The organism is Leptospira meyeri (assembly GCF_004368965.1).
Classification (GTDB): domain Bacteria; phylum Spirochaetota; class Leptospiria; order Leptospirales; family Leptospiraceae; genus Leptospira_A; species Leptospira_A meyeri.
This window is the reverse complement of sequence record NZ_SORO01000003.1, coordinates 288,077-345,747: the sequence shown is the minus strand read 5'-3', so window position 1 is coordinate 345,747 and position 57,671 is coordinate 288,077. Positions and strand designations below refer to the sequence as shown.

Annotated in this window: 49 protein-coding genes (2 of these 49 running past the window's edge); 28 read left to right on the top strand and 21 right to left on the bottom strand. The window is 35.9% G+C overall.

Annotated elements, in window-relative coordinates; all coding sequences use genetic code 11:
* From CLV96_RS17590 to CLV96_RS17555, 8 genes are all read left to right on the top strand, one after another.
* A protein-coding gene (locus CLV96_RS17590; RefSeq protein ID WP_004785158.1) for an ankyrin repeat domain-containing protein crosses the window boundary here: on the top strand, positions 1 to 19 show its end. Its footprint begins 1,274 nt before the window's first position; 19 of the gene's 1,293 nt are visible here — the last part of the coding sequence; its start codon lies off the left edge, out of view; it ends in the stop codon at positions 17 to 19.
* A 62-nt stretch (positions 20 to 81) separates the two neighbouring features.
* Positions 82 to 972: a tyrosine-type recombinase/integrase gene (locus CLV96_RS17585; protein ID WP_004784175.1), complete on the top strand. Its 891-nt coding sequence runs from the start codon at positions 82 to 84 to the stop codon at positions 970 to 972.
* 36 nt (positions 973 to 1,008) lie between these two features.
* Positions 1,009 to 1,821: a molybdate ABC transporter substrate-binding protein gene (modA, locus tag CLV96_RS17580; protein WP_004785412.1), complete on the top strand. Its 813-nt coding sequence runs from the start codon at positions 1,009 to 1,011 to the stop codon at positions 1,819 to 1,821.
* Between the two features lie 47 nt (positions 1,822 to 1,868).
* A complete protein-coding gene (gene modB / locus CLV96_RS17575) occupies positions 1,869 to 2,552 on the top strand; it encodes a molybdate ABC transporter permease subunit (RefSeq protein ID WP_004784498.1) in 684 nt (227 codons plus the stop codon).
* A 14-nt stretch (positions 2,553 to 2,566) separates the two neighbouring features.
* Positions 2,567 to 3,418 carry an ATP-binding cassette domain-containing protein gene (locus CLV96_RS17570; protein ID WP_004785587.1) on the top strand — a complete coding sequence of 284 codons (852 nt, stop codon included), beginning with the start codon at positions 2,567 to 2,569 and terminating at the stop codon, positions 3,416 to 3,418.
* Between the two features lie 188 nt (positions 3,419 to 3,606).
* On the top strand, positions 3,607 to 7,218 hold the full coding sequence (locus CLV96_RS17565; RefSeq protein WP_004786722.1) for an adenylate/guanylate cyclase domain-containing protein: 3,612 nt from the start codon (positions 3,607 to 3,609) through the stop codon (positions 7,216 to 7,218).
* Positions 7,208 to 7,867, top strand: a complete 660-nt coding sequence (locus CLV96_RS17560; RefSeq protein WP_004787553.1) for a response regulator — start codon at positions 7,208 to 7,210, stop codon at positions 7,865 to 7,867. Before CLV96_RS17565 ends, CLV96_RS17560 begins: the two co-directional genes overlap by 11 nt.
* Positions 7,867 to 9,771 carry a 7TM-DISM domain-containing protein gene (locus CLV96_RS17555; RefSeq protein WP_004784962.1) on the top strand — a complete coding sequence of 635 codons (1,905 nt, stop codon included), beginning with the start codon at positions 7,867 to 7,869 and terminating at the stop codon, positions 9,769 to 9,771. The genes CLV96_RS17560 and CLV96_RS17555 overlap by 1 nt, the downstream gene beginning before the upstream one ends.
* Before the next feature lie 23 nt (positions 9,772 to 9,794).
* On the opposite strand, the gene CLV96_RS17550 is transcribed toward CLV96_RS17555, so the two are convergent.
* Positions 9,795 to 10,409 carry an ArsR/SmtB family transcription factor gene (locus tag CLV96_RS17550; protein WP_243836540.1) on the bottom strand — a complete coding sequence of 205 codons (615 nt, stop codon included), beginning with the start codon at positions 10,407 to 10,409 and terminating at the stop codon, positions 9,795 to 9,797.
* Between the two features lie 135 nt (positions 10,410 to 10,544).
* On the opposite strand from CLV96_RS17550, the gene CLV96_RS17545 reads away from it, so the two are divergent.
* Positions 10,545 to 11,045: a DUF2938 domain-containing protein gene (locus CLV96_RS17545; RefSeq protein WP_040917079.1), complete on the top strand. Its 501-nt coding sequence runs from the start codon at positions 10,545 to 10,547 to the stop codon at positions 11,043 to 11,045.
* A 21-nt stretch (positions 11,046 to 11,066) separates the two neighbouring features.
* On the top strand, positions 11,067 to 12,215 hold the full coding sequence (locus tag CLV96_RS17540) for an MFS transporter (protein ID WP_004786544.1): 1,149 nt from the start codon (positions 11,067 to 11,069) through the stop codon (positions 12,213 to 12,215).
* A gap of 53 nt (positions 12,216 to 12,268) precedes the next feature.
* Here the strand turns inward: CLV96_RS17540 and CLV96_RS17535 are convergent, their stop codons facing one another.
* On the bottom strand, positions 12,269 to 13,363 hold the full coding sequence (locus CLV96_RS17535) for a helix-turn-helix domain-containing protein (protein WP_004786632.1): 1,095 nt from the start codon (positions 13,361 to 13,363) through the stop codon (positions 12,269 to 12,271).
* Positions 13,364 to 13,492: 129 nt separating this feature from the next.
* Here CLV96_RS17535 and CLV96_RS17530 point away from each other — a divergent pair, with 129 nt between their 5' ends.
* A complete protein-coding gene (locus tag CLV96_RS17530) occupies positions 13,493 to 13,969 on the top strand; it encodes a hypothetical protein (RefSeq protein WP_004784219.1) in 477 nt (158 codons plus the stop codon).
* Between the two features lie 10 nt (positions 13,970 to 13,979).
* Positions 13,980 to 14,723, top strand: a complete 744-nt coding sequence (locus CLV96_RS17525) for a DUF4386 domain-containing protein (RefSeq protein WP_004785345.1) — start codon at positions 13,980 to 13,982, stop codon at positions 14,721 to 14,723.
* Between the two features lie 38 nt (positions 14,724 to 14,761).
* Here the strand turns inward: CLV96_RS17525 and CLV96_RS17520 are convergent, their stop codons facing one another.
* The gene (locus tag CLV96_RS17520; protein ID WP_004786331.1) at positions 14,762 to 18,466 is read right to left on the bottom strand and encodes a LamG-like jellyroll fold domain-containing protein; all 3,705 of its coding nucleotides are present in this window, start codon (positions 18,464 to 18,466) and stop codon (positions 14,762 to 14,764) included.
* Between the two features lie 383 nt (positions 18,467 to 18,849).
* On the opposite strand from CLV96_RS17520, the gene CLV96_RS17515 reads away from it, so the two are divergent.
* Positions 18,850 to 19,113 carry an RNA recognition motif domain-containing protein gene (locus tag CLV96_RS17515; RefSeq protein WP_004786552.1) on the top strand — a complete coding sequence of 88 codons (264 nt, stop codon included), beginning with the start codon at positions 18,850 to 18,852 and terminating at the stop codon, positions 19,111 to 19,113.
* 220 nt (positions 19,114 to 19,333) lie between these two features.
* Complete coding sequence (locus CLV96_RS17510; protein WP_004785787.1) at positions 19,334 to 20,413, top strand: LamG-like jellyroll fold domain-containing protein; 1,080 nt, start codon at positions 19,334 to 19,336, stop codon at positions 20,411 to 20,413.
* Between the two features lie 8 nt (positions 20,414 to 20,421).
* Here the strand turns inward: CLV96_RS17510 and CLV96_RS17505 are convergent, their stop codons facing one another.
* From CLV96_RS17505 to CLV96_RS17495, 3 genes are all read right to left on the bottom strand, one after another.
* Positions 20,422 to 21,990: a 7TM diverse intracellular signaling domain-containing protein gene (locus CLV96_RS17505; RefSeq protein ID WP_004784992.1), complete on the bottom strand. Its 1,569-nt coding sequence runs from the start codon at positions 21,988 to 21,990 to the stop codon at positions 20,422 to 20,424.
* Between the two features lie 222 nt (positions 21,991 to 22,212).
* Complete coding sequence (locus CLV96_RS17500) at positions 22,213 to 24,237, bottom strand: sensor histidine kinase (protein ID WP_004787037.1); 2,025 nt, start codon at positions 24,235 to 24,237, stop codon at positions 22,213 to 22,215.
* Between the two features lie 158 nt (positions 24,238 to 24,395).
* Entirely contained in the window at positions 24,396 to 24,971 is a 576-nt protein-coding gene (locus tag CLV96_RS17495) for a WG repeat-containing protein (RefSeq protein ID WP_004785709.1), read from the bottom strand.
* A 378-nt stretch (positions 24,972 to 25,349) separates the two neighbouring features.
* Between CLV96_RS17495 and CLV96_RS17490 the strand changes: the two genes are divergently transcribed.
* The 4 genes from CLV96_RS17490 to CLV96_RS17480 all read left to right on the top strand — a co-directional run bounded on the left by CLV96_RS17490 (position 25,350) and on the right by CLV96_RS17480 (position 29,396).
* A complete protein-coding gene (locus CLV96_RS17490; protein WP_243836539.1) occupies positions 25,350 to 27,020 on the top strand; it encodes an AMP-binding protein in 1,671 nt (556 codons plus the stop codon).
* Positions 26,948 to 27,199 (top strand): AMP-binding enzyme, encoded by a 252-nt coding sequence (locus tag CLV96_RS20170; RefSeq protein ID WP_420813726.1) that lies wholly within the window; start codon positions 26,948 to 26,950, stop codon positions 27,197 to 27,199. Before CLV96_RS17490 ends, CLV96_RS20170 begins: the two co-directional genes overlap by 73 nt.
* Positions 27,200 to 27,256: 57 nt before the next feature.
* Entirely contained in the window at positions 27,257 to 28,711 is a 1,455-nt protein-coding gene (locus CLV96_RS17485) for a RecQ family ATP-dependent DNA helicase (protein WP_004786773.1), read from the top strand.
* A gap of 100 nt (positions 28,712 to 28,811) precedes the next feature.
* Positions 28,812 to 29,396 carry a chemotaxis protein CheD gene (locus tag CLV96_RS17480; protein WP_004785303.1) on the top strand — a complete coding sequence of 195 codons (585 nt, stop codon included), beginning with the start codon at positions 28,812 to 28,814 and terminating at the stop codon, positions 29,394 to 29,396.
* Between the two features lie 57 nt (positions 29,397 to 29,453).
* On the opposite strand, the gene CLV96_RS17475 is transcribed toward CLV96_RS17480, so the two are convergent.
* The 6 genes from CLV96_RS17475 to CLV96_RS17450 form a co-directional block, all read right to left on the bottom strand.
* Positions 29,454 to 29,822 (bottom strand): response regulator, encoded by a 369-nt coding sequence (locus CLV96_RS17475; RefSeq protein ID WP_004784508.1) that lies wholly within the window; start codon positions 29,820 to 29,822, stop codon positions 29,454 to 29,456.
* 15 nt (positions 29,823 to 29,837) lie between these two features.
* Positions 29,838 to 30,869 carry a protein-glutamate methylesterase/protein-glutamine glutaminase gene (locus CLV96_RS17470; protein ID WP_040917076.1) on the bottom strand — a complete coding sequence of 344 codons (1,032 nt, stop codon included), beginning with the start codon at positions 30,867 to 30,869 and terminating at the stop codon, positions 29,838 to 29,840.
* On the bottom strand, positions 30,866 to 32,734 hold the full coding sequence (locus CLV96_RS17465) for a chemotaxis protein CheA (RefSeq protein WP_004786423.1): 1,869 nt from the start codon (positions 32,732 to 32,734) through the stop codon (positions 30,866 to 30,868). The genes CLV96_RS17470 and CLV96_RS17465 overlap by 4 nt, the downstream gene beginning before the upstream one ends.
* A gap of 8 nt (positions 32,735 to 32,742) precedes the next feature.
* On the bottom strand, positions 32,743 to 34,263 hold the full coding sequence (locus tag CLV96_RS20115; protein ID WP_004786716.1) for a HAMP domain-containing methyl-accepting chemotaxis protein: 1,521 nt from the start codon (positions 34,261 to 34,263) through the stop codon (positions 32,743 to 32,745).
* A 15-nt stretch (positions 34,264 to 34,278) separates the two neighbouring features.
* A complete protein-coding gene (locus tag CLV96_RS17455) occupies positions 34,279 to 34,803 on the bottom strand; it encodes a chemotaxis protein CheW (protein ID WP_004787519.1) in 525 nt (174 codons plus the stop codon).
* A gap of 73 nt (positions 34,804 to 34,876) precedes the next feature.
* On the bottom strand, positions 34,877 to 36,112 hold the full coding sequence (locus tag CLV96_RS17450; protein WP_004786731.1) for an ATP-binding protein: 1,236 nt from the start codon (positions 36,110 to 36,112) through the stop codon (positions 34,877 to 34,879).
* A gap of 1,372 nt (positions 36,113 to 37,484) precedes the next feature.
* Between CLV96_RS17450 and CLV96_RS17445 the strand changes: the two genes are divergently transcribed.
* The 4 genes from CLV96_RS17445 (at position 37,485) to CLV96_RS17430 (ending at position 40,060) form a co-directional block, all read left to right on the top strand.
* A complete protein-coding gene (locus tag CLV96_RS17445; protein WP_243836538.1) occupies positions 37,485 to 37,937 on the top strand; it encodes a hypothetical protein in 453 nt (150 codons plus the stop codon).
* Between the two features lie 106 nt (positions 37,938 to 38,043).
* Positions 38,044 to 38,472 carry an LIC11213 family lipoprotein gene (locus tag CLV96_RS17440; protein WP_004785007.1) on the top strand — a complete coding sequence of 143 codons (429 nt, stop codon included), beginning with the start codon at positions 38,044 to 38,046 and terminating at the stop codon, positions 38,470 to 38,472.
* Positions 38,442 to 39,029 carry a YceI family protein gene (locus tag CLV96_RS17435; RefSeq protein WP_081581528.1) on the top strand — a complete coding sequence of 196 codons (588 nt, stop codon included), beginning with the start codon at positions 38,442 to 38,444 and terminating at the stop codon, positions 39,027 to 39,029. The genes CLV96_RS17440 and CLV96_RS17435 overlap by 31 nt, the downstream gene beginning before the upstream one ends.
* A gap of 41 nt (positions 39,030 to 39,070) precedes the next feature.
* Positions 39,071 to 40,060, top strand: coding sequence for a DUF5777 family beta-barrel protein (locus tag CLV96_RS17430; RefSeq protein WP_420813725.1), 990 nt, complete (start codon positions 39,071 to 39,073; stop codon positions 40,058 to 40,060).
* Between the two features lie 77 nt (positions 40,061 to 40,137).
* Here CLV96_RS17430 and CLV96_RS17425 read toward each other — a convergent pair whose 3' ends face one another.
* From CLV96_RS17425 to CLV96_RS17415, 3 genes are all read right to left on the bottom strand, one after another.
* On the bottom strand, positions 40,138 to 41,154 hold the full coding sequence (locus tag CLV96_RS17425; protein WP_004786003.1) for a hypothetical protein: 1,017 nt from the start codon (positions 41,152 to 41,154) through the stop codon (positions 40,138 to 40,140).
* Between the two features lie 203 nt (positions 41,155 to 41,357).
* Positions 41,358 to 42,125 (bottom strand): response regulator transcription factor, encoded by a 768-nt coding sequence (locus CLV96_RS17420; RefSeq protein ID WP_004786916.1) that lies wholly within the window; start codon positions 42,123 to 42,125, stop codon positions 41,358 to 41,360.
* A gap of 1 nt (position 42,126) precedes the next feature.
* Positions 42,127 to 44,025: a sensor histidine kinase gene (locus tag CLV96_RS17415; RefSeq protein ID WP_004787635.1), complete on the bottom strand. Its 1,899-nt coding sequence runs from the start codon at positions 44,023 to 44,025 to the stop codon at positions 42,127 to 42,129.
* Between the two features lie 132 nt (positions 44,026 to 44,157).
* Here CLV96_RS17415 and CLV96_RS17410 point away from each other — a divergent pair, with 132 nt between their 5' ends.
* The 3 genes from CLV96_RS17410 to CLV96_RS17400 all read left to right on the top strand — a co-directional run bounded on the left by CLV96_RS17410 (position 44,158) and on the right by CLV96_RS17400 (position 48,686).
* A complete protein-coding gene (locus CLV96_RS17410) occupies positions 44,158 to 45,609 on the top strand; it encodes a lactonase family protein (protein ID WP_004784364.1) in 1,452 nt (483 codons plus the stop codon).
* A 358-nt stretch (positions 45,610 to 45,967) separates the two neighbouring features.
* The gene (locus CLV96_RS17405; RefSeq protein WP_004785513.1) at positions 45,968 to 47,281 is read left to right on the top strand and encodes a lactonase family protein; all 1,314 of its coding nucleotides are present in this window, start codon (positions 45,968 to 45,970) and stop codon (positions 47,279 to 47,281) included.
* A 136-nt stretch (positions 47,282 to 47,417) separates the two neighbouring features.
* Positions 47,418 to 48,686, top strand: a complete 1,269-nt coding sequence (locus CLV96_RS17400) for a hypothetical protein (protein WP_004786356.1) — start codon at positions 47,418 to 47,420, stop codon at positions 48,684 to 48,686.
* A 160-nt stretch (positions 48,687 to 48,846) separates the two neighbouring features.
* Here the strand turns inward: CLV96_RS17400 and CLV96_RS17395 are convergent, their stop codons facing one another.
* The 3 genes from CLV96_RS17395 to CLV96_RS17385 form a co-directional block, all read right to left on the bottom strand.
* On the bottom strand, positions 48,847 to 49,845 hold the full coding sequence (locus tag CLV96_RS17395; RefSeq protein ID WP_243836537.1) for a hypothetical protein: 999 nt from the start codon (positions 49,843 to 49,845) through the stop codon (positions 48,847 to 48,849).
* A gap of 209 nt (positions 49,846 to 50,054) precedes the next feature.
* Positions 50,055 to 50,801 carry a response regulator transcription factor gene (locus CLV96_RS17390; RefSeq protein WP_004785150.1) on the bottom strand — a complete coding sequence of 249 codons (747 nt, stop codon included), beginning with the start codon at positions 50,799 to 50,801 and terminating at the stop codon, positions 50,055 to 50,057.
* Positions 50,802 to 50,822: 21 nt separating this feature from the next.
* Positions 50,823 to 51,344: a DUF4442 domain-containing protein gene (locus CLV96_RS17385; RefSeq protein ID WP_004785760.1), complete on the bottom strand. Its 522-nt coding sequence runs from the start codon at positions 51,342 to 51,344 to the stop codon at positions 50,823 to 50,825.
* Between the two features lie 130 nt (positions 51,345 to 51,474).
* Here CLV96_RS17385 and CLV96_RS17380 point away from each other — a divergent pair, with 130 nt between their 5' ends.
* Complete coding sequence (locus CLV96_RS17380; RefSeq protein WP_004787219.1) at positions 51,475 to 52,050, top strand: TetR/AcrR family transcriptional regulator; 576 nt, start codon at positions 51,475 to 51,477, stop codon at positions 52,048 to 52,050.
* Between the two features lie 254 nt (positions 52,051 to 52,304).
* Here the strand turns inward: CLV96_RS17380 and CLV96_RS17375 are convergent, their stop codons facing one another.
* Entirely contained in the window at positions 52,305 to 52,601 is a 297-nt protein-coding gene (locus CLV96_RS17375) for a hypothetical protein (RefSeq protein ID WP_004784502.1), read from the bottom strand.
* 203 nt (positions 52,602 to 52,804) lie between these two features.
* Here CLV96_RS17375 and CLV96_RS20035 point away from each other — a divergent pair, with 203 nt between their 5' ends.
* Entirely contained in the window at positions 52,805 to 53,299 is a 495-nt protein-coding gene (locus CLV96_RS20035) for a hypothetical protein (protein ID WP_243836536.1), read from the top strand.
* Positions 53,300 to 53,380: 81 nt separating this feature from the next.
* Here the strand turns inward: CLV96_RS20035 and CLV96_RS17365 are convergent, their stop codons facing one another.
* Together CLV96_RS17365 and katG are read right to left on the bottom strand one after the other, a co-directional pair.
* Positions 53,381 to 53,677 carry a high-potential iron-sulfur protein gene (locus tag CLV96_RS17365; RefSeq protein ID WP_243836535.1) on the bottom strand — a complete coding sequence of 99 codons (297 nt, stop codon included), beginning with the start codon at positions 53,675 to 53,677 and terminating at the stop codon, positions 53,381 to 53,383.
* Between the two features lie 80 nt (positions 53,678 to 53,757).
* A complete protein-coding gene (katG, locus tag CLV96_RS17360; RefSeq protein WP_004786196.1) occupies positions 53,758 to 55,989 on the bottom strand; it encodes a catalase/peroxidase HPI in 2,232 nt (743 codons plus the stop codon).
* 660 nt (positions 55,990 to 56,649) lie between these two features.
* Here katG and CLV96_RS17355 point away from each other — a divergent pair.
* Positions 56,650 to 57,671, top strand: partial view of an ethanolamine ammonia-lyase subunit EutB gene (locus tag CLV96_RS17355; protein WP_004787166.1) — the 5' portion only. It continues 364 nt past the right edge of the window; only the first 1,022 of its 1,386 coding nucleotides appear in the window; the start codon lies at positions 56,650 to 56,652; the stop codon falls past the right edge of the window.

The following is a 57,671-nucleotide window of genomic DNA, read 5'->3' as shown; positions in this document are numbered from 1 at the left end:
TCTAAAACAAACCAAATAAGTCTGAAATTTATTTAATTTCTTTTTATTCTTATGTACCTTTTGTCCTCTGTACATATGGGTATGTTAAAAGATAAAATGATTTCAGATATGATAGTTCATGGCTATGCAAAAAAAACAATTCGAAGTTATACGATGTGTATGTCTCGTTTGGTTAGATACTTTCAAAAATCACCTCTGGTTTTACAACCCATTGATATCTATAATTTTTTCCTTAATTTAAGACTGTCGAATAAGTCAGATTCCACTTTAGTCATTTTTTATAGTGCAATATTGTTTTTTTATTCTCTATTGGATCGTAAGGAAATGTTAGATCTAGTTCCGTTCCCAAAACGGAAGCGGAAAGTTGTGGCTGTCTTTAGTCAATCTGAGGTTACAAACTTTCTTGGGAATTGTACTTCTGTCTGTGAAAAATCAATTTTTACATTATTGTATTCTTCTGGGATTCGTATTGGAGAAGTGTTGAACTTGCAAGTGGTTGACATTGATTTTGAAAGAAAAGCTATCTTCATTGCTTCAGGCAAAGGTGGTCACGGAAGATACGCGATATTAGGAGATAAGACGGCGATGCTTCTCAAACAATATATGGAGATTTATAATCCAAAAACATTTTTGTTCTTTTCTCAAAAAGGTAAGAATGTTCCCATTAGCCCTCGGACGATCCAAGCAGCTTTTCAAAAAATTCGTAGTTTATCAGGAATTCAAAAGTATGGAACGGTACACACTTTGAGGCATTCCTTTGCAACTCATCTTTTGGAGGATGGATACAGTTTAGTGTACATTCAAAGGTTATTGGGTCATGCAGATATCAAAAGTACTTTAATCTATTTGCATGTAAGTCCCAATTCTCTTTTACAAATCACAAGTCCCCTCGATAAAATAGGGAATATCAAGTTGGGAGTTTTTGAAAGTCAGAACCAGTATGGATTTCAATTCCAAAAAAGTCTCGCTTAGGTTTGGATTCCTTTTTTATATGATCCTGATCGGGTTATGAAAAGTATCAAAACAATCTTATTTGGTCTACTGTTCCTTACAACAACGATGTTTGCAGAGAAAAATCAAGATCAGGATTTTGAAAATATAAAATACCAAACGGAAATCGTTGTTGCAGTGGCGGCAAATTTTAAAAATCCAATGGAAGAGATTCGTTTAGCCTTTCTAAAGGAGAATCCAAAATCAAAAATAACTCTTCTATTTGGGGCTTCAGGCCAACTCTCAAGCCAAATTCGGGTTGGTGCTCCTGTTGATTTATTTCTTTCGGCTGATATGGATTTTCCGGAGGCTCTTTACAGGGAAGGTTTTACTAAGAACAAACCAAAGGTCTATGCCACTGGAAAATTGGTGATCATGTCACAAATGCAGAAATCCAAATCAATTTCAATGCAGGAACATTTACTTAGTGAAAATACAAAATATATTGCCATTGCTAATCCCAAAACTGCCCCTTATGGAAGAGCCGCTATTGAATCATTGAAGTATTATGGAATTTATGAAAAAGTAAAAGATAAACTTGTGTTTGGTGAAAGTATTACGCAAGTAAACCAATTTATTCTTACGGGTTCTGCCGATTTTGGTTTTACCTCCCTTTCTACTGCACTCACAAAAGAAAATACAAATCAATTTTGGGAAAATATTGATTCTTTGTCTTATACACCAATTCACCAAGGAGCCGTTATCATAGAAACAGGTAAAAATCGATCGAAAGAAGAAATTATACAGATTCAGATTTTTTTTGATTATTTATTTTCGAAAGATACCAAGCTCATTCTTTCTAAATATGGGTATACGTTGTCTACAAAATGAATATTTTATTTTCTGTCATAGTGATTTGATAAAGCAAGGAAGAATTTATGATTTTAGATTTTGATCCTCTTTGGTTAACTTTAAAACTTGCTTTTTGTACAACAATACTTTTGAGTTTGATAACCATACCTATTGCGTATTGGCTTACTTTTTCATCCTTTAGATTTCGTTTTGTATTAGAAACAGTTCTAAACTTACCCTTGGTTCTACCACCTACAGTTCTTGGTTTTTATCTTCTAATATTTTTTAGTCCCAACCACTGGTTAGGAAGGTGGATTGAGGAGATTTTTCATTTCCGAATTGCTTTTAGTTTTTTGGGAATTTTAATTGGTTCAATTTTCTTTAGTTTGCCTTTTATGTTGCAAGCATACCAAGTGGGCTTTTCATCTATTTCAAAAATCTATATTGAGACCGCGATGGTTTTGGGAAAATCAAAGTGGACTATTTTATTTCGAGTGATTCTTCCAAATTGTAAAGCGGCAATTTTGGCTGGTATGGTTTTGACATTTGCGCATACTATTGGTGAGTTTGGCGTCGTACTTCTGATTGGTGGGAGTATTCCTGGTAAAACGAAAGTCGCATCCATTGCAATCTTTGAAGAAGTAGAGGCAATGAATTATGTTTCAGCTCATATTTATGCGGCAATACTTGTATGTATTTCGATGTTTTTTTTGTTATTGCTCTTTCGTTACAAGAGAAATTTAACAATGGTTTTGTCTTCGAAAAATTAAATCCAGAGTTCAGAATGATCATTGTAAATATCCAAAAAAAATTTTATTCAGGAAATTCAAAACCTGTGGAGCTTCAGTTTCAATGTGAGATTCCACTACACCAAACCAACGCTCTTTTTGGTCCATCTGGAGCAGGTAAAACAACTTTTTTGAAAATGCTTACTGGTTTAATAACTCCTGACTGCGGATATATTTCTGTTGATGGACAATTTTGGTTTGATTCAGATAACAAAATCAATTTACCAATTCTATCTCGATCAATTGGTTTTTTATTCCAAGAATCATCTTTGTTTCCCAATATGAATGTTAGAGAGAACTTAGAGTTTGCATTTCAGAAAGGGATGGAAGATATGTCTCTTTTGCAAGAATTAATATCGTTTGCTGAAGTAGAGGATCTCCTAAATCAAAAAGTGGAAAGATTATCAGGTGGTCAAAAGCAAAGGGTGGCTCTCGTTCGGGCCCTCATTCAGAAACCAAAGTTTCTTTTTTTAGATGAACCTTTTGTTTCATTGGACCAAAGAATTCGAAACCAATTACTTGCGCTTGTCCATTCGTTTCAGAATCAATTTCGAATGACAGTCATATTCATCAGTCATGAAATCCCAGAGGTCGTTAAACTTGCAAAAAAAGTTTATATGGTATCCAAGGGACAAATTCTATCTAGTGGTGATCCGATTGATTGTTTTCGGCAAAATCATAATGACTTACTGGAAGCAGAAATAATCGGTATGAACCCATCTAAGAATGAGGTGGCACTTTGGTATCCTAACCCCCTTATCGTTTTAAAGAGAGAACCGAGCGATCCAATATTGAAGATCAACGGTTTTTGCCTTACACAAATAAAAATCAAAAGAGATGGTGATTGAATTTTAGTCTCATCGCTTTGTCGTTATTCATAGAAGACTCAAGTTGTTAATTGAAAACCCCCTAAACAGGGGGGATGTTCTCCTAAAATATTTATTTCCAAACTTATGAATTGAAAGAAAGTCATCTGAATTCTTTGCAATCGTTTTAAGTTTTTGTAGAGAAATAAGTAATTCAAACTGAGGATTTCATGATTCCTATCCCTGAACTATTGGTAAATCCGACCACAATTGAATATTTTTGGCACAAACTCCCTTGGGCGATACCAAACTTTTTTACAACATTTGTTGGACTGACACTCACTTCACTTGCGATACTCGCCCTCAAAAGATCTGATAATCGTAAACTTCTGATCAGTTTTATTTGTTTTTCCTTTGCATTTGCTTCACTTGGTTTCGTTCTATCACTACGCACCTTGCTTCAGGACCAACCGACACTATTGTTTTGGAATCGCATTGGATACTTTGGAGTTGTTTTATTATCTCCATCGGCTGCTTTTTTAACATACTATTTAACGAACCAGTATTATAGATATTTAATCATCTCTGGATTTTTGTCCTTTTGCACCGTTTGTTTCAGTTATTACGGGCTTTTAACTCAATATGATTTTACAGGTGGCTGGTTTCTTTATTCTTTTGGCAAATATCCAATTGCTGAACTTCCTCTTAAAATTTGGGGAGTCGTTTTAGTTATTAATTATACATTTGTATACACTCCTACTTCCGTTCATTATTGGATGAAGCATAGAGTAGAATTTGAATCAAAAAAGTTTTTGTTTTTAGGTCTCCATATCTGTAGTTTTCTTTTGATTACCAATTTACTAAGTTTAGTTGGATATCCAGTTTTTCCATTGAGTAGTTTTGCATTTCTTCCCTTATCTATTCTCGGTTACGGAATTTTTCGTTCAGATTTTTTAAATTTGAACGATTTGTTATTCAAACAGAGAGGATTGTTTTACTTTTTATCTGGATTTATTACCACGATTTTAATTGTAATCGCATATTTAATTTCCTTTTACCTTCATCCGAATGACCAGTTAACAGCATACATTCGACCTTATTTTTTGATTCCACTTCTTTCTAGCGTTGTCGTATTTGCTCTGGCTATTTATATCGCCGGAAGTAATCCTGATATCAAATTAAACATGTTGGCTTCCATATCGTTTTTTTTAGCAGGTGCTTTTACAATTGTTATGGTCATTTTTAAGTTTGACTTGCCATTAATTGTACATCGGAGGTTAGAACAAATTTTCTATACATTGTTTGTATTCACCCCAGGGATCCACTTGCGATTCTGTTATGCGTTATTTGGTAAAAAGTCCCCCAAACAGATTTGGCTTTTAGATTTCGCTTCTCTCCTTTTATCGTTTGTCCTTTGGACTCCTTATTTTTTTGGAGGATTCTATGAGTATTCTTTTGGTCGGATGTCTGCAGGTGGTATTGGACTAAATGTTTTTGGCCTTCTTGGGATGATTGGTATGACATTTTTTTTAAAAGAATGGATTCATATTTGGAAAGAGACTCAAAATAAAATGGCCAATCTTATTGTGCTTTCCTTGTTTTTCGGTGACTTCCTTATTTTACTTAATTTACCGGCTACAATGGGAATTCCTTTGTATTCAATTGGTGAATTACAATTTGTCCCAGCACTTTTGATTTCAATTTTTATCGTCAAACTAGGAGCCATTCCTACTTCGGGGCAAGCCACATTAATTGGAAATCGGGTTTCATTAATGATTCTGTTCTTTGTCCCAATTTCTATGTCCTTTTATGTTTTGAATTTAACGGAAGTTTTTCCTGTGAATGTTGCCATATACCACGCATTATTTGTTGCATCGCCTATTGCACTCGCCTTTTACCTTGTGTCCTTTGTGTTTTTGCGATCAACTGCAGTAAAGTTAGACCAAACTATATTTGAGTTAGCAGAAGAAAAAATAAAAACTGACAATGCTCTTACACAGTCGGAAGAGGCAAAAAAAGAAATTGAAGCAATCAATCATTTAACTAGTATAATCAACTCTGAATTGGAAATTTCAAAAATCATTCATGCAATCGCAAGCTATCTAAATCAAAAATATGGAATTCTTGCTTCATGGTTATTTTTATTGGATGAAAATCAAAAGGAAATCAGAAGTGTGCACGCAGAAGTCTTCGTTGAAATCACACCTGAGCAAAGAGCTTTCGCAAGTAGCTTACGAATCCCTTTTAGCGAAGAAGGTGGTATGGCTTACTTGGTGTGGAAGAGAAAGAAAAGTCTGCTAATTCCTCAAATCAAACAATACGCATTCGAAATTGATAAAAAAATTTGCGAAGGCGTAATCGCTACTTCCTTTTTGCATGTACCTTTGGTTTTAAATAATGAAACCATCGGATTTTTTATGTTCTCTAATTTCCTGAACCGTTTAGATTTAACGAAAGCTCAAGTCAGATCCATTGAAAATCTTTGCGCTCAAGTTGCTGGAGTAATCAATCGAGTATATTTATTAAAGGAAACGGAAAAACAAAAACAAGAGACAAATTCTCTAAATAATTTACTGAAAAGTTTGAACGAAGATATTGATCTTCATGTGATCATGGAAAAAGTTCACCAATATGTGAATCATCATTTTGGAATTGAATATTACTCATTATTGTTAGCTGAAGAAGGGCGAGAGTATCTCAAATTTGTGGACATCAAAATTCCGGATTTTGTTCAGGAATTTGAACGAAAAAGACTTCTCGATATGAAGATACCTAAGTCAGGTAGAAGCGGTGCTCATTCCATGGTACTTCGTCGCAAAAAGGTTGTATTTTTCTCACAAGGAGTAGGTAATTTTGATCGGCTTTTTTCTGAAGATGATCGGTTTGGAATCAAAGCCCTTAGACTTAAACACATTATTTTTATACCTATGATACTCAGAGGAAAGGTTGTTGGCGTCCTGGACCTTTCTAATTCTGAGAAACCTCTGAGTCCATCGGAAGAAGATTTAACTCGTCTGTCCATATTAGGGGAGCAACTTGCTGGTATCTTATCTAACTCTGCTTTATTTCAAGAACTTGAAATTTCTAGAAATATTGCAGAGGAAGAAAGAAGGAAAAATGAAAAACTTTTGCTAAACATTTTGCCTTTTGATATTGCAGAGGAGTTGAAGGAAAAAGGTGCCACAGAACCAATCTTATACGAAAATGTTAGCGTTATGTTTACTGATTTTAAAGGATTCACCCAAATAGCAGAATTTTTATCACCACAAGAACTAATTCGAGATTTGGATGCTTGTTTTGTTCAGTTCGATAAAATTACAGAAAGATACAAACTGGAGAAACTGAAAACGATCGGCGATAGTTATATGTGTGCAGGTGGAATACCGAAGCGAAACCAAACACATGCGATTGATTCAGTTCTTGCGGCGTTGGAAATCCAATCCTTTATGAATTTAATGAAACAAATTAAAGCGGATCAAGGTTTGCCATTTTGGGAACTACGGTTAGGAATTCATTCAGGCCCGTTAGTTGCAGGAGTAATTGGAGAAAAAAAATTTGCATATGATGTTTGGGGGGATACAGTGAACACTGCCTCTAGAATGGAATCTTCGGGGACTCCTGGAAAAATCAATGTTAGTGGCGAAACCTATGGTATGATTAAAGATGTTTTTGAATGCGAATACAGGGGAAAAATTAACGCCAAAAACAAAGGAGAAGTGGAAATGTTCTACGTTCTGGGATTAAAGGCTGAATTTTCCTTATTTGAAGATCAAAGGACTCCGAATGAAAATTTTTGGAAATACTACGAAACATTAGCAGGAACCAGAGAACATGTCGCATAAATATGAAGCTAGTGCTGATTCCAATGTGATCAAAATTGGAATTTTGGAAAATGACGATTTCTTTTTGGAAGAACTAAAAAGCCGCATTTCAGAATTGGATAATGTATCAGAGATTTTCTCTTGGAAAACGGGAGAGATGCTTTTGCGTGATCCTCAACATAAAAATATCGATATTTTATTTTTGGATATCATGTTACCAGGTATAAACGGCATCGAAGTAGTTAAAATTTTATCGGAAAAGAACGAAAACATAAAAGTAATTATGTTAACGAATATGAACTCCGATGAGATGATCTTTAATTCGATTAAAAATGGGGCACTTGGCTACTTATTAAAATCAGAATTAGGACAAATCAAAAATATAGTTGATGTTTTGTTAGGTGGAGGTGCTTATATCACACCTACTATTGCACTGAGAGTGTTTTCGAATTTTAGACGTCCTATCGACAAACCCAAAGTATATTTAACAGATCGGGAAAAACAAATTCTTGAATTGTTGGTCAAAGGGAAAACTATTCCTTTGGTATCAAAGTTTTTGGACTTAAGTGAACATACAGTACAAGGCTATGTAAAATCAATCTATCGAAAATTACAGGTCCATAATCGGTCAGAATTAGCACTAAAAGTGCAAGAATATTCTATTTTATAATGAAATGCTTTGGGAAGTTTATTTTATTTTTCATTATCACTGCAATTCCATTGAATTGTTACCAAAAATTAAACGAAAAATATCATAATCTTTCCTATGTAGATTTATCAGATACCAATTGGGATATTTCCATTCCAATCAATTTATCGTCTGGTTGGGAAATTTATTGGAACCAATTATTGGATCCAATAAATTTCGAAGCTAATCATTCATTAGATGATGTTCCAATTGTTGAATTTCGGCCTTGGACGAATTTGAACATTGCTAAACAAAAGTTCCCTGCAAATGGATTTGCAACCTATCGTAAAAAGATAAAAGTTCAAAAGAATTTGGGGATTAAACAATTCTCTATATATTTCCATCATTTGTTTTCTGCTTCTAAAGTTTACGTCAATGGTGTGCTTATACAGGAGAATGGAAAAGTTTCGTCCTTACTTTCAGATATTGTTCCTGATAGAGCAAATTCAACTATTGAGTTTTTAACAGATAAGCAAGAATTAGAGATTGTTTTGCAAATTGCTAACCAAGATTTCTATCAAGGTGGGCCAAGAGGTGAGTTTTTGATTGCTTCTCCTTTGCAAATGCAATTGTATAAAAGTAAAAGTATTATTGTCGAAATTTTTGTTTTTGGTCTTATTTTTGGGTCAGCCTTATATCATTTGTCTTTTTACTTTATTAATCGTAACCAACGTGCTTTTTTCTATTTTGCAATTGTATGTATTACATTTTTAATTCGAATACCTTTTTTGAATTCTAAATTACACTCTTATTTTATTCCCATCCGAAGTTTTGAATTTCAGTCGATATGGTTACATTATGTAAATATACTTACTTTTGTGTTTTCTGTTTTATTCTTGAGTGAGTTATTTAAGTCGAAACAATACAAAAAAGTAAATAATTTCTTCTTTGTTGGTGCAGTTTTTGCTTTGTTTACTCCTTTTATTCCCAAAACGTATCAATACTATTTGAATTTTTTTTATCTCGTTCTTTATTTGATATTGTTCTTAGCATTCTCTTTTTTTCTTCTTTATAAACATAAAAAGGAGGCGCAAGGTTTATATTCGATGGCAATGGCTCTATTCTCACTTGCCTTATTCTGTATTTTAGCCATTTCTCTCAACTATTACGGCATTCAGGGTGGTTTATATCTAATTATTGGATATTTGTTTTATGTGATTTTCCAGACGGTATCTTTGAGTAAATTTTTTGCATATGCAATCGAATCTAGAGCCAATATTGAAATGGCTCTACATGAAGAATCATTATATGCGTTGTCAAAACAGAGAACTGAGATGCAGTTGATGGTACACGACCAATTGGGTGCAAATTTAACGGATTTAAAAGTATATTTGGAAAGAAAAATTGGCAGTATAAATGAATCGACTAAACGTAATTTTGATCTGGTCCATATTTACGATAGAGTCGTTTCCATCATCCAGTCACTTCGTAACCAACTACTTTACATCGAAGATCAAAACTTAATTTTTGAAAACTTTGTCACTGGTTTACATTTGACTTTCTTAAGAAGGTATTCCGATGTTGGACGTGAGTTTGAATTTTTGCCATCTAATGACTTTTTAAATTATTTCAGCGAAGTAAAAGTCATTGGTAAAAACCAAAGTTATTTTTTGAATATATTTTATATGTTGTATGAAGTTTGTACAAATGATATCAAATATGGAAGTGGCGAATCTGTATGGACACTGGATTATGTAGACGGTTCTTTTTTTATTATTCAAAGAAATTCGTTGAACCTACCAATACAAAATCAAAAAAGTCATCTTGAATTAAAAAGTATCAAACAAAGATTATCGCAATTAAATGGGAATTTGGAAGTTCAGATTTTAGATGAAAGTTACCAATTAAAAATTCAATTTCCTACTGGAGCAAAGTTTTTTTCTTAAAAGCATTTGCCTCGTTTTATCATTTATTTTTCCAGAGACTCCCAACCACTAAATCCTCCATCAAAACGAAAAACATTCACTTCACGGGATTGCAAAAGTTTCATTGCGTTAACGGATAAGAGGCAAAGTGGTCCTCGGCAATATACGATAACCTCTTTTGTTTTAGGAAATTTGTGAGTTAAAAGATCGTTATAGGGAACATTAATTGCATCTTGGATATGGCCTTTTTTATATTCTTCTTTAGAACGAACATCAATGAGGAGGGCTCCTCCTTTTTTCATTTTCTTTTGAAGTTCCGAGAAACTTATATTATTCTTTATGTTTGGTGCACTTCCACTGGATGGGCTTTGCCTTTCGGCAATACTAAACACAGCAAACTTTTCCAAAGCAAAGAACAAATCTTTCATTGGTCCTTGTTCCCAGCGGTAAAGAATCCTTTTTCCTTCTCGACGAGTAGTCACCACATTCGTTTTTTTTAAAGCTTGGAGGTGTTGTGAGGTATTCGCAACAGGAATACCGGATTCTTCTGACAAAAGCTCCACAGACTTTTCACCGTTAGACAATAGTTGGAGTAAAATCAGACGAGATTCGTTCCCAAGCATACTCGCAACTTCGCTCATACGTGGTATGATTTCCATACTTTTCATATACTATCTCATTCAAATGGGCATTCGATTTTCCCGCAAGAAATTTTGTATTGGTATCTAAAAAACTATAGACGTTCTATCATTCAATAAAATAATTGAATGATAGAACGTATGTTGGAGGATATTATGGATTTTCTTATAGAGAATGACTGGAAGATCGTTTTTGTTGGGATAGGGGCAACAATGGCCATGGATGTTTGGCGGCTCTTTTTGCAAAAAACGGTTGGGGTGAGTTCGCTTGACCTTGGGCTTTTGGGACGTTGGGTTGGTTATCTGTTTCGAGGAAAAATTTTCCATACTTCGATAGGAAAGACCGAGGCGATACCGAATGAAACTGAACTTGGTTGGGCCTCGCATTATGCCATAGGGATTTTGTTTTCGTTTCTATTGCCTATCATTTGGGGAGATGGTTGGTTAAAGAATCCGATGATAGTACCGGCACTTTTGGTTGGAGTTGGAACCGTTGTGGCTCCTTGGTTTCTCATGCAACCGGCTATGGGAATTGGAATTGCTGCTTCCAAAACGCCCAAACCTTATCAAGTGCGACTCAGAAACATTGCCATTCATACAGTTTATGGACTTGGACTTTATGGATCTGCACTTCTAACAAATGTTTTGTTCCGTTAAGAATAGGATTAGGATTATTTTATGAAATATATTACTGTGACTGCTCTCATTGTTCTTTTCGGATTTTTTTCCGTAGGCATTCCCATTGCAACACTTCCAGGATTGATTAAAGGGACCTTGGGTTTGAGTGATGTTTGGCTCGGAATCATACTGGGGACACAATCACTTGTAACACTAGTGAGTCGGCATCATTCCGGTTCGCTATCTGATTTAAAAGGACCAAAAGTTGCGGTCCTTCGAGGATTATTTTTCGGTGTGATATCTGGAATTGTTGGGTTGGGAATTGTATATTTTCAAGGCGTTTTGGGATTAGTATTTCTTCTTGTTGGAAGAATTATTTTGGGATATTCAGAAAGTTTACTCATCACTGGTGCCCTTTCTTGGGGTGTAGGTTTGGTTGGACCATCTAACGCTGGTCGTGTGATGGCTTGGAGTGGAATGGCCATGTATGCAGCGATTGCGATCTCAAGCCCCTTAGGTTATTTGATGGTACTTCAATTTGGATTTCAGGGAGGAGTGGTTCTTGCGATTCTATTCCCTATTTTTGCCGGGATCATTTCCTATTTTGTTCCTGCTGTTCCACCGGTTGGTAGTGCGAGGATTCCTTTCTATCAAGTGGTCCCTAAAGTGTGGAAACAGGGAATGGGTCTTTTTTTCGCAGCTGTTTGTTTTGCTGGGATTGCCGGTTTTAGTACATTACTTTTCAAAGAAAGAGGATGGGAAAATGCTCATTGGGTGATGGTCATTTTTGGATCCGCATATGTTTTAGCTCGTATCTTCTTTGCACAAACTGTAGATCAATATGGTGGTAAAAGAATTGCGCTGATCTTCTCTGCTGTTGCCATTTTAGGGCAAGGTTTATTATGGCAGGCAAATCATTCGTCTTTGGTATTTTTAGGGGCAGCACTGACTGGATTTGGTTACTCTCTTGTGTTTCCTGCTTTTGGTGTGGAAGCAGTTAAAAATATGGAGGCAAAATTTCGTGGTGTTGCTCTTGGAGCTTATGTAGCTTTTTTTGATCTCGCACTGGGGGTGACTGGACCGCTTGCTGGGTTTGTTGCCAAACAATTTGGTTATGCAGCAGTGTATGCATTTGGAATGATTGCTTGTACATTATCTTTCCTCATTGCCTTAAGTTTAAAAGAAATAAAAAAGATAACTGAAGCATAAAGATATTTGATCCCCTTAGCCAAAATAAAATCTTTTTGATTTGTTTCTATTGGCTAAGGTTTGTGTTTTTTTCGAAACTCAGAAGGTGTTAATTTTGTTAAATCTTTAAAGGCTCTGATAAAGGCATTTTTGGAATTGAATCCAACATCAAAACCAACCCGAAGGATGGGCGTATCAGATTCTATCAGAGCTTTTTTCGCAAATTCAATTCTTTTTTGTCTGATGATTTCAATTAGACTTTGGCCGAAGTATCGATTGCATACTTGCGATGTTATGTGAGAAGAAAGTCCCATGATATCTGAAATTTTGGGAAGAGTCAAATCACCTTCTAAAATCAATTCTTTTTCAGTTAGCAAACTTTCTAAATGTTTTCCCAGTTCATTTAATTTTTGATCCGATAAATAAGACTTTTGGTATTTGATTGTGTTTTGGTTAGGATACAAAATTTGGTCGGTATTCATCTCTTTTTGGTCAAGATAAATTCTGTGCCAAGCAAATCCAAGAACCCATACCGAAAAACCAATGTTAGATATACTTTCTGAAATTTTCCCAGGGAAAAAAATACAAAACAATATACACAGAGATAGCCATATGACCAAAACTAAAACATAACTAGAAAAAAGTTTCTCTTCTCTGAGAAAACCATTGGAAAACTCTCCCAATAACAATCGAAAACGGTAATATGCTCGCAAAAAAACAATTAGAGAAAAAAATAGAGTCATCATTTGAAACAAATTTACCTCACTCAATATTCCGTTTTGAGGATTGTTTTTGAGAGATAGAATTTTATCATCCCCACTCAATAAAAAAAATGGGATATGAATTAAAAAAAATAAAATTGGCACCAATAAAAACATTCCGGACCAAATTCGATTTTCTTTGGGAATCCCAAAATATCTTGTCACTGCAAAAGAAAAAAATGGGGCAATACAAAATCCAAAGAGATAACCTACTTTGATAAGATGCGGAAATTCATTGAGTTTTCCTAAAAAGTAAACGAGGTTACAAATCATAATCAAAGAGAGGAAGAAGAAGAAATATCCTAAATCACGACTGAATTTTCTTCCTACAATTTCTTGGCGATGAAAATATAAGCCAAGGAATACAGACTGCATAAAACCTGCACCGAGTAAGATGGACCCTATCATTTGAAAACCAATCCTAATGTGTAAGCTAATCCAGGGAATGAAATATTTTTTTTAGAAAAGATGAGTCCCATCCCATCGGGTGGGACGACAAAGTTTTCGATTTGTCTTATTCTATTTGATAGGATAGTTATGATAACCAAAGCGAAACTTCTCATCATCTTAATATTTTTCTTTTTTATAAGAAGTCCCATTTTCGGGAGTTCTACCTTTTCCAAAGAAGAGTTTTCAATAAATTTATTCCGTGCTCCCTCTATCGGAGGGGAATATCGTCAAGATCGATTTTCCATTCATGGTGGGTATTATGTGACTAACTTTGATCCGGGAACAACGAGTGAGTTTTATAAGATTGGCCTTGGCTATTGGTTTTTACCTATGACTTTAGGTTCGAAAACAGAACAACCTTCTTCTTTTTATACTTATATTTCTTACGGGAAAGGCATTAATTTGGAATATATAAATAAAGACACGATTATGTATGAATTAGGTTATCGGTTTATGATTTGGAAAGGTTTCAGTTTTCGGTTTGGACTCATCCTGCTTGCAGCCAATGGTGCACATACTGAACTTAATCCAACTCCGGGAATTAGTTATTCGGAATTTTTTTAAGAGGTATCATATGAAAAAAGAAACAACTCAATGGAATCGTTATGTGGGAATCATATTTATTACGATTCCCTTTCTCGTCCAAATACCTTATACGATCTTAATCGTGAACTTTCAATATCCTGATATTTTAAGGAAATCGACGGAAACAATTTTAACGGAATTTCACAAAGGTGGTTCTTCCGTTGTCTGGACTTGGTGGTTTTTTGGAATTTCGGGTCTTCCACTTATTTTTGGTTATCTTCATTTGTATCAAATCTCAAAAAGTAATCATCCGCTTTTTTCTTTAGCAGCTGTTATATTTGGAATTGTTTCTTTGTTTTTTCAACTAATCGGACTTTTACGATGGGTTTTTGTTGTACCAATCCTAACAAATTTATATTTTGATCCACTTAGTACTGATTTAGTGAAAGCAGCCGTTTTAGTAAATTTCCAAGCCATTCATCATTTGTTTGGAGTTTTGATTGGCGAACATCTAGGGCAACTCTTTACTATTTTTTGGATGTTGATGGTCTCAATTATGATTTGGAAAGATCATCTTCTCCCAAGTTGGCTTGCTGTTTTTGGAATGATTTCTTCCCTAGTTTATTTTTTGGCCCAATGGGAATTGTTTGCCATTGTGATTCCAAATTTAAAAGAAATTCCATTTGCTGGTCTTTTGGGAAGTTTATGTTGGTTGTTTTGGATGGTTTTTCTCGGTATCCAGATCTTAAAGAAAAGTTTTGTGAGCGATAAATATGGTATAAAAGAACATTAAAACATTCGCATGTATTTTTAAATCGAAAAACACCTTCCTTAGTGACAGGAATGACTTACTGGCAGGCTGTATTTATTGGAAAGATAACACTCTACTATTTCTCTATCGCTTGCAGTAAGGACTTGATCGAAATAGATCAAATCACCCATAAATCCATCTAAATAATCACCGTCTAACGGGGGAAAACCACTCCAATAATACCTACCGATATCAAGGTTTCCACTAAGACAGTTGTATGTAGGTGGGCCAGAGCTAGAAGAACTGGTTAAAGTTCCGCCATTGAATAGATTTCCTGATGTTCCATTGTAGTCAAGAGACACGAGAGTTGTTGTGTTGGGGGAATAAAAAGAAGAATTGGCAATTAACCTTGCCGTATTGGCTGGCGGATCAAACAAACTGACAAGTTTCCCTCCTCCACCATCAGGCAAATAGAATAACTTACCACCTAATCCGTTATGAAAAATTCCATCACTTCCTGAACCATTCATATCATTAAACACAGCAAAGATTGAGTTTGCGGTGGAGTTTAATTCAGGAGCACATGCTCTAGATAAAAATGTTCCTGTTGCATCAAAAAAACGTAGACCCTTCGATCCATTGATGCCAGTGGCATTAAAAACAGGCTGTTGGGTTCCAATGCCTTGGCTCACATGAAGACCATTTCCACTTCGGTCATCCACAATCCCTATACAATTGGATCCTCCACTACAAATTCCTGGTCCAAAGGAAGCCGCTTCAGGTATGAGAAATAACTTCAAGCTACTACTAGCAGGAGTTTGGTTCCAGCTACTCACTTGAGTCGGATAAGCACCAGAGAGAGTTCTGATTTCCGAAATACTGAGAACACGATCATAGATTCTAATTTCATCAATATCTCCGGTAAAGTTGGCAAGTCCATCGAGACGTCTTCCCACTTCCAGGCTAGGTCCAAGGATAGTAAACCAGGTTTTTGCTTCCGAAACTCGGATCACTCCATTCTCATAAACGTCAACATTTGGGGAATTATAAGTTCCGCAAAGGTGCATCCATTGGTTCCGAAAACCTTCGTGGAAGATTGTTACATCGTTTGAAACACCAAACATACCTGTAACGGTATCAGAAACAACAAGCCCGTTTCCTTGTGAATTTGTAAAGGAACCATATCCCACAATATATTCGCCGAGCGAACTCGATTTATTAAACCAGGCACAAATGGTTCTTGGGTTAGACCCTGCCGGTAAACCATTGGGGCTTAATTTTTGCATATAGGAAGCCCCATTAAATCTGTAAGCTCCGTTTGGGTTCCCATTGCGATCAGTGGTGGCAGTGGCACCACTGATTGTTAAATCATTTTGTCCTGTGCCATAGTCTTTTGCATTTCCGTTGAACGGGAAATAGGTGATAAGTCCTGCGGGCATTTGAACAGCCATTCGTCTTATTGACTCATCATCGATGGCTCCTTTAAAAAAACGAACATCAGATACTTTCCCTTTGAAATAAAAACCATTCCCTGCATCGCCCACTTTGAATGTGCCTGAGGGAGGATTTGGGTTTGTCGTAAAAACCAACGGATCTAGTAACCCATTGATGTAGATTTTCCAGTTTGGATAGGAACGCTGGAGTACCACATGGGACCATTGGTTTAGTGGTAATGCCGCCGTTGTATTACCACTTGGTCCAACAGCACCTAGTGAGACAGACAATCTTCTCGATGTACCCATCGTATCAATCAAGAGGCCAAATCCATCGGTTCCACCTTGTCCATTGTAAAAGATAAATTGAGAACCTCCTCCCCCAGCAGGAAAAACCCAGGCAGAGATAGTGAGGTTATCTGAAATCTGAGGTGTGATACTGGATGTGGATTGAATGAAGTCACCACCCCCATGCAGTTCGTATGCTCCAGAAACGAGAGCATTTTCATCCGGTGAAAGAGTGGGGGCACCCATCACTAAGCCATTGTTAATCCCAATCGAGTCGTTGGCGTTTCCATCGAATGTATATCGTAAAACTTCTGATGGTTCTATACTTCGGAGAGAATGGTTTCCAGTATCTGCAATATAAACTTTCAGGCCATCAGACAAAAGAAATCCAGGAAAATTCAAAAGTCCGTTTCCACCAGTATTATCAGAATAACCAGAGACACTGCCGACAAGGGTAGTGACTTTATTTGTAGTTAGGTTTAAATGTCTGATTTTATGTCCGGACCATTCTGAGATAAATAGATTGGTTCCATCTGTGGTGAGTCCATGAGGATCATTAAACTGGGCCGCGGTTCCAATTCCATCTGTGGAAGCTTGCACTCCATCTCCGGCAATTGTATCGACAGCGTTTGTTCCAGTAAGGGCGATCCTGCGAACTTTCTGTCCGCCTCCAACACCAATATCGGTAACATAGAGGTATCCTCCAAGTCCGATCACTGCAATTGGTGACACAAAGCGAGCATTGGTTCCTATGGGACTGTTTGTAAAATTGCATAACGTGGCACCACCTGCAAGAGTGCTAACGGACGTTGTGACTGGGTTGACTACCCGAATGGTACAATTGGAACGATCAACGATATATAGATTTCCATTATACAGCGAAATCCAAGAAGGATCATTGAAAGAGGCTAAAATTCCAGAGGTATGATCGGTCGAACCTACACTTCCTGATCCTGCGAAAGTGGAAACAACGCCAGTTGCTAAATTTACTTTTCGAATTCGGTTCCCACTTGCTTCTAAAACAAATAAATTGTTACCATCTGTTGTGAGACCTGTAATTGCATTAAACTGAGCTGCAGTTCCGACACCGTCTTGGCAATTAGTAGTGACAGTACCTGGACATACAGTTCCCCCTCCAGTATTGCCACCAGCAAGGATCGTTGTAGTTCCACTGGATTTATCAATCTTTCTAATGACAGCGTTCATTGTGTCCGCAACATAAATAAAATTTCCATCAGTGGTGATCATTTTGGGGCCATTAAAACGAGCAGCTGTTGGGCTAGCAGTGGCAACTGCTCCACCCGTGATGGCACCGCCTCCACCAGCATTCATTGGAAAAGAACCTGCTATTGTTTTAAGGAATGTTTGCCTTCCGATTAGGCTTGTCCCGAGATCCGAATTGGCTGCAGGGTGGATGTTTCCACCTACGATATATCCATTAACACATGTGATAAATATAGTAACATTTGCAGCTGCCATTGTCCCTACAGTAAGTGTGGGATCATCAAACGAACAAACTGTTCCCATAGGCACTGCTGTCAAGGTCACCGCATAATTGGATCCAGTGGCAATGAGGGTTGTAAATTTTGTAAGTCCGTTCGTTCCGATGTTTAAAGTTTCTGCTCCGTTATTTTGGACGGTAATAGAGCCACTGAGTCCTGAAACATTTACACCTACTTCATAAAAGTTGGCACCAAGTCCACAAGTGATACTAATGTTTGTTATATCGCTACTTTGAACTACACCCTGGGCATTGGCAATGGAACATGTGAGTCCGGCACCATTGGTAACAAAACTGACATTATAATTTTGGCCTGAACTGAGTTTTGTCGGAAATGTAAAATTTCCATCAGTGGCAACCGTAACCGATTCTTGGTTGTTTGTTACAGTTACTGATGTTCCGGGAAGGAGGCCTGAGACAACGCCACCAATGTTATGTCCCGTAAATTGTGGGCCTGAGAAAAACTTAAGGAAGGTTAGAAATTCTAGAGGATTTCTGACAAGCGAAGGCAAACCGCAGGAAGAGAGGAAAAAAAATACCAGAGGCAGTGTCAATCTCTTCATTGGGGAAACCCGTCGCTTTATGGAACTATGGAATGATTGCGATATTTATCAAGATATTTCGGTGATTGATTTTGAAAGTTGAGTATTTTGAAATATTCCGTAATTTGCAAAAGACCAAAATCAATTAAAACGGAAAAGAGGAGGCCTATCAAAAAGATTAATTATACCTTGCTATTTTAATGTATGTTTGTTTGATTGGTAACAGATTCAAATTATATACGTTTTTTTAACCTCAAGAGTAGTCCTCCACTTTTTTGCATACTGATCTCCTTTAAAAGTTTTCCCCTGCATTTTCGTTGTGTTTTTTACCTAATTTCCTCTTTGGAAAGTCGTTTCTAATTCATTACAATTTAAGAGTCAAAATCAAAATTTGAGGAAATCAAATGTCAGTTAATATATATGTAGGCAACCTTTCTTACGAAATGACGGAAAACAAGTTAAACGAACTTTTTTCAGCACACGGCGCAGTATCTTCTGCTAAAATCATTACCGACCAGTACACCGGTGGATCAAAAGGTTTCGGATTTATCGAAATGAAAGAACGTAGAGAAGCAGATAATGCAATCAACGACTTAAACGGTAAGAACATTCTGAACCGTGAAATGAAAGTGAATATTGCAAAACCAAAAACCAACAACTGGAACTAATTTTTCAAATTAGATAACGCCTAGAACAAACAAATAGAGATTTCGCTGAGAAGTGACACATTATTTGTTTGTTTTTTTTATCCATCCTACTTTTCTTTTCATCAAACCCGCCTCAAGTCCTTGCTGTAGTCAAAAACGATTCATTAGTTTCTGAATTTATTTTCTGAAATATATATCGGGGCGACCTATCCCTGTGTTCCTGCTATAATCCTCTGCCAAGATGAAAAGTAGAATCTGTTGCGATAACCATGCACTTGGCGAAATATATAAATTAATTTTTGTTTTGTTCTTTTTTTCGTTTTCTGCCTTTGATTGTAACCCTTCCGATTTGAGCAATGCTGGGGACGTATACAGTCGTGAATTTAAGGAAACTCAAATACTCGCATGTATTTTAAAAGGTAAGGATTGTATCCCCTGTACCGGGACTACTTCCTTGTCGTATCCGCAAAACACTTACCTTTTGGGACAAAATTTCCCAGTTTTCATTAAAACAAATCTATGCAGTCAAATTATCTCTTGTAAGGTTTCACCGGCATTACCGACAGGACTAACGATACAAAATGAAACTTGTGAAATCAGTGGTTCACCAACGACTATTTCAAGTTATACGGATTACTTGGTCACTGCGACAACAAGTAATGGAGAGACAAGTACAACCTTGCGAATTGGTGTTGAAATGGGATCACTTGTCCATTTAAAATTTACGAATGGATCCTTTGAGAATTCAGGCATCCAACCATTAACACTAACAGCAGGTTCATCTCTGACTTTCACTACTGGATATGAAGGTGATCCAAATGGGGCAATACATTTCAATACAACAGATATTAGTTCCCAAATAGGGGGAGATAGTATGCTGCCAAGTGTGATATCGCCTAGAACCATTTGTATATGGCTCAAGCCAGATGCACTTCTTGGGACTGGTGTTCAGGAATTAATTTTTTCTTATGGCACACTTTTTAATAATGCTTGTGGGTTTGGATTACAAAATACAGCGGGCGTAACAGGGTTACTTTTCTATAGCGCTAAGCAAACCTTTGCTCCGCCTGCAGGAATTTGGACGCATATTTGTATTTCTTTCGATGGAACGAATTCCTCTTACTACACAAATGGAAGCTTTTTAGGATCACAAACGAATGTTAGTCCGGCAAGCACTATATTACAAAGAATTACATTCGGAAGTTGGGGAGGTGGGTATTATTACCACGGTGGCATTGATGGATTTCGTGTCTTTGGCTCTGCCCTCAGTGCAACGGCAGTCAGTCAGGTTTACCAAGGTTTGCCCGTGTTAGGCCCATAAAAGTTAATTCAATTGTTAGTTTCACCTAATTGTCTGTATTGCAAAGGACTCATACCAGTTGATTTTTTAAATTCAACATTGAAAGCCGTTTTCGAACCAAATCCGGTAGTATAAGCGACTGAAAGTATAGAAGTTTCAGGGTTTTCTTTTAATATTTTTTTTGCTTCTGTAATTCGAAAAGAATTGAGGTAACTTCTGAAACTAACACCTAACTTGGAGTTGAGTAGTTCAGAAGTTTGTTGGACTGTTAGCCCAATGGCCATTGATGCAATTTCTAAGTCGAGTTTTTCATCTAGATATGGTTTTGATTCTCGCATCCAAAATTCTAGTTTTGCAAGTGTTTCTTCTGTATTGATGGAGTTTAACTTAGATTTCAAATAACGTTTGTTTTGATTTGAATCAATATTTAATGTAAGGATTCGATGGAGGATTTCATTTCGTTCCCCTTCTAGTGTTTCATATTTTTGTAAAAGATTGAATAATAGAAAAAATAAATCGATGGGAAAAATAAATACAGCAGAATAGAGAAGGGGAGTTGAATACGGCAGGATCCCCAAAAAGTAAAACATCGTATTGTAACTTACAATAAAATAAGATCCCCAACTGATCAGAAAGAAAAGGATTCGTTTTTCTCCTTTGAAATAATTTCGTAAGGCAGTTCCAAGTATTAGGGGTATGGAGATTAAATAAATATAGGTAGCGATCCTTGAAAAAATTTTTGTTGTATAAGAGGTTAGAATTGCTGGGATACAAAACATTGCAATGATTCCCATGAACAGTAAAATCTTATCAATCGTTGGATTGTTTACTTTTGTATTTAAAAACATTCTCACAAATTGAAAAGAAAAAGGGATGCCAAGAGTAGAAAATACTAGTATGGCTTTGTTTTGCCACCAGGGAGATTCTGGCCATAATACATCATAAGCATTTCCATATTGTCCATTGTACCAGAGTACAGTGCAGACTACATATCCTGCATAAAAGAAGAACTCGCTTAATCCAAAAGCAAAAAAATAGAATAAAGCAAATACGAACATTACTGCACAAATACCTAAGATCATCCAGATGATCGCTGTTTCTAAAATATTTCGTTTGTTAAATGCTCTCTCGTCCATCGATCGAATAGGAAAAGAAATTAATGACTTTGACTGGATTCGTATGTATAAATAATCTCCAAATTTTTTGTTTGGAATCTGAAAACTAGGGAAAAGTGCATCTGGAATTGTCCACTTTGACTTAGGAATCATATCTCCTGTTTCAAATGTTTGGTATTCCTTTTGATTTACTGGGTAATAAAGAATGGCAGAGTCTAGGGCTTTCCAATCTAAAGAAAGAATCCTTCCTTTTGCAAACTGAAGATCATTTGTTTTTCCTCGAAGCCAAATAACATCATTAGTAAAATTAAAGGAAAGTTGAGTATTAGATATTTGGAACCAAGTTTCAGTTTTTAGGATTTGGGTGAATGGAATTTCTTTACTTGAGTCTAGGTAGAATTCAAAATGATTGGTTACATTTTTGTTCTCAATGCTTTCGGTTACACAGGAAGTTATTGTGATCATCAAAAATAGAAAAAGCATTCGGGAGATTTTTTCCATTGAGCTAAATTGTTGTTTTAGTTTTTTAGCTATGACAAGTCTTTTTACCAATCTGTTATCAATTTGTCTTCTAACATCGATTCATATTGTTTACTATTTGTACAAATTGAATGAACGTAAGTTAGCAACTGGCCAAGAACTGCATTGGTTTCTTCGGATTTTTTTCATCTAATCTGTGTTTTTTTATATAGGTGGTCGGATGGTCTAAGGTTTTTTTGGAAACTCTAATGTAAATTTGCTTCCTTTTCCTTCCTCTGATTGGAAATGGATGCTCCCCCCATGAAGGCGCATTAATTCAAAACAAAGTTTAAGCCCAATCCCAAACCCTTTTTCTCCCATTGTACCAAGAGATGTCATGGGCTTTGAAAACAAATCTTTTTGTCGTTCGACTGGTATACCTTTGCCATTGTCTTCAATACAAATTTCTGTGAACATTTGCTGATGATTGATACTTACTTTGATCCATCCATTCGGATGACTAAATTTAATCGCATTCGCTATCAAATTACGAAGAATTTCAAGGAGAAGGGAAGTGTCAGCATAAACAGTCGTTGTTTCGGGAATCTCTATTTCTAACTCTAACGACTTCTTTTTCAATTCAAAAGCAAAGGAATCTGCCAAAGGTTTGATTATCTCGGTCAACTGAATCTCAGATAAATGCAAATGGATTTGGCCTTGGTCCAATCGAAATCTGTTCAGATTCAGAAGGTTTTCTACTGTCGCCATAGTATTTTCTAAAATAACAAAAACTTGTTTTGAAATATGGGTTTTTTCTTCTTCGGTTGAGTTTTTGTCTGTAACCATTGTTAGCGCAGAGTAAATTGTGCTTAATGGTGACCTAAGGTCGTGTGCAACAAGAGAGATCAATTTATCTTTCCACTGATTGGCTTCTTCGGCTATCTGTTTTGCTTCCTTATATTCCTTGGTGCGTAGAATGACTGTCTTTTCTAATGATTCATTGAGAGAGGCTAATTCTTTTCCCAATGTTTCATTTTTGATAAATGATTTTGTAAAGTAAGAAGCTAAAACCAAAGATTGGAGAAGGACAGTGGACAAGTATGAGTATTTAAGAATCAAGAAATAGTTGAAAATTCCATAGAGATATAGTGTGTCATTGATCGCACTTAAAAATAATATAACCTGGATGAGTAGAAATGGTATGGCCATTTCTTTTTTCTGGAAAACGGCATAAATGATACAAACGATGGAATAAAATAAACCAAGTATCGTAAGGAATAACCCATAAAATGTTGTTTGTGAACCTAATTCTGAAGGAGTGATTAAAACAAATAGATATAGAGCTGTACAAGATAAAACAAAGAAGTTCGTGATGAATTTTGAGAAATGATCGGGGAAACGTTTAGTTAAAAATAAAAGATAAAAAGGCATTGCTAAATAGAAAATCAACGAAAGTGCAAATGCGAGTCTGTAAGGAACTTCTGGGAATAAAAAATAGAGTGAATCACCATTCAAAGAAATGGAATGTAGGGCAATTATAAAACTATACAATCCAAAATGCAGAACTAAAGATCGATCTCTTCGAAATAAAAAAACTACGAAATGATAGAACGCCATAAATAACAAAGCACCGGTCAAAAGAGAGTCTCTAATGACTTCATGAAACATTTGTATGCTGGTGTTTTGGTAAAGTCCTAATGTTGGGGGATACCAAAATGCTCCATCATCATGGAAAAAATTTGAAACATGAACCAGTATTTCTGTTTCTGGGTTTGGATGGGTAAGGATTAGAATCCCGGAACTGCGCGTGGGGGACATCGTTTCTTTGGAGGTTCCAACTTTACCCAGTTCTAATCCTAATTCTCCATTGGTGTAAACGGACATTGCTGCCCCGCCAGTTTGGAAAAATCGTAATGCATAAATGTTTTTTTTTGCTATTTCTGGGAGTAAAACTTTTATTTGGTACGTGGCATAACCAGTTCCTTTGAATTTTTCCTTCCAACGTTCTCCAATCTGTTGGAAATTTTTTGTATTTGGTGTGGTTTGTTGATTCGCCTTTATATTTTTCTGTGTATTGAGTGTAAGATGGTTCGGGGTACTAAGTTGTCCCCAATCAAATTTCCATTCTCCAGAAAGAGGGATGGTCTTATGAAAATCCCAATACCGAAGGTCAATTTCACCTCGGATCGCTACCGGGTTATCCGCATTTTGTGAGAGAGGTGTACACGTAGAACAAAGAAAAAACAACCCAATCGAAAGTATCTTTTTCATTTTCGAAAAACCGATGCTTGGATTATACCCATCACTGCCATCGTGAAAACAAGGAAGATACTGTCACAGGTTATTTTCAATTTCCAAAAGAGAGGATTGCTACGGCACTACCTCATTTTTATAAGTGTAAACACTAGTTTGTTTCTACTTTTGCATCTCTACTGAAACTTAATCTTAGTTTTCGTTTGGTTCGTTGTTACGTTTGCTGTTTTCTTTTTGAAATCAACTGAGTCTATTGAATCATATAAAATGGGAATGATAACGTTCCCTTTTTTATTAATGGCACCATACTTCCCTCCGACGATTCTGCTATGTTCTCCATCTGATTTTGATTCGCAATTGTTACAGACAATGGAAAGTCCATTCTCGAAAGGGAAAACAAAATCATAGGTAGCAGGGATTTGTTTTTTACATTGAGGATTGAAAAAACCAAATTTTCTGTTTTCAACAAATCGAGCCAAATTTTCTGAATAATAGTCTGGACCATTATCATAAGGAAATACTTCTAGAAGGATTTTGTTTTGGGTATTGATACATAACCATCGGTTTTCGCTCACAACAAATCCGACCAATTCTTTGGTGAAATCCATTGCATGTTGGTATTGCGGTTTAATGATTACTTTGCCTGCTTTATTTTGATAACCGTAGAGTCCGTTTTCTTCAAATGCAACGGGACGATTGGACTTTGCCAAGAGTGGAAACACGAATAGGAGGAAAATAAAGATTTGTTTCATAAGACTTACCAGTTTCAATTTTTATAGTTACCTTAAGTTTGGATGTTGATTCTCTTCGTTTTACGCAAAAAATATACACAATCAGCGGAAAAAAAAGACAATCCAAAATGATTCTAAAAAATAGAACTACATCCGACTCTCAAGATCTTGTTAGAATGAAAGAAATGAAATCAATGTCAAGTGATTTGGATTCATTCTAAAATTTGCCATCTGATTGTGATAATACTGAACAGCATTATATTATTACTGTATGAATGATAACGTATATAGGATATATTTATATCCAATAAAGGTTATTTGTTTTACTTTCAATTTGTAAATTTTGTGGTTGGGATTTTTAAGGAAATTGCATCTTATAAACAATCAGGTAGGAATAAAATGGAACAAGTGGTTCACGATGATGAAAAAATGAAATTTTGGATGTCTCTTGTTGATAGAATTTCATGGAAAACAAAACCTTCAAAAGTTTATGATAAGAGTGATGATGGACTTTATCATTGGTTCCCTGATGGAATTTTAAATACTTCCTATTTGGCTTTAGATTTTCATGTAGAATCAGGCAAAGGGGAAGAGATTGCTATTATTTATGATTCACCTGTAACCAATTCAAAATCCAAATTATCATACCGTGAACTTTTAGAGTCTGTTGAGAAAATGGCTTTCACTTTGGATTCGTTAGGTGTTGAGAAAGGTGATACGGTTGTTATATACATGCCGATGATTCCGGAAGCTCTAGTTTCTATGTTGGCATGTGCAAGGATTGGGGCTGTTCACTCTGTTGTTTTTGGAGGATTTGCACCTCATGAATTGGCCGTTCGCCTTGATGATTGTCGCCCCAAAATAGTAATTACTGCATCTTATGGAGTAGAGATTTCGAAAATAATCCCTTACAAACCACTATTGGACGAAGCGATGCATCTTTCATCCCATAAACCAGATCATGTGATCCTCAAATCAAGACCAAATTTGGAAGTCATCATGCATACAGGTAGAGATTTCGATTGGGATGATTTGATGGAGACTGCTGGTAAAAAAAAGGCAGTCAATGTCTCTGCGGGAGACCCACTTTATATTCTTTATACTTCAGGGACCACTGGAAAACCAAAAGGTGTCGTGAGAGATAACGGAGGTCATGCGATCGCTATGCATTACTCCATGGAAGTTATTTATGATATGAAACCTGGCGAAGTATTTTTTGCGGCCTCCGATGTAGGTTGGGTTGTTGGACATTCTTATATTGTGTATGCACCGCTCATTTATGGATGCACCACTGTATTATACGAAGGAAAACCAGTCCGAACACCAGATGCGGGTGCTTTTTACCGAATCATCGAGGAATATAAAGTCAAAACTTTGTTTTGTGCACCGACTGCTTTCCGAGCCATTCGAAAAGAAGATCCAGACGGTAAGGAACTTTCTAAATATAATATTAGTTCTTTAAAATATTTGTTTTTAGCGGGAGAAAGAACAGACCCAGTGACTTATGATTGGGCTTGTGAACTTTTGAAAGTACCTGTGGTGGACCATTGGTGGCAAACGGAAACTGGTTGGGCCATAGCTGCCAATATGATGGGAGCATCTCCTGTTCCAACAAAGGCTGGTTCTGCGACAAAACCTGTCAAAGGTTTTGATGTTCGTATTTTGGATGAAGAAGGCCTTGAATTAGGCCAGGGAGAAAAAGGAAATATAGTAATCAAACTACCATTACCACCGGGATGTTTGCCAACATTATGGAATGATCATAAAAATTTTGAGGCTTCCTATTTATCTCATTACCCTGGATATTATCTAACAGGTGATGGTGGATATTTTGATGAAGATGGTTATCTTTTCATTCTTGGACGAATTGATGATGTGATTAATGTAGCAGGTCACAGACTTTCTACGGGCGAGATGGAAGAAATTGTCGCAGAAAATTCTTCGATTGCTGAATCGGCTGTGATCGGAATTGCGGATGAGATCAAAGGGCAAGTCCCATCGACCAAAAATCGATCGAATTTGACATCACACATCGGATCCGAGAAAAAATTGGAGCGATTGCATCTTTAAAGGCAGTTGTCTTTGTAAAAAGACTACCAAAAACTCGTTCTGGAAAAATTCTACGTAAAACAATGCGTAAGATGATTGACGGTGAAACATTTTCCGTTCCGTCCACCATTGACGATCCTTTCATTTTGGATGAGGTAATGGATGTTGTTCGGATAAAATTTCCAAAATCAAGTATTTGATATAAATAAATCAAATAATGTTTCATTAAACGTAAAACAAACCACGGCAGTGTCTATTTGAATCTTGATGAAGCAAAATCTATCTTTGGTATTTCTCAGTTTCGAGGAAACCAAGAACAAATCATCCAACACATTCTTTCTGGACAAGATGCGTTGGTTCTTATGCCAACAGGAATGGGTAAATCTTTATGTTATCAAATTCCAGCAATCACCCTACCAGGAATTTGTATCGTGATTTCTCCATTGATCGCCTTGATGAAGGATCAAGTCACCGCATTACAAAGAAAAGGTGTATCGGCAGAATACATCAATTCTAGTTTAGGAAAAGCGGAACGAATGGAACGTTATACCAAACTTAAGTCAGGCGATTATAAAATTTTATACGTTTCGCCGGAACGTTTTCAGAAAAAAGATTTTTTAGAAGCACTCAAAGGTCTAGTCATTTCCTTATTGGCCATTGACGAGGCGCATTGTATTAGTCAATGGGGACATGACTTTCGGCCTGATTATACTAAGATTGTTTGGTTTCGGGAGCTTTTAGCTTATCCTACCACAGTGGCACTGACTGCCACAGCTTCCAAACATGTCCAAGAAGACATTCTTTCCCAATTGGGAATTACAAAAGAAAAAATTAAAATTTTTGATGATGGGTTGTTTCGACCAAATCTTAAATTATCTGTAGTTGATTGTTTTGATTCAGAGGCAAAATACAAATCCATTTTAGATGATTTAAATCATACAAATGGAGCAACGATCATCTATTTTAGTTTGATCCAAGAGTTGGAAAAATTCAGCCATTGGCTCGATACAAAACATAAACGACATTTCGTTTATCATGGCAAACTTTCTCCAACACAAAGAAGTAAGATACAATCTTCTTTTCTCAAATCGGAAGAAGGAATTCTTCTGGCAACGAATGCATTTGGGATGGGGATTGATAAACCTAACATTCGTAATGTATATCATGCTCAGGTTCCAGGAAGTATCGAGTCTTATTACCAAGAAATAGGGCGTGCCGGTAGAGATGGCAATCCTTCTGATTGTAAACTTTATTATAGCCAGGAAGACCTTACAGTTCAGATGGAATTTATCGAATGGCAAAATCCAGACCGAATGTATCTAAAGAAACTCTTTGAAACCTTGTTAAAGAAACAAAATGAATTGTCTGGTTTAGATTATGAAACCCTACAAAGTTATATGAGTTTTAAAAACAAAGGGGATCATCGAATCCAAACAGCTCTCAGTTTAATCGCAAGTAAAGGTTTAATTTCTGGGGAATTGGAGAAAGGGACATTGCAGATTGAGTCTGAATGGTCAGATTCCATTTTTTCTGAATCAGAACTACTTGAAAAAAAGAAAGAGAGCCAGAAACGATTGTACCAAACTGTTTTATATACCAAAACAGAAACTTGCAGAAGAGAATTCATACATAATTATTTTGATTCTGTATTTAATGAATGTGGGAATTGTGATTTGTGTGATAAAAAAGTATTTAAGGCCGTCACTGACTGATAAGGATTCGATGACTTATCGATATTGAAATCAATTAATTCATTCGGCACCTCTTGTTTTCTTCTGAAAAATCAGTTACAATTTGTAATAGAAAGTGAGTATGTGTTTGATCTCCTTCCATTGGACTGGTCATTTTGTGATGAAACAAAAAGTGTATCTGAATATCGGTGAAGCATATTTTACTTCGGGGATATACGAAATTCGAACCATTTTGGGTTCTTGTGTTTCTGTATGTTTGTTTCATGAAAGAACAAAACATAGTGCCATCAATCACATTCTGTTGCCAGGAAGTTTGGGTAAACTAGAAGAAAAACAAAGTTTACGATATGGAATTACTTCCATGGAATTATTGATTAACGAATTTGTGAAATTAAATATCCCAAGGAATGAACTAAAAGCAAAAATTTTTGGAGGCTCTCAAACTCTGAAGTTAACAACAAACAATGCTGGTCCGAAGAATATAATGTTTGTTAAGGATTTTTTGCAGACTGAAAAAATTCCAATTATCAGCGAAGACACAGGTGGCGAATTATATCGAAAACTAGTTTTTCATACGGATAATTATGATGTTTTTATTACTAAACTTCAACCAAATGTATCAACCGAAATTCTAACACAAGAACGTCACTTCGAAACCAAGGTTCGTGAAAGAATGGTTAAAAAAACATCAGTATTTACTTTTTAATCCACTGACTCATTCATTAAAAATGGGCTTCGGATCGGTCTTTTTTACTATTTCAACTTAACCGATAATTTTCTTTAATACTTCAATTAAATCTTCATCATCAAATGGTTTGACAATCCATGCCTTTACTCCCGCATCCTTTCCTGCTTGGCGCAGGTGGTCACTCGATTCAGTTGATACGATCAAAATATTGGCACCATTTCCTTTTGGGTGAGCTAAAAAGTCTCGAGACAACTCAATTCCATTTTTTCCAGGCATATTGACATCAAAAACACAACCGTCGAAAGGTCCATTGAGTTCTAAACTTTTCATTGCTTGTTCTGCATTTTCAGCTTTGAAAATTTCATAACCTTCATCTCCAAGTACCATTTCCATTAATTTCAATGCAGTTGGTGCATCATCGCATAGTAATATTTTTTTTGACATTTTTTTAACTCTCCCTTATGATTCTAAAATTTGTAAAATAACGTTGGGTATATTAGAAAGACCGACTTGTTTTTCGACAGCACCTAATAAAAAAGCTTCTTTGGGCATTCCATAAACAACACTTGATTCTTCATCTTGTCCAACAGTTCTCCCACCAGCATCTTTTATACCTTTTAATCCGATGGCTCCATCTCTTCCCATTCCTGTTAATAAAATCGCCAAACAATTGTTACTCATTTTCCCTTGTGCAATGGAATTAAATAAAACATCGACAGAAGGGCGATGTCCACTCACTTTATCAAAGACTTCTAATTCTAAATAATACCGACCAGCCAGGCGTCGAACAAGTAGATGCTGATCCCCTGGAGCAAGATACACATGGCCAGTTTCAAGGATATCACCATGTGATGCTTCTTTGACAGGAAGTCCCGTAGTTTGATTCAGTCGTTGTGCAAACAAAGTTGTAAAATGTTCTGGCATATGTTGGACCACAACAATAGGCGGAAGATCATTCGGTAATTGGTGTAAGATAAAATCTAAGGCTTGTGTACCTCCGGTAGAAGCACCAATTGCGATCAATTTGATATTGGTTTGTTTCCCTTTGAGACCTGTCAGTTTTGAAGTGGATGTTGGTGTTATATATTGTTTCGGTTTTGTAAAGATGCCTAGTTTTTTGATTTTAAAAGTTAATTCTTCTAACATTCGCAAAAAATCAGACTCAGTACCATCTGGTTTTTTTACAAAATCCATAGCACCTCGTTGCAGAGCTTGGATGGTTGCATTGGCTCCAGTGACCGTGTATGTGCTTAACATTATCACCGGCGTGGGGAAATTGGGAATTAGCCAATCTAAAAATTCAAGGCCACTCATTCCAGGCATATCAACATCCAAACTAATCACATCTGGACGTAGCAGGGGGACCAACTTCTTTGCTTCTAAGGCATTTGCAGCCGTACCAACAACTTGTATGGTTTTGTTATTGGCAAACATTTCGGAAAGTACGTTTCTTACTACGTTTTGGTCGTCAACTATCAATAGTTTGATCATGATTCGCTTCGGTGCATTTTCTGAAAAATAGACTTAACATCTAAAATTAAACTTACGTTCCCACTACCGAGAATTGTAAAACCGTTCACTCCATTTGCTTCTTCTAAAATTCCTTGCAGTGGTTTGATGACTACATTTTGATTTCCAACAATTTCATCGACACGGATGCCTAATAATTTTTTTTCATATTCGAGAACAATCATCAAAGGATCTAAACCTTCATAAACAATCTCTTCTCTATGGTTTAAGATTTGGTTGATATCAAAAATGGGAATAAAAGTACCTCGAACATCAATTACTTTCTGATTGTCTTCCAGTGGGATTTCTTTTTTTTCTCTAAGGCTTACAAACTCTCTCAGTTCAATGGTTTGAATCGTAAAAAACTTTTTACCAATGCGAACCACGGTTCCTTCCATAATTCCAAGAGAAAGTGGAATCCTTAGAATAAAACTTGTTCCTTTCTGCAAACGGCTATGAATTTCAATTTTTCCGCCCATTTTTTCAATATTTTGACGGACAATGTCCATACCGACACCTCTACCAGAAATGTCTGTGATTGTCTCCGCTGTGGACAAACCTGGAACAAAAATTAAATTATATACTTCTTGGTCTGACAGGTGTTCGGTGTCTCCGCTAAGAATTCCTCTTTCAATTGATTTTTGGATGATTTTCTCTCGATTCAATCCGCGGCCATCATCACGGATCATGACCCATACTTCATTAACTGATTGTCTGGCACTTAGTTGGATGATACCGACTTCTGGTTTACCAGATAACATTCGTTCATCACTGGTTTCGATTCCATGATCGATCGAATTTCTAAGAATGTGAATAATGGGGTCGGCAATTAAATCAACAATGGATTTATCTATTTCGGTCTCCTCTCCACTGATGTATAATGCAACTTTTTTGTTTGCTTTTTTCTGAAGGTCACGAACCAAACGTGACATCTTTTGAAAAACACCGCTAATGGGTATCATTCTGGTGGATAAAGCAACCTCTTGCAAATCTAACACAATTTTGTGGAGGCGATTGATAGAAGAATTAAAATCTTCATTTCGAAGGGATTTGAGAAGTGGGTGTTGGGTTACATTCGATTCAGCAATCACTAATTCTCCTACTAAATCCATTAGCGCATCCAATTTTTCATTTGCTACTTTGATTTCTTTTTTCTGAATGGTTGTGGTTGTCGCAATAGGTTCCTTATCTAATTGTGTTTTTTCTGGTTTTACTATTTCTGTAGTTTTTTTCTCTGGGTTGTTTGTTTCCGCAAGATTGTGTTCGTTTGTTATTTTGGGTTCAGTTTGTGATGGATTTGGAGATTCACCGAAAATTTCAAATGCAGATTTTTTTTTCGTAACCGTTGTTTCTGTTTTTGGCTCTTCCTCAGCAAATATTTCAAAACTTTTTTTCTTTTTAGAAGTAGGAATTTCTGATTCAGTAATTTGATCTTCGGAATTCAGCTGTTTGATTTCTCGTTTTAAAACTTCAATAATCGCATCTGATTCATCGTCTAACTCTGGATTTGTTTTTGTTTCATCGACTTTATGCAGTAACCTTCGCAATTGATCACAGGTGTTGATGAGTATTTGACAAATGTCTTCATTAGGAAGTTTTTTTTCTTTGCGTAAAATATCCATCAGTGTCTCAGCTTCGTGAGATATCTTTACTAAACTTTCTAACTTTAGTAATCCCGTCGATCCTTTGAAGGTATGTACTGCACGGAACAGATTGTTGATCAGATCTTCATCATATTCACCGGATTGGTCGTTGATTTCCTCGATTGAGAGGATTGCTGATTCGCAAACTTCAATGAGTTCAAAACCTTCAGGAATGAAGTCGAGTAAGAGTTGTTCTCTTCCCATAACTTATCTCAAAATTTTTCAGTTAGGGAGTTATGTTCGATTCCCGAACCAAAACCGTTGGATGATTTATTGTTTTTCCCAAATTCGGCTGCTATGTTCTTGAGGTCACCTGGTTTGTTCGTATTATTTTTCTTTTGTTTCGCTAAAGCAATTTTTTCTTGATCAATTTTTACGAGTGTTCCCATAATTTCCATTAGGTGGCCAGATTGTTCTTTGAGCTCGTTGGATGTCGCGGCAAGTTCTTCAGAAGAGGATGCGGCAATCTGAGTGGTTTGATCCATTTGTGTCATCGCAAGTGAAATCTGATTGATACCTGAAGATTGTTCCCTTGATGCATCGGCAATAGAAGAAACAAGTTCTGCAGTTTTACTAATGCTTGGAACAATTTCTTCGATCACTTTTCCAGCTTCTTCGGCAAGCGATACACTGTTAAACGACAGTTGATTAATTTCTTGAGCGGCAACTTGGCTTCTTTCTGCGAGTTTTCTTACTTCATCTGCAACAACGGCAAATCCTTTTCCATGTTTGCCTGCACGAGCAGCTTCAATTGCTGCATTTAGTGCTAGTAAGTTGGTTTGGTAAGCAATTTCTTCGATGATTTTAATTTTAGAAGAAATATTCTTCATTGCATCTAATGTTTTGAAAACGGATTCTCTGCCTTTGGTAGTTTCCTTTGCTGATTTTGATGCAATTTCATTTGTTTCGATTGCGGCTTGTGAATTTTGAGTCACAGAAGAAGACATTTCTTCTATTGATGCAGTTGATTCTTCAATCGATGCCGCTTGTTCACTTGCCCCTTGGCTCAGCGAATAGGCCGTAGAGGAAACTTGTTCTGCGGCAGTTGAAACGGTGGTTGCAATTTCAACAGCAGAGTTCAGCGCTTTAGTGATGCTGACGATAATCCAGGCAGCGATCAAAATGGAAACAATTGCAGATACGATAAAGAGGCCTGCCATGAAAAAAAATATCGCCTGATAGTATTCATCTGTTAATTTGTTAGCTTCGTCCATATCGGCAGCAGCCATAGAAGCAATATCATCTGCAATGGCGTCAAATTTATCTGCAGCGGGACGTCCTTTCTCACTTGATATGTCTTGTGCTTGTTGGGTTAAATTTTTTAATGCTACAACTTTTACTTCTTCAAAAGCAGCTGCATAATCGTCATATGCAGCTCTTAATTCCTTAAGTTTTTCTTTATCCTTTTGATTTCCAAGTTTCTCTAAGTCTTCAATAAACCCGAAAAGTTCGCTTGAGTATTTTTTTCTTGCAGTTATCCTTTGGTTCATTAATTCCATTGTTTGGTCTAAGATTAGGTTTTTTTCGTTTCGAGCAAGCCATATGAATTTAGTTCTGATTTTCTCAGAAAGTTGTACTTTCGGTGAATAGATTAAAACTAAATCAGTCACTTTATTGTTAAATATGTTTACACTGTAAATACCTGATCCTGTACCAACACCGATAAAAAATATTAGCAAACTGAATCCGAGGATTAATTTTCCTTTGACTGTCATTGATTTTAAATTTAACATATTTTGTTCCTTCTTTTAAGATTGATTGCTAATGGCTGCATCTAAAGCGAGTTTGTCTTCGTCTTTAAGTAGTTTTTCGATATTGAGTAAAACTTTTACTTCATCACTCACCTTTGCTATTGATTTAATAAATTGGTTTCCTTGGTGTTCTCCAAATTTTGGTGCTTCTTCCATATTGTTGAGAGGAATTTTAATTACCTCTTTGACTGTATCAACAATAAGCCCAATCAACTGTTGGTTTACACTGAGAATGATCACACATGTTTTGTCATTATAACCTATTGATTGCATTCGAAAACGATCGCGAACATCAATCAGAGCAATTACCTTCCCTCGAAGGTTGATGACTCCTTTGATAAAGGTTGGCATGTCTGGAATTTCTGTAATGTTTTGCATCCCAACAATTTCTGTGATGAATTTGATTTCGATTCCATAACTTCGATCGGCAAGGGAGAAGATAAGGTAACGACCTTCTAAAGTGTCTTCATCATCATAGTCGTCGTTTTCATCCGATAGGGATTCAATTTCTAAGTTATTCATTTTCTCACCTATGTGTTAGCGAAGAATCTTATATTCAAATGTTTGTAAAGAATAAAAGTTGAATTATTCTAATTTATGGAATAATATCGAACTCTAAAGTAACAGAAACTTCGGATGATTGATCGTTATAGATATTGGAATCCAAAACATTGAAGTAAATTTTAGCATTCATATCTTCTAAAATCTTTTTCACAATTGGTAATCCAAGTCCCAATCCAAATTCTTCTTTGGAAAAACGTTCATCCACATATTTGTTTACTCGGTAGAAAGGTTGGAACAAAATGATTTCTTCTGATTTTTTGAAATCGATTTGTTGGATTGACTGATCCATCGGTGCATTTAAAATTTTAAGTGATAGTTTTTCACCAACTTTCATAAAAAGAATATAGATACTTGAACTTTCGGGGCCATATTTCATTGCGTTGATGAGGAGTTCCCTAATTGCAGTTCTTAATAATTTGAAATGCGATTGGAACTTACTATCTGCGCCAGATTGTAAATTTGAAATATGAAACTTTTGGTTTTTAATGGTAGTCATATCTGAAAGATAAGCTACCTCTTCCTGAATCATATTGCGAAAGTCTTTAAGAGTCGTTGTTTCTGTTTTTGAGGCACTGCCTTCAAATACAATTTGAGCTTCAGCCAATGTTTGTACTAATTTTTTTGTACTACTAAAGTTTTCTTCTAACAATTCATAAATGGTTGAAGGGATGATGTGATGATTCCCTTCTTTTTTTGCTTTCCTGAGTAAAGAGCCAACGGTAGTGACCAATGCACCGAGCCCTGAACCTTGCATTAAAGAAGTGTTTAGATTGGGGAGTGCTTTTTCCATCCAATCTCTGTGATTGCCCTTTCCTTCAATTTCATGTCTCCAATTGAAGATTTTAATGATTTCTTTATGTAGGTTTTCTTCATACTGGATGACGGAACGCTCTACTTCCGATAAATCTCTATCTGGTTCCTCTTCCATCTCCATTGCAGAGAATAAAACAAACTTTTCGGACTGTGTTGGAAACACACAGGGAGCTAGCTGAATGATTAATTGGAATTTAGGAAATGAATATCGCGAAACAAATGTAGTCCCTGATTCCATCACTTGGCTGAAGGATTCTTTGAGCGAAGCAAAAGATTCAGGAAGTAAGTCTTGAAATGATTTCCCAATACTTTCCTTATCAATACCCCATGGGTTTAATTTTGAAGGAATAGCCTCTAGTACATTCCCGTATTCTGAAAGAAGAACATAGTTCCCATTAGGAAGAGAGGAAAACAAGGCATTAGCAAAATCTTTAATTGTAATATATGTCGACATCCCTGCCATTTTCCCTTCTATCTCGAATTTTAAATCCGCTGCGAACGGATTGCAATTGTAACATAATTTAGAAAAAAAACAAGATATTATATGAAAAAAAGTTCCTCAATATTGAGGGAAGATACTGTGAAAACTATGTCGTATGTTCTTTGAATTTTTTAAAAAACTGTTTCTAGAGTAAAATTAATTTATTAGAATATTTATTTTTTTCTGTTTAAATGAAAGAGAGGGGACGATTGCCTTTTTAAAAATAGGTAAATAACTTTGAAGTATTAACGACGAAACTTAGGAAACATGTTAACGCAGAATACTTTTTTCGATTTGATAATTCCATTATCAATTTTTCTGTCGATTACCGATTATAAATAATTCCAGTATCAGTATCCATCGAATACCTTACTTTGTGAGGTAACACAAATATAATCATGACCGAGTGGGAATAGATTCGAAAAATTGAACTTATTCCTTCAAGTGAAAGAAGAATCAGTCGGCTGATGATAAATGTAATCAATAATTTGGTTTTAATAAATGACTATTGGTATTATTGGAATAGCGATAAATATCAATTAGAGTTAATGTAAGTAACTTTGTCGTATTTAAAACTGTTCCCTCTTGTTCAAATCTAATATTACATTCTAGAAGATAATCATTTCTGGCATTTTCGTTTTGAACCGGAACTTGAAAACTGATGTTATTGATAAGAGTTTGTCCAAACAACTCCACTTAGGAATTCTGAACCAGATGTGTTACTTAATGTGTTGGAAGTTCATTCGAAAGCTGTAATTTTAGGTTCTTCGTAGCTGCACTGTCATCATAGGAATTGATTTGTGAGCCAATTTAATACATATTTCATTCAAGTTTTTTCAATTATATAATGAGAAAGATGTATTCGTAGTAATCTTAGTCCATAAGTACAACCTCAAAGTAAAAAACTTAAATTCTGTAATATCTCTTAGGTGGATTTTTGTTTTTGACCCATTAAAAAATAAAATTCGTAACTATGAATTCACTAATTATCCTTCGTTTTCGATAAGGTATTTAACGCTTGAAATTCTCTTATAACCTGAAGTAAATTTGCGTAATTGTAGTTAGATGGTATATAAATCATGTTTGATGTCGATGCATTCGCTACAAGGAATGTTTTATTGTGAATTCAAAATAGTTTTTTTCTCCTGATTCCCGTCCTAGGACGACAATTTAGAATCAATGTAATAAGATTTCTTCATAGAAGATTATGTTCTTACTAATGGAGGATAACTTGAAGATAAATAGAATATGGAAACATAAAACAATTTCAAAACAGTTTTTGGCTTTGTTCACGTTGGTGTTTGCTGTCGTTTTGGTAAATTGTTCTGAGGGAAAAAAAGAGGATATGTCGAGTGCAATACTCGCACCACTTCTCCTCTCAACTTATGCAACAAACCTAGATTTACCGGAACCGGCATTAAACTCGGTGAATTTGACAGTTGGTGATGCTAAATTTACTAAGACAATTGGCGTTTGTAGAGGTAATTTTGGTGTAGATGATAATGTAATGATTCCTGGTAATGATTTAACTTTGCCTTCATTCTTTCTTCATAAGGTTGACTTTACTAAAACTAGCGATGTTTCAGTAACTGCTTCTGGTAACTTTTTGTTGAATGTAGATATGCCAGGTGGTGGTGGGTATGATCCCGTCACATCTTGCCCTGTTAAAATTATGGAAAACTCAAATACGATTTATGACATCCAGGTAAAGGATTGTCCTGTTGATAAAATTTTCGGCGCAGTAACACCACCGGTAAACATCATTTCGTTTCGAGTTCGATGTACGAAAGGTCTCTAAAAAATATCAGAAAGTATATCCATAAGAGAATTATGGTATAGTTGAAATTTAGTCCCGATACATCGATTCCGATGTATCGGTTATAGGGAAATATAAGGGTAGTATATTGAAAAAAAATCAAATTCTTAAGAAAAGTAGTTTTGTTTTACTTCTTGCTCTTTCAATATCCGTAAGTTGCAAAAACGAAAAGAGTTCTGACAAAGAAGGCATATTACAATATTATGCTTTGTTACTAGGTTCCAGTGCTCCGCTTACGGAAATTACTGATGCCGATTGTACAGACCCTGCACCAACATTCGCAACACTTGGCCAAGCAGGAACAACGGCTACATGTTCCAATTGTCATAACGCAGGCAACGCAAATGCTGGTTTTGATATCACTTCTTTTAATAGCACTAGAAATAGAATCACAGTTGGAAATCCGAGGGCAAGTTTATTATTTAATAAAATCAATTCAGGATCCATGCGAATTTATAATACGAATGCAATCAATAAAGCAATCTATTGTTGGACACTAAAAGGTGGGAACCCCTGAATCTCTTTCATAAGAAGATTTTTTTTCTTCTTCTTTTTTTTTGGATATTAACAACCAATTTATTTGCAGACACAAAAACCAAATCTCTGGTGGTGAAAGTTGCTAAGATTCACTTTTTAAGTGAGGCACCACAAGAAACGATTCGAGGAAACATAACAAATGTTTCCGGGTCTGCAAATATGGTTTCAAAGAAGGTATCCATTCAAATCGAGATGAAGAACATAAATGTTCCGAATCGATTGATGAATCGTCACATGCATGAGAATTATCTCGAAACGGAAAAATATCCAACTACAACCTTTATGGGAGTGATGAGACGGTGGGATAGGAAATCTAAAATTGTGGAAATTGAAGGGGATCTCACTCTACACGGAGTCACTAAAAAGAATTTTAAGATCCAAGGGAGTATCGAAGAAGGTGAAAAAGAATTTTTAATCCGGTCGAATTTCGATATTCATCTAACGGACTTTAAAATCGATGTTCCTAAGTTGGTCATCTTAAAACTAAACGAAACGATCCAAATCGAATCGGAAATTTTATGGACATACCAAGAATGAATCAACTTTTTTATCGTTTTATTCTCTCACTCATTATACTAATGTTAGTCTCCCCCATTGACTCCCAAGAATTTAGAAAAACTGCTTTTTTAGGTACTAGTTTGATTCATATGCCGAGTACGGAAGACGTTGGCAAAAACGGAATTGATTTCCGATTCAATCACCGCTTTGGTGACGCAAAATCCACTTCTTATGATTTTTTTGGTTTGGACCAAGGTGCCAATACGCAACTATCATTGGATTATGGAATCACTGATCGTATTTCAGTTGGCCTTGCAAGAACCTCATTTCAAAAAACATATGAAGCGAGATCTAAGGTTCGTTTGTTGACCCAAGATACCGATTTTCCTTTGACGATCAGTTTTTTTGGTGCGTTTGGCCAAGAAACTTCCAAACAAGAACAATTTTTTGGTCCCTACCTTCGGCCTTCGACAGGGATTCCCACTTTGGATTCCAATCTTGAAAAACGATTAAACACTTATGAGTTGAGTTTAACAGATCGACAGAGCACTCTTTCTTCTATTTTGATTTCTAGAAGATTCAATGACTTTCTTTCGATTCAGGTATCTCCTATGTTTGTTCACAGAAATTACGTAAAAGAACATCTGTCTAACGATAGAACAGGTTTGGATGTATCTTTTCGCCTACATCTCTTTAAGAGAGTGGACTTTACATTTGCTGCAATCTTTACTCCCAAAAGAGATTACATTGGAGAATCATATGAAAGTGAAGATCTAAAAACAAAGATTGGTGGTGTGGAATATTCCGTATCAGAAGTGAATGATTTGATCGCAAGGGGAAGGGCCGTGGATGCTTTTGTAAACAACGTATTGTTATCGAAACCGGTAGAATATACATCTGTACCATTCAGTACGGGAATCGATTTTGAAACGGGTGGGCATGTCTTTCAGTTTTTTGTGACCAACAGTCGTTCCCTTGCTCACACCCAACTCCTGCGTGGTGCTGATTACAACTACGATAAAAAAGAATGGACAATCGGTTTTAACATTCACCGGTATTTTTCTTTGTAATACAAGTCAATGCAACATCGGAAAAAACACCATTGGAGATTTACTTCGATAGGTTCTTATTCCAATGATCTAATTGGTTATTCTAACCTAGCACGATCCGTAAAAAGAGTAGTATTTAAATTTCCGTTTTCGTCTTCTATCCAAATAATACTTTGTAATAAGACACAAGTATGTTCATTCACTTGAGGACTAAGCATTGATGAAACAGAAACAAATCCTTCGGGTAATGGAAGACCATTCCCTGGATCCCAAAGGTATTCAAAAGCATCAAAACCTAACATTGCTCCTGTAGTATGTGCATATCCTTCGATAGTTATATTAGCAAAAGTAATACCATCTCCATGTTTGTAATTTGCTTTAAAATTCCATTGTCCAGCTACATTCGTAACTTCGATACAATGTCCGTTACAATCTCCAAGGGTAGTAGGAGCAAGTGGAGCACCTAGGCAATCCCGATTGTGACTAAAATTGATTTCTTTCGAAGAGGAACCAAATTCATTCCTTGCTACAAGAATTAGTTTTTGTTTTTGATTGGAACGATGGATAAAACTAAACCAAACAGTTCCTCCCAGATTTGGATTGGCAGGAGTGAATGTTTTAAAATTTGTTGCATTCACAACGGTTCCATCAGGCTCCAATCTCAAATTTCGTTTTCCGATATAGGCAGTAATCGTTGTTTGGTCATGGACTGGTAGTTGGAAACTAATGTTATTAATTAAAATTTTACCATAAATTCCATATTGGTCTTCTGCTAACGGTGCATTGTTCACTTGCGTTTGAGGGTCATTCAATATCGGAGCATTCAGGGGTTGGCCAGGATTGGCAGGTGGACCCACAACTGGTGGGATGGGAGGTAACAATCCTCCCTCTGACTGACCATTGTCAGAGTTTGATGAGATTTGATTTCCAGATGCCAAACCCAATAAACCAAGGGTATTGGTTTTGTCTGGTTTTGTTTCTTCCTTTGCGCAATTGAGAAACAATAATGAAAGAAAAAGTATAAAGTAGAAAAATGTTAAATAAAACATTCGTTCTAACGATTTATTTTTTTGAAAGGGGAATGAACTGCTAACCAGATCTTTTGCCTTAAACATGGGCGAGTCTCCTGAACCAAATGAATGAGTTATATTAATAATTTATACAATTCTAATCTGTTTTGGAGTTTCTGTCTTCCTGGGACGGGAATCAGGAGAGGAATTTCAATTTTTTTAATAATTGAAATTTCATATAATTTTAAAAAGCAGGTTATGTTGTAAGAAAATAACCTACATCAAAGGTTTTGTAAGTTTAGCTCTTGTTATAAGGTTTCTGTTATAGACGTTTTTTGTCTGAATTCTGATGCAGTAATTTTTAGTTCTTTTTTGAATGCTTCGTAAAAACTGGAAAGTGATTTGTAACCCACTTCAAAACCAATTTCACTCACATTTTTCTCTGGATATTTGAGTAAAAGATCTTTCGCCTCTTTGATCCGATAACTGTGGAGAAAAGAGTTAAAAGTTGTTTGTTTTTTACCATTTAAAAATTCAGATAGTTGCCTTGGGTGTAACTCCAGTTCTTCGGCGAGAACTTCGAGAGATAAATCTTCATTCAGATAAATTTTTTCAATTTCCATTAAATGAGAAAGTCGATTTTCAACTTGTTCCAAATCCACTTGCAACAAACGGGACTTTGCATATTTTTGTTGGTCGCTTCCTCTTTGGTAGGTGCTTGCAAAAAGAGAATGTCTTTCTAGTGCCAAACGCAATCGATCTTCTGAAATGGGTTTGGGGATAAAGTCGATGACACCATATTCAAAAGCTCTAATTGCGTTGTCAGTATTGGCAGAGACTACAATGGTATTCGTAAAAAGAGTAGGAATCCTTTCCAGAATATCAAAGCCGTCGAAACCAAAGATATTGAGATCTAAAAATAGAAGATTGGTTGGCGATCGTTTTAATTCTTGGTCTGCTTCATCAATGGAAGTCACATGTTTGATTTCGATGGAAGAAGATTCCAGTATGATATGCAATAATTTGGTTAAAAATTTTGCGTGAACGGATTCGTCTTCTAATATCAATATTTTCATTTTAGTGAATCTGAATTTGGATGAGAACTCGATATCCTTTTTTAGACTTTCCATGTTGTAACGACCACTTGCCCGAATAGGATTCCTCCAATCGGAGCCGAACATATTCTAAACCAGTTCCAGATCCACTCTTTGAAACTTCTGGTTCATTGGACTTACAGTGGTTATACACAATAAAACAATAGACGGAAAAAAATTTCTCTTCTTTTTTGATGTTTTTTTTAAGGATAATAAAGCTCAATTTCGCCTTGATTGAATCTTCATGAGTAAATGCATTTTCAATGAGTGTGTGGAAAATAAGAGGAGGGAATTCTTCTTTTGGATCGATTCCGAAAGTTCTAAACCGATATTCTTTTTCTGTACGTAATTTCATGACACCAATATGGTACTTGCATAATTTGATTTCTTCACCAATGGGAATCAATTGTTTGGAAGCAACTTTTAAGATGATACGGAGCTCTCCCACAAGAGAATCTAAAATTTCGGCAGATTTTTCTGGACTTTCGGATACCCAATAGCGAATTGCAGACAGTGAATTCATTAGAAAATGAGGTTGGATCGTTTTTTTATACAACTCCAATTCCATTCGTTTTGAAAGGATATTAGCACGATAAATGTTTTCTTTTAATGAAACAGTTTGTTCCAATTCAAGTTTTTGTTTTTCAACTGTCGTATATAGCTTCGAATATTTTTTTGATAAGAAAAATGATTGAGAGAAAAATAAAACGAATGTTCCTAGCGGACCATAAACCTCGGTTTTAATGATGTTTTTTTCAAATAGGATATCATTTAAGGCAGTGATAAATAAAAAAAGGAACCCCAATAAAAAACCGGCTGCATTTTCTCTTTTGTTGATAACGGCCTTTGATAAAATCCAGATTACGTAAATACAACAAAATAACATCGTGATTTCAGCCGGAAATAAAGTTTCCTCAATCCACGTTGATTCGGAAAATAAAACAAATAAAGAGAATGAGAAAAATATAAACTGAAATATATAGTTCGGTTTATTCCCGATTTCGTTTGGGAAAACTTTGCCAATAAAACTTAAGAAAAATGGAAAAGTTAAATAAACTGAAAGAAAAAAAATCTTAATCAACCATCTCCATTCAAAATCGGGGAATAATATGAGTAAAAAAAATTCTCCACTCGTGAATTTATAAACCATACTTACAAATGAATATAATGAAAAATACAGTAGGCTTTGGTCATTTTTCTTCAAAAGGTAAAGCGTAAAATGGTAGAGAGAGATTACAAATAAACTTGCAATTAAAAAAATATCCAAGGCCAAACGAACTTGTTTTGTCCTTATCATTGATTCTTGAGTCCCAAATTCTATACTTTGTCTAAAACCAGCGTTTAATGATTTATAATTTGCAACCTGAAGAATAATTTCTATTTCCTCAGAAGTAGGTGTAAAAAAAACAATTTTGGGTAACCAATACTCCCTAGTTTCTATTTCAGAGGATCCTACAGTCCCATTTTCAGAAATTAGAACATCATTTAAATACATTCGATAGGTGGTGAATGCATGCGGGATATAAAACGAAAATTGACCATGGATAAATGATTTTGGTAAAGTTAGGTGGAGATGGAATGTACTGTAGGATTGTGGTGAATAAACTTTGCCTTCCCGTTTGATTTCATTCCAAAATCCGGGGAGAATTAAAGTATCCTTTTCTAATGTTAATTTGTTTTTTTTTATTTCTTCTGCGTTCAGAAGTTTTTGATAATAAAAATCCCATTCACCATCTAATTTAATGAAAGTATGGTTTTGAAAAATGCCTTCAGTTATGAGCATCTTTCCCGCTTTCGCTTTAGGTAAACTGTTGTCAGTTGCGTTACTTTGGCATGAAATAAGAAGAAAAATCACAAAAAGTTTTTGTGTGTGGTCAATCACTCTACGGGAAATCCTTGGGTTGAGATAGAAAATTTTCAATCGTGATTGAATTAAGAAATTTAACAAACCGAAAACACTCCTGATTCCCGTCCCCGGAAGACAGACTTCATCTTTTGGACTAAATTGTTAATTATGTTTATCTTTGTTAAGAAACAATCCAATATTGTAAATATATTATTTAGTTTCTTTTTTGTACTTTCTACTTTACGATGTACACCGACCAAATTAAACGGAGCTTGTGATCCAGAAAGTGAGAACTTTCTGTTTTCCGCATTATTAGAGTTTGGCTCTACGGATGGGGCTTTTTTATGCCCTTTATTTTCAGGTTTAAATCCTCTTCGATTGGATTATGGAACAGATTTCCTTGTGATTAAACAAGGTGAACCAATCGGAAACTTAAAACCGTTTGTATCTGAACCAATTGATCATTGTGAATCAACTCCTCCTTTACCTCCTGGAATCATTTTGAATGATATAAATTGTGAGATTTCGGGTACTTCTACTGTGGGATTGAATGCAACTAAATATTTGATCACAGCAAAAAATCAAAATAAACAAATCTCAACTTCTTTGGTGATTAAATCGTTGTTTGTACCAAAATTTGTTTTTGTTGCGAATGTTGGGTCGAATCTGATCAATTCATATACGATTGATACAACTACTGGAGCGCTTAATGCTTCTGGCTTTGTTGCTGCAGGAGGGGGACCTGAATCAATGGCGATCAGTCCCAATCAAAAATATCTAACAATCGCTAATCGAAATACAAACAACATCAGTCATTTTTCAATCAACCAAACTAATGGGAATTTGAATTTGATTGAAACAGTTTCAAGTGGAGGTAATACTCCTATTTCGGTAAATTACCATCCTACGAAAGACTTAATTTATATACGAAATTCAGATAATTTTTCAACTTTTTCTTTAAATCCACCTACCGGAAATTTAATTTTGATCAATACCGTTCCTACACCTTATGCTAGTTCATATATTCTAGTAGATCATTTCGGAAATTTTCTATACGAAACTTTTTATAATGGGAATTTGATAGGGGCTTATCGAATTGATATGGTTACGGGACTTCTTAGTCCAAACCCGATCCAGAATATCCCTACTGATATCCGTCCCAAAAAAATGGCATTTCATGCAAATGGAAAAACATTATACGTTTCTTATGACACTAGTAATAATATCTCTACCTTTCAAATTGATACGAATACTGGTTATATGAGCTCTGTTTTTCCTCAAATTCCTTCCACTGGAGTTGTTTCTGGCTCTATTGCTACAGATCCTTTGGGGCGTTTTTTATACATGACAAACAGAGATACGAATACTATTTCTATGTATGCAACGAGCCCCTTGACCGGAGAGTTGTTTCCTTTGTCTCCAAACACAGTTGCTACAGGAAATGAACCTTTGGGAATCACAGTAGATCCCTCTGGAAAATTTTTGTACAATACAAATATGGCAGTTGGTACGGCTGGGATATTTTTAATCAATCAATCTAATGGAATTTTAACTCCTAACGGAAACGTAGGAACCAGTACAAGTCCGGCTGTGATTTTAACCGCAGGGACCAATCCATAATGTAAACTTACATATCGATTCGACAAACTTCCGTCAGTTGTAGTACATAAGAATCTATCTCAGGATATTTTTTACAGTTTTGTATTGTATGTGGCTGATTGTGCTATGCGGAAATGCCTTACTTTGGGTTTATAACCAATCTCTGGTATAAACTAGGTTTAATCAGGACCTTCGACTCCTGATTCCCGTCCCCGGACGACAAACTCAATCATTTGGATTAGTATACACACTAAGGATTTTCGTAGTGAAGGATCAATTCAATATAATTCGTTTTTGTTTATTTTTAATATTTATAAATCTTCAGTGTAGCCAAACCAATTTAAATTCAACATGTGACCCTGAGAGTAAGAATTTTCTTTTGTCAGCCTTACTTGAGTTTGGTTCAGAAGATGGAAAGTTTCTTTGCTCCAGTTTCGGAGGTTTAAATCCATTTCGATTAAATTATGGTTCCGATTTTCTTATCTTCCGGCAAAACGAATCCATTGGCACCATCATCCCGTTTGCTTCCGAACCGGTGGAAAGATGTCAAGTTACTCCGAGTCTACCGACTGGTTTAACTTTAAATGAATCTACTTGTGCCATATCGGGTACCCCGCTTTTGGGAATGAACTCAACAAAATATTTGATTACTGCAAATAGTAGCAGTAAACAGACAACAATCTCACTGATTATTAAGTCTTTGTTTGTACCTAAGTTTGCCTATGTTGTTAATGCGACTTCTGGATTAGTAAATTCTTATTCAATAAATGCAACGACTGGTCTCTTGAACTCAACTGGGTTTGTTGCCGCTGGAGCTGGACCAGAATCTATGGGCATAAGTCCAAGTCAAAAGTACTTAACTGTGCCAAATAGAAGTGGAAATGATATTACTCAATTTTCAATCAATCAAACAAACGGAAGTTTGACGAATATTCAAACAATTGCAAGTGGAGGAAATATTCCACTTGCAATGACGTACCATCCGTATAAGGATATTGTTTATATTCGAAACTCTTTAAATGTAACAACTTTTTTAGTCAATCAAGCAACAGGTCAGTTAACATTGATTGGTACTGCTGCAGCCAGTACTGGTGCCTCTAGTATTGGCATAGATCCTTTTGGAAATTACTTATATGTCCCGAATTACAACGGAAGGATGATTGATTTGTACCAGATTGATCCGGTTTCCGGAGTCCCATATCCTTCTGTAATCCAAACCATTATGAGTGGAGCAAATCCGAGAAATGTAGAAATCTTAGCAAATGGGAAAAATTTATATATTGTCAATGATGTAGAGAATAATGTTTCGAATTACCAACTAGATTCAAATAGTGGGTTAATGAATTTTGTATCACTCACAGCTCCCTTTGGCCTAAATGCTAGATCGATTGTTTCTGATCCAACTGGTCGGTTTGTTTATTTGACATACCAGGGCTCTGATGTGATTTCAATCTTCGGGATAAATCCAATAAGCGGTAACTTGATTCCCACAGGAAACCAAGCCATCACTGGTGATGGTCCAACTGGGATTACTATTGATTCTTCTGGAAAATTTTTGTATGTAACAAATATAAATGCAAATACAGCAGATATGTTTTTGATCAATCAGGTAGATGGTAGTTTAACTTCCATTGGAAACGTTGGAACGAGTACTTTGCCAATTGCGATTGTTACAGCAGGAACCAATCCTTAGATTTTAAAAATGATTTTTTAACGTTATTTTGATTAAAAACACTAAATGTGATATTTTGATAAGTAATATGGTTTACTGTTTATTCGGAGAATATGTTTCGAGTTGTTCTAATATTTATAAAAGGAATTGATTGTAAATGGGGATTGGTATTTGTATAAAATCGGAATTACCAAAAGTTGGAATTTTTAAGAGAAAAATTTCGATAGATAAGTTGTTCAATCAAATAGCCGAAGAATTTAAGGAATTAATTCCTGAGCAAACTTGGAGAAAATTGGTTTCTTCTACGTACAAAGATGACCGAATGTTTTTACAACTTTATCCAATTGGAGAACCAATTGAATTTACTATCGCAAAGAATGTAATTACTTGTAGTGCCAAAACAAATATTCCAGGTCCAGGATATCATGCATTTGTGGTTGATTCACTGGATTTAATAGGTAATTCTTTGAGTTTAAAATGGAATTGGGTAGGGGATGTAGGTTTTGGTGATGAAACTAGTTATTATGAAACTAAAAACTTTGAAACTCTCAAGTTGGAAATGCTCCATTGGCTTAAGGAGGTTGCAAAAGTATTAATCGAAAATGTGTCAGATGGAAATAAAATGATCGCTATGCCGTTAGGTTATTCTGTATTGGGAGATTATTTTGCTTTAAATTCGCTTGGATATTGGGATAAAAAATGGTTTATTGAGGTAAATGAAAGCGATATAAATAAATTAGAACATAAAGGGGAACAATTTTTTCCTTGGTGGGTTCAAAAATTGGAAACCGTTTTTTATTTAAATACGGGGCTTGCTGTCTCATGGGTTGAATTGCCTTGGCATAGTATTCATACGGAACACGAATATTTGTTATACAAATTTGTTCAATTTTGTTTTGAAAGAGCTGGAAATTCAGAACTTAGAGAACTTGTTCCTCTAAATGAAAAAGAATTAATTGATTCTTATTTAAATGAAAAAGTTCCTAGTCTGCCCCCTCAACCTACGGGCATTGGATTCAAAAAAAGAAGTATGCAAAGGTCAATGACTGGATTTTGGACTTCTGATATTCCTGGCTATTTTTATGAAGACTATGAGAATGATGGTAAAACTTATGTTTATTGGTTTCAAGATAAAATAATTAGAGGCTCGTCTTTTAAAGTCGAGGGAAATAATGGAATACCCATTTCAGCTGAAAATCTATTGATGGAAACACCAAAAAATTTGGAAGTATTTAGATTTTCTAATAATCAACTTTTGGGTTGGGCGACAATAGAAATTATCAATGAAGATGGTAAGGAGTTTTGTTTTCTAACAGGCAATATTGCGACGACTAATAATCTATGTCATGTTACAATCAGTTTTGATAATGAAATTGATAAAGAGTGGGCAATCAAAGTCTGGGAGTCAACAAAATTCCATAAATAAAACTTAATCTCTAATAATTAATTCTTTAGAATACTTCCTAAATATTATATTTTGCAAATTTGATTTTATTGTCTAACCCTCCCTTTTAACGTTACAAGAGGGTTTTTATACTAAAAAATGTAAATATATATTCTTTTCCAATCCAATGTAATTTAGATTTTTATTCCAGTCTAATTAAACTATGAAAGAATTCGGTGCTAAAGGTTCCATTTTCATCTTCCATACTAATGTTACTTTGTAATAGGACGCAAACACTATCCTTACCTTCCTGATTTAGACCTGTTGCAACAGACTTAACCCCTGGCTGCAGCGGGGGATGCGCAGGGTCATCCCATATATAACTGAAATTATTTGGAACAAGAAGATGCCCTGCCGTTTTGGGAGAAAGTCCAGTAAAATCAAATTCAATGTAAGTGAGTTCGCCATGTTTGAATTTTGATTTAAATTCCATCTGCCCAGCTATGTTTGTGATTTCAAAACAATGTTGATTGCAGTCTCCAATGGTAATGGGTACAAGTGGGGCACCGATGCAGTTTCTGTTGTGCAGGAAATCAATTTCTTTCGAAGATACCCCAAACTCATTTCGGGCCACAAGAATTAGTTTCTGTTTTTGGTCGGAAGGAAACTTAAAATTAAACCAAAATGCGCCTCCATTGGGATTCGCAGGAATTAGTGTTTTGAAGTTTGTGGCATTCACCACAGTCCCATCTTGTTCCAGTTTCATATTGCGTTTCCCAATATAAGCAGTAATGGTTGTTTGATTATGGACTGGTAATTGAAAACTAATATGATCGATAAATATTTTGCCAAAAAATCCACTCGGATCTTCTGTCACCGTTGTATTGTCTACATGAGTCTGGGGAAGGTTTAGGATGGGTGCATTTAGAGGTTGTCCAGGAGTGGCAGGTAGTCCGACCACCGGAGGAATGGGAGGTAATACTCCTCCTTCATTATTAGCGTCAGAACTAGTTGGCGTTTGATTTCCTTCGGGTATCCCCAATAATCCTATGGCATTATTTTTGCCTGAATTTTCTTCTTTACAATTAACTAACGTTAGAGAAGAAAATAAACAAAAATATAAAATAACTATAAAGAAGACTCTCTTTGCTAATATACTTTTTTCTGCACTTAACGAATAGTTTAATAATTTTTCCTTCATAAACATCTATGCCTTCTAAACCAAATGAACGAATTATATAAATAACCTATACGATTCTAATTCATTTCGGTTTTTCTGTCGTCCGGGGACGGGAATCAAGAGTGGAATTTTATTGTTTTTGATGATTCTTATTATTTAATTTTAAAACTAATTTAGTTTGGTAAGAATATTTTCTACTAATTTAGTCTTAAATATGTTTGATTATTTTATTAAGTCACTAACTCCTTTTGTCTAAATTCAGAAGCAGTAATTTTCTCTTCTTTTTTGAATGCATCATAAAAACTAGAAAGTGATTTGTAACCTACTTCAAAACCAATTTCACTTACATTTTTGTTAGGATATTTGGTCAAAAGGTTTTTTGCCTCTTTGATCCTATGACTATGAAGAAAGGAACTGAAGGTAATTTGTTTTTTATCATTTAGAAATTCAGAAAGTTGTCTTGGATGTAACTCTAGTTCTTTGGCGAGAACTTCGAGCGATAAATCCTCGTTTTGATAAATTTTTTCTACTTCCATAAGTTGGGATAGACGATTTTGGAGTTGATCTATGTTTACTTTTAACAAACGCGATTTAGTTTTATTTTTTCTTAAGTATGCATTTGCAAAAAATGAATATCTTTCTAAGGACAATCTTAATCTATCTTCTGAGATTGGTTTTGCTAGGAAGTCAATTACTCCGTATTCGAACGCGCGGAGCGCATTCTCCGGATTGGCCGAAACAACAATTGTATTTGCCGTCTCTTTTGGAAGTTTGTCTAAAAGTTCGAAACTATCTGATCCAAAAATATTTAGGTCTAAAAAAAATAAATCTATGGATGACTGTTTTAGGTAAATGTAAGCATCTTCCATAGATAAAAGATGCGTAATTTCAGAGGTGGACAAATCCAAAATATCGTTTAATAACTTGGTCAGATATTTTGCGTGAACTGGTTCATCTTCTAGGATTAATATATTCATTTTGTTAATTTGAAATTGAATTCAACACTCTAGTTTTTTTGTTTTGGTCTCTAACTTTCTGATGTATATATTTTTTTTAACTAACGCAACGATGTTCCCCTCTGAATCTACAATGTTGGTTAAAAAAGAATAAATTATTTTTTTTTGTTGAGTTAACAGGGATTTGATATTTTCTATATCAGTGTCTGTTACTTCAAATTTTGCAAAAATTGAATCCTTATTTTGTTTGATATAGTCAATCTCTGCGTGTTTGTCCCAAACCATATAAAGATTTCCTAATCTCTTTATCAGTAAGTACACATAGAATGGATCACACATGGAATATATGGATCCTCCAAAATGTGTTCCCATATACCCTCGGTTAAAAAAATTCATTTTTAACCTTACATCAATTTGGTGTCTTTCTTTATCATATTTGATCACTCGAATTCCGGATCCTACAAAAGGGCTGTATAAGTTGATGGCATATTTAAAACCCAATAAAAATTCTAACCACTTCCATTTGGGATCAAGTTGGAATTGGTTGGCGTTTTCTCTTTTCATGGCGGAACCTTTTAGAATTCTACTTACTTATGAAAAAACAATTTGTCCTTTTGTTTGGCGCACAATCAAAAAACTAAAGAATATTGAAAAACTATTTACCATTTAGTAAATAGTTGACTGTTTGGTAAAGATGGCAAGATCTGTAACAGAAAAGGTTGATTTGGTTTCTCCATTATTGGAGTTATTTTGCGACTATGGAATTGATGGAGTGTCGGTTGCTATGGTTTCAAAAAAAACTGGTTTAGGGAAGGGGAGTATCTATTATTTTTTTCCGTCCGGAAAGCCGGATATGGTTGAATTTGTTCTCAATAATGCAGAAAGCAACTTATCTGAAAAAATGTTTGTACTCACTGATCATAAAATGAAAGGAAAAAGAGGAATAGAAGAATTTTTGAACTTTTTTGTTAGCGATAAAGTTTTTTTGACTTATATTCATTTTTTGAGTATATTGGTCTTATCAAAACAACGAATAGTGTATCTCCAAAAAATTAATTTATTTTATGAAGATATGACATCCAAATTGGCCAAAGCCATTGCGAAAGAAGGATATTCGCATAGTAAGGCTTGGAATATTGCAGAGAATGTAACTGTGTCTATATATGGCAGTTACCTTTTTTCATGTTCTTTAAGTAATGAAAGCTATTTTACCAATCGAATTAAAAAACTAAATAAAATTGTTTCGGAGAACTTAAAAACAAAACTTTAAATAAAAAAATTCTGGAAACACAAGGAATTTTGAGTGTATCTTGGAATTTTGTATCGCCTATTGTTTGACCAACGGATTTTGGATGATCATACAATTCGCAAGTTTTTTTTAGAAAAAAGATATTTTTAATTCTGTATCAAGAAGCTAACTAAAATAAGAATGTCAAATTTTAAATCGAATTGCAATTAGAGCATTGCAATAGTTGATTCCCAATGGATAAAAATCACATTGGGAATTTTTTAAACCTTATTTCTTTAGTTTCTTATGAGTTGGCAATAGTTTTCTATACCTGCTTCATGTGTGGTTGTTGGAGAACAATCAGCTGGATAAATGGTATATGTTGCCCGTTGTCTGCATCCATTTGCTCCAAAATTTTTATTATCGATTATGTTGACTTTAACATCTCCCATTGGACAATCAAAATCGTACGCTGCTCTCGCTTTGACCTTATTTGTGACCAATTCGTTAAAACGTTTTTCGCCAACAGGAAAGGAACCACAGTGAATTAAAAGTAATAGTGTCAAAACGAACGGACTCAATTTTTGAATCATAATCTTTTTCTCTCCTCAGAGTAAATGCACTCCTTAAATTTTAAAATGGATGGTCATTTTTGTCATCCTGGGACGGGAATCAGGATGAGAATTTTGTTATTATTAAAAAAGTGATGGAAGAAATCTAAAAATCCAAAGATCCTTTAGCAAAAGCCAAATGAAGCGACTAAAAAACATTAAGGAAGAAAATCGTGGTATCTGAGATGGTTCAAAAGTATATTTTTTTGTTTTTATGTGTATGTTTTTCTCTATTCTCCTGTTCAACAGAACCTGTTAAGGAAATCACTTCAGAGAATTCAAAAGCAACAGTCCAGACCAAACGCAATTGGAATCCTGTAGCGCAGTGTTGTGATCTACATTCCGAGTTTTTAGGAGTCGTGGTTTTGAGTAAAGTTTGTGTTTCTGAATCTGAAACTAAATTAGAATTATACACAAAAGAATCTAAAAAAGTATGTGTTTTGAAAGAAGGTATGTTGTTTCGGGATGATCTAGGGACTGCTTATCCATTCATAAAATCCGAGGGAGTGGGGTCCTGTCCCAAAAGAACTCAGATGAAAAATACTCCTTTTGCTTTATATTTCCCAAGTATTTCTTCAGAAGCAAAATCCTTCGATTTAATCGAAGATAAAAATGCAAAACATGCACACAAACCTTGGGTTTTTGAAAAAGTAGATTTAACTCAATGTGATTGGAAATAAAAGTTTTTTTCTTAGAAAGAGAAGGAAAACTTATCCCTAAGTTAAACAATACCTTTGGGACAAGTTGAATCCATACAAATGTTAGGTTCTTTGTGACCAGGCTGAACACCAACCCTTTGTGGATACAAGGCCAGAAGAAATGATATTACATTTCCCCCAATTTTCATCGATCTTTGTAAATTGTGCACAGTGTATGCAAAACTGGTTTTTGGACCCCGGTTCTTTTCTTTCTGGATACAGTTTAAAATCAGTCTGTTTGGCATCCTGATGAAACCCAAGTGCTTTGGCGGTTGGATCCGATTCCGAAACTGGATGCAAACCATCCGGCAAAGGGGCAGAAGTTTTTTTTTCTGCCACCAATTTTGTGATGAAACCCAAACCCCCCTCAGCAAAAAAGAGGGAGGTTGTCCAGAACAACGAAGTTCTTAGGAATTGTTTTCGCGAAGGTTTTGACATTTTTACTTCTTCACGTCAAACCTGTCGAGCATCATCACTTTGTTCCATGCGGAAACAAAGTCTTTTACAAATTTTTCCTTTCCATCATCTGCCGCATAAACTTCTGCTACAGCACGAAGTTCTGAATGGGAGCCAAGGATAAGATCCACAGAAGTTGCTGTCCACTTTTTAGCACCTGTTTTGCGATCGATCCCTTCATACACGCCATCGGTTTGTGTTGATTTTTGCCATTTTGTCGACATATCAAGTAGGTTGACAAAGAAGTCATTTGTGAGAACACCTGGGCGAGTGGTGAGGATTCCGTGTTTTGATTTTCCCGAATTTGCATCCAGAGATCTCATTCCACCTAAGAGGACTGTCATTTCTGGAATGGTTAGGGATAACATATTGGAACGATCCACTAACATTTCTGTCGGAGACAAAGAATTTCCAGCACCATAGTAGTTACGAAATGCATCTGCTTTTGGTTCTAGAACCGAAAAGGAATAAACATCTGTTTGTTCAGGTGTTGCATCTGTTCTTCCTGGAGTGAAAGGAACTTTCACATCGACCCCCGCTTTTTTTGCCGCATCTTCGATTGCAGCACTACCGGCTAACACAATTAAGTCGGCAAGAGAGATTTTATTTCCTGATTCGTTAAAATCAGATTGTATTTGTTCCAGCTTCTTTAGTACCTTTGTTAGTTCTTCTGGATCATTCACTGGCCAATTTTTTTGAGGTGCCAAACGAATTCTTGCTCCATTGGCCCCCCCTCTCATATCAGTGCTACGGAAACTTGCGGCAGACGCCCAGGCTACCCTAACTAACTCAGGGATCGTCAGACCTGATTTTAGGATTTTTCCTTTTAAATTTTCGATCTCTTTTGTACCAACTAACTTATGATCTACGCTTGGAAGTGGATCTTGCCAAATGAGTGGCTCTTTTGGTAAATCCTTGGAGATATAGCGAGAGAGTGGACCCATATCTCTATGTGTGAGTTTAAACCATGCCTTTGCAAAAGCTAGTTCGAATTCTTTCGGATTTTCTTGGAATTTTTTTGCGATCACTTTGTAACTTGGATCAAATTTTAATGCCAAATCCGTTGTGAACATGATGGGTGCATGACGAAGTGTTTTATCGTGAGCATCAGGAACCATATTGGCTCCGGCTCCATCTTTTGGAATCCATTGGATGGCACCTGCTGGGCTTTTTGTTTGCACCCATTCAAACCCAAACAAGTTGTTTAGATATTGAGTGGTCCATTTAGTTGGGTTTGCAGTCCATGCACCTTCAAGCCCACTGGTAATGGTATCTTCTGCATTTCCTTTTTTATAATTGTTTTTCCAACCAAACCCTTGTTCTTCGATACCAGCAGCAGCAGGTTCTTTTCCAACATGTTTGGAAGGATCCGCTTTTCCATGTGCCTTACCGAATGTATGACCACCTGCAATCAGAGCCACTGTTTCTTCGTCATTCATTGCCATTCGACCAAAGGTTTCTCTGATGTCTTTTGCGGCTGCTAGTGGGTCAGGATTTCCATTAGGTCCTTCTGGGTTTACATAAATGAGTCCCATTTGTACGGCACCAAGTGGGTTCTTTAGTTTTCGATCACCTTCGTATCGTTCGTCGGCTAACCATTTTTTTTCTGGTCCCCAGTATACAAGGTCGGCCTCCCAATCATCTGTTCGTCCACCTGCAAAACCATAGGTTTTAAATCCCATGGATTCGAGCGCGACGTTTCCCGTAAGGACCATTAGGTCTGCCCAAGAGATTTTTTTTCCATATTTCTTTTTGATCGGCCAAAGGAGGCGACGAGCTTTGTCAAGGTTGGCATTATCCGGCCAACTATTGAGTGGCTCAAATCTTTGTTGTCCACCACCGGCTCCTCCGCGTCCGTCTGAGATTCGGTAGGTTCCGGCGCTATGCCAAGCCATCCGAATGAAGAAGGGACCATAGTGACCGTAGTCTGATGGCCACCACTCTTGAGATGTTTTCATCAAGGTTTTGATCTCTTCTTTTACCTGTTGGATGTCCAGGTCTTTGAATTCTTTGGAGTAGTTGTATTGTCTCCCCATCGGGTTGGATTCCGCCGCATGTTGGCGGAGTGGTGCCAAATCCAGTCTTTCTGGCCACCAAAACTGGTTTGAGTTGCCTTGGCGTTCCATCGAATTTGCCGATTCTTTAGTGTCCGCAGCTCCCAGGGAGCTAAAAGAGAGCACTAAAATGGCAATAACAGAAATATTGGTTGTTCTCATATGATCCTTCACTTTCTAGATTTAGTTTAAATTTAGAATAAGTCTAGATATCAAGAGCAAGCAATTTTTTAGATTTAATCTAAATTTATGCAGTTGAAGGGTTGAAAACCTGGTTTTGTCAACTAGAAGGAAAAAAAAAGCTGAATCGGATTCTTTATAAGTGCCAAGGAAAGTTTGGTTTTATGGCTTTTGGTTTGGAAACTAATAGGCTGTGGTTCGAAGATCTGCCATTTTTTCGGAGGCAATGGGAGGCTTGGTTCGAGAAGCGAGACGATTTTTTTTTTAAGACGGAGCTACTATGATTCGGTAGGATCGAATGTGCGTCATTGGAAGAGAAAACAAATTCCCCATTTTCTATTCATTTTGACAAAAGAAAAATTTAAAGAATATACTCGTATTTTAATGATCCTGTTTTTCCATCCTTCTGCAATGGCGAATCGTTACGTTATTTTAGATCCATTCGACTGGGATTTTTCACTAAGACCAAAAACTTTTGATCCGCATAGATACGGTTTGGTTGTAATGATTCCAGCATCGCTGAATCATTTCTTTTTTTCATTATGTGATGATTCGACTTTCTACTGAAGAATCAGTCTCGTTCTTTGGCGGTGAAAGAGAAAAGTTCTATCCGAAAGTTTCTAAATCAGATATAATTTGCCCATGGGTTATCAAACCATCCTTGGCACAAAAACTTACCATTTCCCCGAATTAAAAGACCTGTTAGCAAAGGCAAGCCCTCATAGGTCTGGTGATGTTCTGGCCGGTTTAGCAGCAACTAGTCAGGAAGAAAGAATTGCTGCGCAAATGGTACTTGCGGATGTTCGTCTTTCTGAATTTTTAAATGTAGAACTCATTCCTGCAAACAAAGATGAGGTGACTCGACTCATCTTTGAGTCTCATAACAAAGAGGCTTTTGCATTGATTTCTCATCTAACTGTCGGTGGGTTTCGTGATTTTTTGTTAGCTGAAACAACAGACAATGAGGTCATTCATTCGATTCGATGGGGAATCACTCCTGAGATGGTCGCCGCTGTTTCGAAACTCATGTCGAATCAAGACTTAATCTTAGTTGGAAATAAGATTAAAGTGGTCACAAAATTCAGAAATACCTTGGGATTACCGGGCCGGCTTTCTGTTCGTTTGCAGCCAAACCATCCTACTGATGATCCAAAAGGGATTGCCGCCAGTCTTTTGGATGGATTACTATTAGGAAGTGGCGATGCTGTTATCGGAATCAATCCTGCCACCGATAATTTGCCAACTAACATTGCGTTGTTGGAAATGTTAGACAATCTCATTCAAAAGTATTCCATTCCTACTCAATCTTGTATCTTATCGCATGTAACCACTTCGATGGAAGTGATGAAACGAGGAGCTCCTTTGGATTTAGTTTTTCAGTCCATTGGAGGAACTGAAGATTTAAACAAAAGTTTTGGAATAACTCTTTCTCTTTTGAAAGAATCGAGAGAAATGGCACTTTCCTTAGGTCGTGGGACTGTGGGAGATAATGTAATGTATTTTGAAACAGGGCAAGGCAGTGCTTTGTCGGCAGGAGCCCATCATGGGATCGATCAACAGACGTTAGAGGTGAGAGCTTATGCTGTTGCGAGAGAATTTTCTCCCCTCCTTGTAAACACTGTTGTTGGATTTATCGGTCCAGAATATTTATATAATGGAAAACA

Bases quoted from the DNA above. Each gene is read 5' to 3' on its own strand.
- CLV96_RS17585 (WP_004784175.1), top strand. From the start codon at position 82: ATGTTAAAAGATAAAATGATTTCAGATATGATAGTTCATGGCTATGCA.
- modA (WP_004785412.1), top strand. From the start codon at position 1,009: ATGAAAAGTATCAAAACAATCTTATTTGGTCTACTGTTCCTTACAACA.
- modB (WP_004784498.1), top strand. From the start codon at position 1,869: ATGATTTTAGATTTTGATCCTCTTTGGTTAACTTTAAAACTTGCTTTT.
- CLV96_RS17570 (WP_004785587.1), top strand. From the start codon at position 2,567: ATGATCATTGTAAATATCCAAAAAAAATTTTATTCAGGAAATTCAAAA.
- CLV96_RS17565 (WP_004786722.1), top strand. From the start codon at position 3,607: ATGATTCCTATCCCTGAACTATTGGTAAATCCGACCACAATTGAATAT.
- CLV96_RS17560 (WP_004787553.1), top strand. From the start codon at position 7,208: ATGTCGCATAAATATGAAGCTAGTGCTGATTCCAATGTGATCAAAATT.
- CLV96_RS17555 (WP_004784962.1), top strand. From the start codon at position 7,867: ATGAAATGCTTTGGGAAGTTTATTTTATTTTTCATTATCACTGCAATT.
- CLV96_RS17550 (WP_243836540.1), bottom strand. From the start codon at position 10,409: ATGGAAATCATACCACGTATGAGCGAAGTTGCGAGTATGCTTGGGAAC.
- CLV96_RS17545 (WP_040917079.1), top strand. From the start codon at position 10,545: ATGGATTTTCTTATAGAGAATGACTGGAAGATCGTTTTTGTTGGGATA.
- CLV96_RS17540 (WP_004786544.1), top strand. From the start codon at position 11,067: ATGAAATATATTACTGTGACTGCTCTCATTGTTCTTTTCGGATTTTTT.
- CLV96_RS17535 (WP_004786632.1), bottom strand. From the start codon at position 13,363: ATGATAGGGTCCATCTTACTCGGTGCAGGTTTTATGCAGTCTGTATTC.
- CLV96_RS17530 (WP_004784219.1), top strand. From the start codon at position 13,493: ATGATAACCAAAGCGAAACTTCTCATCATCTTAATATTTTTCTTTTTT.
- CLV96_RS17525 (WP_004785345.1), top strand. From the start codon at position 13,980: ATGAAAAAAGAAACAACTCAATGGAATCGTTATGTGGGAATCATATTT.
- CLV96_RS17520 (WP_004786331.1), bottom strand. From the start codon at position 18,466: ATGAAGAGATTGACACTGCCTCTGGTATTTTTTTTCCTCTCTTCCTGC.
- CLV96_RS17515 (WP_004786552.1), top strand. From the start codon at position 18,850: ATGTCAGTTAATATATATGTAGGCAACCTTTCTTACGAAATGACGGAA.
- CLV96_RS17510 (WP_004785787.1), top strand. From the start codon at position 19,334: ATGAAAAGTAGAATCTGTTGCGATAACCATGCACTTGGCGAAATATAT.
- CLV96_RS17505 (WP_004784992.1), bottom strand. From the start codon at position 21,990: ATGCTTTTTCTATTTTTGATGATCACAATAACTTCCTGTGTAACCGAA.
- CLV96_RS17500 (WP_004787037.1), bottom strand. From the start codon at position 24,237: ATGAAAAAGATACTTTCGATTGGGTTGTTTTTTCTTTGTTCTACGTGT.
- CLV96_RS17495 (WP_004785709.1), bottom strand. From the start codon at position 24,971: ATGAAACAAATCTTTATTTTCCTCCTATTCGTGTTTCCACTCTTGGCA.
- CLV96_RS17490 (WP_243836539.1), top strand. From the start codon at position 25,350: ATGGAACAAGTGGTTCACGATGATGAAAAAATGAAATTTTGGATGTCT.
- CLV96_RS17480 (WP_004785303.1), top strand. From the start codon at position 28,812: ATGTGTTTGATCTCCTTCCATTGGACTGGTCATTTTGTGATGAAACAA.
- CLV96_RS17475 (WP_004784508.1), bottom strand. From the start codon at position 29,822: ATGTCAAAAAAAATATTACTATGCGATGATGCACCAACTGCATTGAAA.
- CLV96_RS17470 (WP_040917076.1), bottom strand. From the start codon at position 30,869: ATGATCAAACTATTGATAGTTGACGACCAAAACGTAGTAAGAAACGTA.
- CLV96_RS17465 (WP_004786423.1), bottom strand. From the start codon at position 32,734: ATGGGAAGAGAACAACTCTTACTCGACTTCATTCCTGAAGGTTTTGAA.
- CLV96_RS20115 (WP_004786716.1), bottom strand. From the start codon at position 34,263: ATGTTAAATTTAAAATCAATGACAGTCAAAGGAAAATTAATCCTCGGA.
- CLV96_RS17455 (WP_004787519.1), bottom strand. From the start codon at position 34,803: ATGAATAACTTAGAAATTGAATCCCTATCGGATGAAAACGACGACTAT.
- CLV96_RS17450 (WP_004786731.1), bottom strand. From the start codon at position 36,112: ATGTCGACATATATTACAATTAAAGATTTTGCTAATGCCTTGTTTTCC.
- CLV96_RS17445 (WP_243836538.1), top strand. From the start codon at position 37,485: ATGTCGAGTGCAATACTCGCACCACTTCTCCTCTCAACTTATGCAACA.
- CLV96_RS17430 (WP_420813725.1), top strand. From the start codon at position 39,071: ATGTTAGTCTCCCCCATTGACTCCCAAGAATTTAGAAAAACTGCTTTT.
- CLV96_RS17425 (WP_004786003.1), bottom strand. From the start codon at position 41,154: ATGTTTAAGGCAAAAGATCTGGTTAGCAGTTCATTCCCCTTTCAAAAA.
- CLV96_RS17420 (WP_004786916.1), bottom strand. From the start codon at position 42,125: ATGAAAATATTGATATTAGAAGACGAATCCGTTCACGCAAAATTTTTA.
- CLV96_RS17410 (WP_004784364.1), top strand. From the start codon at position 44,158: ATGTTTATCTTTGTTAAGAAACAATCCAATATTGTAAATATATTATTT.
- CLV96_RS17400 (WP_004786356.1), top strand. From the start codon at position 47,418: ATGGGGATTGGTATTTGTATAAAATCGGAATTACCAAAAGTTGGAATT.
- CLV96_RS17395 (WP_243836537.1), bottom strand. From the start codon at position 49,845: ATGAAGGAAAAATTATTAAACTATTCGTTAAGTGCAGAAAAAAGTATA.
- CLV96_RS17390 (WP_004785150.1), bottom strand. From the start codon at position 50,801: ATGAATATATTAATCCTAGAAGATGAACCAGTTCACGCAAAATATCTG.
- CLV96_RS17385 (WP_004785760.1), bottom strand. From the start codon at position 51,344: ATGAAAAGAGAAAACGCCAACCAATTCCAACTTGATCCCAAATGGAAG.
- CLV96_RS17380 (WP_004787219.1), top strand. From the start codon at position 51,475: ATGGCAAGATCTGTAACAGAAAAGGTTGATTTGGTTTCTCCATTATTG.
- CLV96_RS17375 (WP_004784502.1), bottom strand. From the start codon at position 52,601: ATGATTCAAAAATTGAGTCCGTTCGTTTTGACACTATTACTTTTAATT.
- CLV96_RS20035 (WP_243836536.1), top strand. From the start codon at position 52,805: ATGGTTCAAAAGTATATTTTTTTGTTTTTATGTGTATGTTTTTCTCTA.
- katG (WP_004786196.1), bottom strand. From the start codon at position 55,989: ATGAGAACAACCAATATTTCTGTTATTGCCATTTTAGTGCTCTCTTTT.